30 protein-coding genes (2 of these 30 cut by a window edge) are annotated in these 57,671 nt (G+C 40.9%); 22 read left to right on the top strand and 8 right to left on the bottom strand.

What is annotated here, in order from left to right; all coding sequences use genetic code 11:
- The 5 genes from F565_RS0109425 to F565_RS0109400 form a co-directional block, all read left to right on the top strand.
- On the top strand, window positions 1-621 hold the final stretch of the coding sequence (locus F565_RS0109425) for a glycine--tRNA ligase (RefSeq protein ID WP_020212974.1). The gene continues 921 nt to the left of window position 1, outside the view; only the last 621 of its 1,542 coding nucleotides appear in the window; its start codon lies off the left edge, out of view; its stop codon occupies window positions 619-621.
- 72 nt (window positions 622-693) lie between these two features.
- Window positions 694-1,284, top strand: coding sequence for a MerR family transcriptional regulator (locus F565_RS0109420; protein ID WP_154652581.1), 591 nt, complete (start codon window positions 694-696; stop codon window positions 1,282-1,284).
- A gap of 298 nt (window positions 1,285-1,582) precedes the next feature.
- Entirely contained in the window at window positions 1,583-2,227 is a 645-nt protein-coding gene (locus F565_RS0109415; protein WP_156113882.1) for a hypothetical protein, read from the top strand.
- A gap of 20 nt (window positions 2,228-2,247) precedes the next feature.
- Window positions 2,248-3,024: a pyrroline-5-carboxylate reductase gene (gene proC, locus F565_RS0109410; RefSeq protein ID WP_020212971.1), complete on the top strand. Its 777-nt coding sequence runs from the start codon at window positions 2,248-2,250 to the stop codon at window positions 3,022-3,024.
- Between the two features lie 397 nt (window positions 3,025-3,421).
- Window positions 3,422-4,195 (top strand): Bax inhibitor-1/YccA family protein, encoded by a 774-nt coding sequence (locus tag F565_RS0109400; protein WP_020212969.1) that lies wholly within the window; start codon window positions 3,422-3,424, stop codon window positions 4,193-4,195.
- Window positions 4,196-4,265: 70 nt separating this feature from the next.
- Here the strand turns inward: F565_RS0109400 and dusB are convergent, their stop codons facing one another.
- Window positions 4,266-5,267, bottom strand: coding sequence for a tRNA dihydrouridine synthase DusB (dusB, locus tag F565_RS0109395; RefSeq protein WP_020212968.1), 1,002 nt, complete (start codon window positions 5,265-5,267; stop codon window positions 4,266-4,268).
- 611 nt (window positions 5,268-5,878) lie between these two features.
- Here dusB and F565_RS0109385 point away from each other — a divergent pair.
- From F565_RS0109385 to F565_RS0109365, 4 genes are all read left to right on the top strand, one after another.
- A complete protein-coding gene (locus F565_RS0109385; RefSeq protein WP_020212967.1) occupies window positions 5,879-8,497 on the top strand; it encodes a T9SS sorting signal type C domain-containing protein in 2,619 nt (872 codons plus the stop codon).
- Window positions 8,498-8,980: 483 nt separating this feature from the next.
- Window positions 8,981-14,305 (top strand): GEVED domain-containing protein, encoded by a 5,325-nt coding sequence (locus F565_RS0109375; RefSeq protein ID WP_020212966.1) that lies wholly within the window; start codon window positions 8,981-8,983, stop codon window positions 14,303-14,305.
- A 222-nt stretch (window positions 14,306-14,527) separates the two neighbouring features.
- Window positions 14,528-16,129, top strand: a complete 1,602-nt coding sequence (locus F565_RS0109370; RefSeq protein WP_035642226.1) for a tetratricopeptide repeat protein — start codon at window positions 14,528-14,530, stop codon at window positions 16,127-16,129.
- Window positions 16,130-16,469: 340 nt separating this feature from the next.
- The gene (locus F565_RS0109365; protein ID WP_020212964.1) at window positions 16,470-21,095 is read left to right on the top strand and encodes a GEVED domain-containing protein; all 4,626 of its coding nucleotides are present in this window, start codon (window positions 16,470-16,472) and stop codon (window positions 21,093-21,095) included.
- 74 nt (window positions 21,096-21,169) lie between these two features.
- Here the strand turns inward: F565_RS0109365 and F565_RS0109360 are convergent, their stop codons facing one another.
- Window positions 21,170-22,762 carry a tetratricopeptide repeat protein gene (locus F565_RS0109360; protein WP_020212963.1) on the bottom strand — a complete coding sequence of 531 codons (1,593 nt, stop codon included), beginning with the start codon at window positions 22,760-22,762 and terminating at the stop codon, window positions 21,170-21,172.
- A 444-nt stretch (window positions 22,763-23,206) separates the two neighbouring features.
- Here F565_RS0109360 and F565_RS0109355 point away from each other — a divergent pair, with 444 nt between their 5' ends.
- From F565_RS0109355 to lepA, 7 genes are all read left to right on the top strand, one after another.
- The gene (locus F565_RS0109355; protein WP_154652580.1) at window positions 23,207-28,441 is read left to right on the top strand and encodes a GEVED domain-containing protein; all 5,235 of its coding nucleotides are present in this window, start codon (window positions 23,207-23,209) and stop codon (window positions 28,439-28,441) included.
- Between the two features lie 325 nt (window positions 28,442-28,766).
- Window positions 28,767-33,386, top strand: coding sequence for a GEVED domain-containing protein (locus F565_RS0109350; protein WP_020212961.1), 4,620 nt, complete (start codon window positions 28,767-28,769; stop codon window positions 33,384-33,386).
- 220 nt (window positions 33,387-33,606) lie between these two features.
- Window positions 33,607-35,340, top strand: coding sequence for a GEVED domain-containing protein (locus F565_RS0109345; protein ID WP_020212960.1), 1,734 nt, complete (start codon window positions 33,607-33,609; stop codon window positions 35,338-35,340).
- 162 nt (window positions 35,341-35,502) lie between these two features.
- The gene (locus tag F565_RS0109340; protein ID WP_020212959.1) at window positions 35,503-36,930 is read left to right on the top strand and encodes a LuxR C-terminal-related transcriptional regulator; all 1,428 of its coding nucleotides are present in this window, start codon (window positions 35,503-35,505) and stop codon (window positions 36,928-36,930) included.
- Window positions 36,931-37,076: 146 nt separating this feature from the next.
- Window positions 37,077-40,871, top strand: a complete 3,795-nt coding sequence (locus F565_RS0109335) for a GEVED domain-containing protein (protein ID WP_020212958.1) — start codon at window positions 37,077-37,079, stop codon at window positions 40,869-40,871.
- A 384-nt stretch (window positions 40,872-41,255) separates the two neighbouring features.
- Window positions 41,256-44,468 carry a GEVED domain-containing protein gene (locus F565_RS0109330; protein ID WP_020212957.1) on the top strand — a complete coding sequence of 1,071 codons (3,213 nt, stop codon included), beginning with the start codon at window positions 41,256-41,258 and terminating at the stop codon, window positions 44,466-44,468.
- 244 nt (window positions 44,469-44,712) lie between these two features.
- Window positions 44,713-46,509: a translation elongation factor 4 gene (lepA, locus tag F565_RS0109325; RefSeq protein WP_020212956.1), complete on the top strand. Its 1,797-nt coding sequence runs from the start codon at window positions 44,713-44,715 to the stop codon at window positions 46,507-46,509.
- 68 nt (window positions 46,510-46,577) lie between these two features.
- Here the strand turns inward: lepA and F565_RS0109320 are convergent, their stop codons facing one another.
- Window positions 46,578-47,426, bottom strand: coding sequence for a hypothetical protein (locus F565_RS0109320; RefSeq protein ID WP_020212955.1), 849 nt, complete (start codon window positions 47,424-47,426; stop codon window positions 46,578-46,580).
- A 316-nt stretch (window positions 47,427-47,742) separates the two neighbouring features.
- Here F565_RS0109320 and F565_RS0109315 point away from each other — a divergent pair, with 316 nt between their 5' ends.
- Together F565_RS0109315 and F565_RS0109310 are read left to right on the top strand one after the other, a co-directional pair.
- Window positions 47,743-48,405: an NAD(P)H-binding protein gene (locus F565_RS0109315; protein WP_020212954.1), complete on the top strand. Its 663-nt coding sequence runs from the start codon at window positions 47,743-47,745 to the stop codon at window positions 48,403-48,405.
- Window positions 48,406-48,476: 71 nt separating this feature from the next.
- Entirely contained in the window at window positions 48,477-49,457 is a 981-nt protein-coding gene (locus F565_RS0109310) for a helix-turn-helix transcriptional regulator (RefSeq protein ID WP_020212953.1), read from the top strand.
- Between the two features lie 24 nt (window positions 49,458-49,481).
- Here the strand turns inward: F565_RS0109310 and F565_RS0109305 are convergent, their stop codons facing one another.
- The 3 genes from F565_RS0109305 to F565_RS0109290 form a co-directional block, all read right to left on the bottom strand.
- Complete coding sequence (locus F565_RS0109305) at window positions 49,482-49,961, bottom strand: DinB family protein (protein ID WP_020212952.1); 480 nt, start codon at window positions 49,959-49,961, stop codon at window positions 49,482-49,484.
- A 359-nt stretch (window positions 49,962-50,320) separates the two neighbouring features.
- Window positions 50,321-52,366, bottom strand: a complete 2,046-nt coding sequence (locus F565_RS0109295; protein ID WP_020212950.1) for a site-specific recombinase — start codon at window positions 52,364-52,366, stop codon at window positions 50,321-50,323.
- A gap of 93 nt (window positions 52,367-52,459) precedes the next feature.
- Window positions 52,460-53,728 carry a putative phage abortive infection protein gene (locus F565_RS0109290; RefSeq protein WP_020212949.1) on the bottom strand — a complete coding sequence of 423 codons (1,269 nt, stop codon included), beginning with the start codon at window positions 53,726-53,728 and terminating at the stop codon, window positions 52,460-52,462.
- A 76-nt stretch (window positions 53,729-53,804) separates the two neighbouring features.
- Between F565_RS0109290 and F565_RS0109285 the strand changes: the two genes are divergently transcribed.
- Window positions 53,805-54,275, top strand: a complete 471-nt coding sequence (locus tag F565_RS0109285; protein ID WP_020212948.1) for a CYTH domain-containing protein — start codon at window positions 53,805-53,807, stop codon at window positions 54,273-54,275.
- Window positions 54,266-55,246, top strand: coding sequence for a YpdA family putative bacillithiol disulfide reductase (locus tag F565_RS0109280; protein ID WP_020212947.1), 981 nt, complete (start codon window positions 54,266-54,268; stop codon window positions 55,244-55,246). The genes F565_RS0109285 and F565_RS0109280 overlap by 10 nt, the downstream gene beginning before the upstream one ends.
- Window positions 55,247-55,372: 126 nt before the next feature.
- Here F565_RS0109280 and F565_RS0109275 read toward each other — a convergent pair whose 3' ends face one another.
- A complete protein-coding gene (locus F565_RS0109275) occupies window positions 55,373-55,570 on the bottom strand; it encodes a cold-shock protein (RefSeq protein ID WP_020212946.1) in 198 nt (65 codons plus the stop codon).
- A gap of 306 nt (window positions 55,571-55,876) precedes the next feature.
- Entirely contained in the window at window positions 55,877-56,377 is a 501-nt protein-coding gene (locus F565_RS0109270; protein ID WP_020212945.1) for a CvpA family protein, read from the bottom strand.
- Between the two features lie 201 nt (window positions 56,378-56,578).
- Between F565_RS0109270 and F565_RS21420 the strand changes: the two genes are divergently transcribed.
- Both F565_RS21420 and F565_RS0109260 read left to right on the top strand, forming a co-directional pair.
- Window positions 56,579-57,211 carry an NAD(P)-dependent oxidoreductase gene (locus tag F565_RS21420; protein ID WP_020212944.1) on the top strand — a complete coding sequence of 211 codons (633 nt, stop codon included), beginning with the start codon at window positions 56,579-56,581 and terminating at the stop codon, window positions 57,209-57,211.
- A gap of 242 nt (window positions 57,212-57,453) precedes the next feature.
- Window positions 57,454-57,671 carry the 5' portion of a hypothetical protein gene (locus F565_RS0109260; RefSeq protein ID WP_020212943.1) on the top strand. 139 nt of this gene lie beyond the right edge of the window, so the window shows 218 of its 357 coding nt (coding positions 1-218); the start codon lies at window positions 57,454-57,456; the stop codon falls past the right edge of the window.

Raw genomic sequence — 57,671 nt, 5'->3', positions numbered from 1 at the left:
GACCATGATAAATTAGCACATTATGCTAATGCCGCTGCCGATATACAGTTCAACTTCCCGTTTGGGTTTAAAGAGCTTGAAGGTATCCATTCGCGTACGGATTTCGACCTTAAGGCTCATGAAGAGCACAGCAGTAAAAAATTACAGTATTTTGATACCGAAGAGAATAAGAACTATACCCCGTATGTTGTAGAAACATCGGTAGGGTTAGACAGGATGTTCCTTTCGGTTTTTGCAACGTCGCTTAAGGAAGAAACGCTTGAGGATGGTTCTGTGCGTACTGTCCTTAGCCTGCCAAGTGTATTAGCACCTACTAAAGCTGCTGTATTGCCACTGGTTAAAAAAGACGGACTGCCCGATGTGGCCCACCAAATTATAGAAGACCTTAAATGGGACTTTAACGTAACCTATGACGAGAAGGATGCCGTAGGCCGCCGTTACCGCCGCCAGGATGCACTGGGCACGCCTTTTTGCATAACGGTAGACCACCAAACGCTGGAAGACCAAACGGTAACCATTCGCCACCGCGATACCATGAAACAGGACAGGGTTGCAATATCTGAACTGCGTGGTATTATTAACGAAGAGGTTTCTGTAAGAAACTGGTTAATGAAGATGTAGTTATATTTTATTTGATATATGAACGCCTTCCGGATTTTTCGGGAGGCGTTTTTTAATAATTTAAATTTAAATATGGACAAGAGATTAGTTTACATTATCGCAGGAATAGCTGCAATCGGAATTCTTCCAGTCATTTTTTTTGTAGTGAATTTTTATTCTTTAAGCGTATCCAAAGATATAACTCAATGGGGAGCATTAGGGGATTATTTTGGAGGCATATTGAATGCTCTCTTTTCATTTTTATCCTTGATTGCAACAATATATATTGCCTATATATTGACAAACATTGAAGAAAAGCGTAATCAACAAAATTTAAAGTTTGAAAAAGATAGGTTACTTAGAGAATTTAGAGAGAGTGAATATAAGAGGATAAATTTCGAATTGCAAAAAGTATGGTTGTCCTTAATTGAGCCAAATCCTGAAATAGCAAATAATATAATACATAATTGTATTTGGCAATATAGATATTTTCGCACTTCAAACATGCATTTATTTCCCTTTCTAAAAGATGAAGAAGTTAAAAATTTAGGGAAGTCTTTAGAAAATATTTCCGAATTACTCGACACTAGAGACTTAAGCAATAAAGACGAAATTTTACGGATGTTCATACAAAAATTAGATTTATTTAATCAAAAAATTCAAACTTTTTTATTGGAATCATAGTGTTAATTTACTAATGCTAATTTTTGTGTCGACCAGATATTTTAACATCGTCATAAACTCGCTCGAACGCAGCGCAGTTAGGAATCTTAAACAATAATAAGAGATTTCTCCCTGCGGTCGAAATGGAACACACAATTCTCCGGTAGAGACGCAATGCTTGCGTCTCCCATAAAATTTTCCATCAGTATGCGAGACGCATTCAATGCGTCTCTACGGTAAAAGCAATGTATCAAATTGTTATCTTAGCCACAATCAATTGAGTAAATTGCTAAACCGCATATATCAAACTAATATGATATTGAATTTTAAACGCACGTCCATTACATTTGCTTATTTAGCAGCTTTCGCATTTTTAGTTTCATGTAATAATAGCAGCAACAATAATTCTGACAACACTACTCCCAAGAGAGCAGGCGTTAAGGCAGACAGGCAATTAATTATTAAAGAACTGGGAAAGCTTAAAGCAATCCTTGCCTCTAAAGATAAAAATAAAATAGCAGGTGTTTTTAATTTTCCGCTTTCAGATTCGATACAAATTTATACTGACAGCGAAGCATTTCAAAAAGAGCGACAACTTAATGAGGATAAGGTTAGCAGGAAACTATTTCTTAAATATTTTCAGGAAATATCTAATGATATTCAAATAGAACAGGTAAAAGAACTATTTAAAAATATAAACATTACTGGCCTGCTGCAAAAAGACACTTTAGAATACAAAAACCTTATAATTACAGAACCCTGTTACAGTTTTTATGGAATAGAAATTAAAAACGACCGCGTTACATTATCCGTTGGATCGGGTTCTAATGAAGATTACAAAAGTGAAGTAGCCGAAGACGAGATTCCCGAAAATTCATCTGAATTTTGCGAAAGCGTTATATGGTGGATTTTTAAATTTGAGAATGGTAAGCTTCAGCTTGTAAATATAAACGGCGCGGGATAACAATAAATAAGAACATAACCATGAACATACACATAATAGGCGGCGGCAACCTGGGCAGTGCCATAGCCATAGGCCTGGCACAATTTACCACGGGCAATAACATAACTGTTACAAGGCGTAATGTACAACTTATAGAAAATTTAAAACAGTACGACATAGCAACATCTGCAGATAATACTGCGGGTATAAGCAGGGCTGATATTGTTATCCTTGCTATAAAGCCATGGCAGGTAGATGCCGTATTGGAGGAAATACTGCCGCTTGTAAAGGGAAAAGTAATCGCATCTGGCGCGAGTGGCGTTACGGTAGACCACCTCAATCAAAAAATCGCCGGCAGCAATGTTGTGGTACGCATCATGCCAAATATTGCGGTGCAGTATGGTGCTTCGGCTACGTGTATATCTGCCGCTGCGGATGATATTAAGAACACCCAAACAATTGTAGAACTTTTTGATAAAGTGGGCACCGCAGTAATTATCGATGAAAAATTAATGGATGCAGCAACGGTACTTGGCGCCTGCGGTACCGCATTTGCCTTGCGTTACATACGCGCGAGTATGCAGGCGGGTATAGAGATAGGCTTTGATGCTAAAACTGCGCTTGCTATCGCGGCACAAACGGCTTTGGGAGCCACGCAAATGCTATTGCAGGAAGGTGCGCACCCGGAACAACTTATAGATAAAGTTACTACACCACAGGGATGCACCATTGCCGGACTTAATGAAATGGAACACGAGGGTTTTAGCTCATCACTTATAAAAGGCATTAAGACTTCGCTGCATAAAATTAAGGGGTAAAGTCAATAATTATTCAATTTTTAAATAATTATTGCTTTCAACACAAATTTTGAGGGAGCATTATTCAAAATTTAAATAATTTAATTATTATATTTGCGACTGAATGATACACAATTTAGAAAATGCATGTAGTTTATCGACTAAATGCGCTTTTTATCTAAAACATTTTGAAGCAACGTGACTTCCGTCTATGTTTGCATCAAAATAGCATTAGTAAAATTAAATTTTACGGTATTTTTGGGGGCCGAAAAAGGGAAAACTACACGTTTTCCCTTTTTTATTTTGTAAAACCTCAACCCTTCAACAAAATTTCACATTACATTTCATACAGATTTTATTGCAGGCATACTTTTTGATTTATATGAAATATCTTATATTTGAGCTAAATTGACACTATATGCGTTTAAAATCTAACAACCCGTTTTTAAGAAGCAAATCGTTTGCAGAAAAGAATACAACCCTTTATGATAATGATGGCCGTCCGGTACAAATTATAGACTATAACAATACCATGACCGTAAATGGCGCGGTTACAAAAACCTTTATACTTTTCGCCCTTTTGCTGGCAGGTGCTGCCACAACATGGTATTCTGCCTACACAGGACAAAACCCTCTTGTATTAACTATTGGCGGAGCAGTTATAGGTTTTATTATGGTTATTGCTGCCACCTTTTCTCCTAAAAATTTACCATACCTTGCCCCTGCCTACGCTTTGTTTGAAGGGTTGTTTATAGGCGGTATATCTGCCATGTTCGAGGTCATGTATCCGGGCATTGTTATGCAGGCCGTGTTTGGCACATTGGTAACCTTTGGCGTATGCCTTGCCCTTTACAGGTTTAGGGTGGTTAAGGTTACAGAACAGTTTAAGGGCATTGTAATTGCCTCAATATTTGCAATAGGTACTTATTACATTATATCAATGCTATTCTCTTTCTTTGGCGTGTCATTTTTTCATCATGGCAATTCGCTTATGAGTATAGGCTTTAGCGTGGTAGTAATTGTAGTGGCCGCTTTAAGCCTGTTCCTTGATTTTGATATGATAGAACAGGGCGCACAACGCAGGTTGCCTAAGCACATGGAATGGTTTGGCGCTATGGGCCTCATTATTACTTTAGTATGGCTTTATGTGGAATTTTTAAAATTGCTTAGTAAACTGCAAAGCAGGGATTAACTCCTACCATATAATATATAAAAGCCCCAAAGTAATTGTACTTTGGGGCTTTTATAATTATGTACCGGGCTTAAGCAGGCATTGTTAATGAGCCTTCACCAAAGCGCTGTAATACATCATCGAGGGTGTTGTAAACATCCTGGGCGGCATCCTGAGTAACGAGTTTTTGCCTGTATTCTTTAAAGTTTGGTATTCCCTTAAAGTAATTAGTATAATGCCTGCGGGTTTCAAATACACCAAGGCGTTCGCCTTTCCATTCTATAGCCCATTGCACATGGTTACGGGCAGCTTCTACCCTATCGGCCATTGTAGGTGCCGGTAAATGTTCTCCGGTAGCTACATAATGTTTTATTTCATTGAATATCCACGGATATCCTATGGCGGCACGGCCTATCATTACACCATCTACGCCATACCTGTTTTTATAATCTAAAGCTTTTTCGGGGCTGTCTATATCGCCATTGCCAAAAATAGGAATGTTGATGCGCGGATTGTTCTTAACCCTTGCAATTTCGGTCCAGTCGGCTTCGCCTTTATACATCTGTGCACGTGTACGGCCATGAATGCTTAGCGCTTTAATGCCTACATCCTGCAAGCGCTCTGCCACCTCATATATATTAATAGAATCGCTGTCCCAACCCAGGCGGGTTTTTACGGTAACCGGTAAATGGGTACTGTCTACCACAGCTTTAGTAAGGCGCACCATAAGGTCTATATCCTTAAGCACCGCAGCACCGGCACCTTTACACACTACTTTTTTAACGGGGCAGCCAAAGTTAATATCTACAATATCGGGGTTTACAGCTTCAACAATTTTTGCCGAAAGTGCCATAGCCTCTTCATCTCCACCAAATATTTGTATACCTACAGGGCGCTCATAATCAAAAATATCAAGTTTCATTCGGCTTTTCATTGCATCGCGAATAAGCCCTTCGCTCGATATAAACTCACTATACATAAGGTCGGCACCATGTGCCTTGCACAGCCTCCTGAATGGCGGATCGCTTACATCTTCCATCGGGGCCAACAAAAGCGGAAAATCCGGCAGCTCTATATTACCTATCTTAACCATTGGTATTCATTTTGTGCAAAATTACACTATTTTTTGCTAACGGATAAGCCTCCTTGTTGCGGGTTTGTAGTGATGATAAATAATCGTAGCAATTACGGTAAACCATAAAAAATTGAACAACGGCATAAACGCAAATGTTAAGAAGCACCTGTTAACAATATTGTAAGGTATTTATACCTTAATTACTTATAGACTATTTTAATTAAAAAGTAATTAATAAAAAGAAACCATAAGGCGGGTAGCCCTCAGTAATTAATCCGTAGCTTCGTCATACTTATTTACCTGCAAATGATATGATACTAAGCCCCCATAGGTTTTCTTATAATAACCGGTTAAATAAGTTATATTCCTTTGTACAGCGCGTAATCCCACTATGCGCTGTACTTTTTTTACAACTATAATTCATTAATTATAGCAGTGCAAAACTGCCCATTTTATATAACTCAAATCAAATTTTAAACTGCAATTTCCTGTAACTAAATATGTGTTAAACCACATTATGTTAATGCAGTAAAATATGTAGTCTTATTCTTAACAGTGTTTAACTCGCGCCCAACAAAATATTATTATTTGATTATTGTCCTTTGCAATACACTAAAAAATAATAAAACATGGAAGCTAAAAAAATTACCTTACTAAAAAATGCGCCATACCTGTTGTTACTGTTTATTCAGACAACTGTATATGCACTATCGCCGGTTACTCAGGCACCTTTTAACCAGATTACAAATGCTGCATCTGCAGTAACAATTACACAACAGCCGCAAACTGTAAACACCTGTACAGGCAATACAGCAACATTTACAGTAGAGGTTAGCGGAATATTTAACCCTATGTACATTTGGCAAAAAAATGGCGTTGCCATTTATGACAACAACAATGTTAGTGGCACAGGAACGCCTACCTTAACCATTACTAATAGTACGATTGCAGATGCCGCAGCTTACACCTGTTATATTTATGACAGCGCAAGTAATAGTGGCACTCAGTCTGACGTGGCTTACCTAAACGCAGGTATCTTAACCCAAAACGGAGCCACAACATGTTCCGGCACCGGTACGGTAATAACTGTTTCTGCTGTAGGAGAAAATGTGCAGTACCAATGGTATGCAAACGGGCAGGCCAACAGTAATGTAAACGGTATTGCCATTGCAGGTGCTACGCAAAGCGTATATGCACCACCGGTAGACCAGGACGGTACTTTTTACTATTATGTAATTGTATATCCTGCGGGTTACGAGTGTGCTGCAACAGTTTCTAACCCTATAGCTGTAAATATCGGCAACACATCGGCAGGGCAGGCATCGCCTAACATTATTGTATGCCCTAACGGTAGCGGTACAGTAAGTGTTACAGGATCTTTTGGTGCCATACAGTGGCAACAATCTGCAGATGGGGCAAATAACTGGGTAAATGTTGTGGGTGGCAGCGGTGCTACTACACCAAACTATATTACTCCTAACCTTAGCGGAACAATGTACTACAGGGCTGTTGTGGGTAACCTTACCTGTGGCATAGACTATTCTGAAACTATTGCAGCAACAATAACACAAACGTATGTATGGACAGGGAGCGTGAGCACCAACTGGCACGAACGCGGCAACTGGGCGTGCAACATAGTGCCTACCATAAATGAAAATGCAACAATACCGGCAATACCTGCAATGCAGCCTATAGTGCCTGACGGAACGGCAACGGCAAAATCTATAATTGTAGAAAATGGTGCTACACTAACTGTAAATACAGGTGCCACATTATATATAGCCAACAACGTTATTGTAGATGCAGGCGGTACTGTAACCATACAAAATAATGCCGCGCTTGTACAGGATGCAGATACTAATAATTCCGGCTTAATTACCGTGATAAAAGACAGCAACCCGTTATACAGGCTTGATTATACTATGTGGTCATCTCCGGTAAACGGGCAGGAACTTCTTAATTTCTCGCCAAACACAATAGCAACACGTTTTTATGAATACGGCTACAGCGAAACTAATAACGGTGAGTTCTACATACCGGTTTCAGCAACTATAAATTTTGAGGCTGCTAAAGGTTACCTTATACGTATGCCGGATACAGACCCACTTGCAGGTTATTATAGTGGCAATGCATCTATGGCATATACAGGTAACTTTACCGGCACTCCTAATAATGGTGAGGTTACAATTGCAGCCTCTGTATTAGGCAACCGCTACACTGCTGTAGGTAATCCTTACCCATCGCCTATAAGTGTTGCCGATTTTTATGAAGCTAATTCTAACACTCTAAATCCGGGGTCGGCCATTTACCTCTGGAGGAAAAGAAATAATGCTGAGGCTCCCTCGTATGCAACTTTAAATAAAGTAGCTTATGTTGCTAATACTGCCGAAGGCGGAGGATCTGAACAGGCTGGATTTTATACTGCGGAAACTCCGGGCGACTGGATATTATCTCAGGGACAAGGCTTTATAGTAAAAACAGCAGAGACTCCCACAGTTGCAAACATAACCTTTAACAATAGCATGAGAAGGCCGGCAAATGCCAGCGGTGGTCAGCCGTTTTTCAGGCAGGGCCAAAACCAGATGTCGCGTTTATGGCTAAACATTACAGGAGCACAAAACAAATTTGCCCAAACTGCAATAGTCTATACACCCGAAGCCACTCTGGGCTTAGACTACGGATATGACGGACATCTTTTAAATGATAGTGCTACTCTGTCTTTATACACCTTGGGTGCAGATACCAAACTGGCAATACAGGCAAGGCCGGCCTTTACAAATACCGATGTTGTGCCTCTTGGCTACATAGCTAACAGCGCAGGCGAATATACATTATCGCCCGACCATGCTGACGGAACATTTACGCAGGGGCAAACTGTTTACTTAAGAGATAACCTTGTAGGCACAACTACAGACATTGCAAATGGTTATACTTTTACTACAGAGGCGGGTACATTTAATGACCGTTTTGAAATAGTTTACACAACCGAAGCTTTAAGTACCAATAATCCTGCGCTTGCAGCCAACACTGTTATTATTTATAAAGATGGCGCCACACTAAACATAACTACCGGTATTGCAGAAATGACAAATGTTACAATATATGACATTCGCGGCAGGGCCCTGTATAGCCAACAGGGTATTAACAACACAAAAGCTATTGTTACCGGCTTACAGCCACAACAGGAAATGCTTATTGTAGAAGTAGATACTGCCGGTGGCAAAGTAAGTAAGAAAGTAGTATTTTAATATTTACTAAAAACTAATCAACAAAGCCCTGCGCACCAGCGTGGGGCTTTGTTGATTAGAATAGTATTTCAATTACATGAACAAATGTGACCTGAAATTTGAAAATACTACAAAAATTAAACAATCTTAAACATCGATATTTTTTGTGATGATATTGTTATATATATAACCAAACCTTATTATGTTTGTTATATAAATTTAGCACAAATAATAAACATTTACAGTATATTTTTTATTATAAATCAAAATATAGCAAAAAAAGTGGTTTTTTAGCACTTATTTATGCTAATTATTCATTGCTTCGATTTAAAATTTTTAACATGATTATAAATATTTGGTATTACAGTACTAATAATTGATAAATCTTTTGCAATTAATATTTACAAATACCCTTAAAATTTAATTATTCTGTAATTAATCATAACAAAGATTTAACAGTACTATTAATTTGTATTTTAGAAACACAAATTATACAAACTTTCTATGAAAAACAATTACAAATTATTACCGGAAGGTGACAGCAGCTTTTTGCCGCCACCGGGAAACAATGGCAAGCGACTTGACAGAATGTTTCCTACCATTCTAAAAAACAGGATGTTTGCCTTAATGGCATGCCTCTTTATGTTAACCGGCGCCCACGTTTTTGCCCAAACCGGCGAAACCTGCGCTACGGCCATAGACCTTACCAACTTAACAAGCCCGATAAACGCTACAACTGTTGGCGCGGCTAATGATGTTAACCCCTCATGTATGGGCGATACCTCGGGTCCTGATTTAGTTTATTCTATAACGGTACCTAATGGCTATACTATAATTATAGGGCAAACGGTAAATGATAATAACGGTCAAAACTACGACTCTGTTCACTCAGTTTCTTATGGCACCTGTGCATCGCAAACAGTTATAGCATGTATAGATGATCCGGATACTATTATAGAAGGCCCGGAATCTCAGGTAGAATGGGAAAACAATACAGGCAGCACACAAACAGTATACTGGTATCAGGATGGCCTTGACCAAAACAGCCAGGGCACATTTACCTTAGCCTGGAGCTTACTGCCCCCACCTGCCTGTAATGTACCAAGGACTGTAATGGCAACATTAACAACGGCTACATTAGCAACTGCAAGCTGGGTCATACCAAATACAGGCACAGTTGTTAACTATGAATATGCCATAACAAACTCTGATGTTCCGCCTGCAAGCGGCACTATTACCACAGCAACCACCGTTACAGGTATAACCGTAGCACCAAACCAGCAAATGTATTTATATGTTCGCACAAACTGTGGCGTTACAAATGGTTATAGCGAATGGGTAGTTTACCCTTTTTATTCGGGCATTTGCATCCCTACACCAGAGTTTGCAGATGAGGGTGGTATTGTAAATGTAACCATAGGCGGAGATATTAATAATACTACCGATGCTACCAATGCATATTACACCGATTATTCTGCACAATCGGCTACCATTGGCCAGGGAGATATAAGGCAGTTTAGTATAACAATGAACACTTTTAGCCCGTACAATATAAAAATGTGGGTAGACTGGAACAACAACCTTGCGTTTGAAGATAATGAAGAGGTTTATAGTACAACATCGCAGGGTACGGAATTTAGCACAGTACGTGGTAATTTAACAGTACCGTCAACTGCAGCAGTAGGCAGCCATCGCTTAAGAATTGGTGCCGTACCCAGCTGGTTTGGTCAGCCTAATGCCTGTTCTACAGAATATTTTGGCGTTTATGAAGATTACACTATAAATGTAACAACCCCTCCAACTTGTTTTGCGCCTTTAAACGTAGCATATCAAAATGTAAGTTTAGGTATAGTTAACATTAGCTGGAGTGCACCGGCAACCGGCACTGCACCCGCAGGTTATCAATATGCAATAGATACTAACTATGCTCCTCCTGCAACCGGCACTAGTGTTACAGCCACAAGTGTTTCGGGCATTTCTGTAATCTCAGACACCGAGGCTTACCTGCATGTAAGGACAAATTGCGGCGGCAGTGATTATAGCCAATGGAATACTATACCTTTATATAACGGATTTTGTACCCCCGCACCAGAATATGTAGATGGTGCCGGTATTACTAATGTAACCATAGGGACCCTAAACAATACCACCGATTTAGAAAACAGCAACTACGGCAACTTTACAAACCTGGTTACAACTGTGGGCCAGGGTGTAACGCAACCCTTTAGCATAACACTTAATGTATATGACAGGTACCACGTTAAAGTATGGGTAGACTGGAACGACGACCTTGATTTTACAGATGCCAATGAGGAAGTGTACAGCGGAACCTCTCCATCAAGAGAAACGACTACCGTGTTTGGTACATTTTTAGTACCTGTAACAGCCGCTTTAGGTAACCACCGCTTAAGGGTGGGTGTAAGCCCTAACTTTGAGAACAACCCGGATTCTTGTTTTGGGAACGTAACTTATGGTGCTGTAGAAGATTACACTATTAACGTTACTACGCCTCCTTCATGCTACACACCTACAAACCCTGTAGGGGTAAGTGTATCATCCGGAGTTGCAAACATAAGCTGGACAGCCCCAACGCTGGGCGGCACTCCTGCAGGGTATGAGTATGCCGTAACAAGCACTGCCACACCGCCGGCAACCGGTACAGTTACTACAGCAACATCTGTTGCAAATGTAGCGGTTACTGCAAATGCTGTAAGCTATATCCATGTAAGGACAAATTGCGGCAGCGGCAGCTACAGCCAGTGGTTTACTGCCACTTATTATAACGGACATTGCCAGCCGCATGCAAATTATGTAGATGGGCGCGGCATTACAAATGTAATATTAGGTACAATAAATAATACTACAGAAGATGAAACAGACAATTATGGCGACTATTCTGCGCAGGCTGTAACCGTAGGCCAGGGTGATACACAACCTATAAGGGTTACCCTGTCGCTTAATGCTTCTTACACATTTAAAGTCTGGATAGACTGGAACAATGATCTTGACTTTGATGATGAAGGCGAAGAAGTGCTTCAAACAGAATCAGAAAATGTGGCACACGCTGTAATAACAGGCACTATAAACATACCGTTAACGGCACCGCTGGGTAGCCACCGTTTAAGGATAGGCGGTGTTCCCGGCTTTGAAGAATCGCCAATATCGCCATGCTTTGATGATTATTATGGTACTTTTGAAGATTATACCATTACCATTACTGCTCCTCCTGCCTGTTTTAAACCTCTTAATTTTGAGGCTGAATCATCTGGAACAGGTCTTGCAACTTTAACCTGGGCAGCCCCTGCAAGCGGCACGCCAACAGGATATGAATATGCAGTAACCTCTACATTCACTGCGCCTGCAGCAGGCACGGCAACTACAACTACTACGGTTACAAATGTTGCAGTAACACCTAACGTTACAGTATACCTGCATGTAAGGACAAGCTGTGGCGGTAGCTTTAGTGCCTGGACAACCATACCTTTTTATAACGGTGTGTGTGTACCAAATAACAATTATGTAGACGGCGACGGCATAACAGGCTTTTATACCGGCAGCATAAGCAACAGTACAGAAGAGGAAGAGGGTAATTATGGCGACTATTCTGCACAGGTAGTAAATATTGGCCAGGGTGTTGTACAACCATTCAGGCTGGCCCTTAGCACTAATGTTGCTTACCATGTAATAATATGGGCAGACTGGAACAACGACCAGGTTTTTGATGATAGCGAAGCAATATATACGGGACTATCAGAAAATTCTGCGCTTAGCATAATCAGGAGTAATTTTACAATACCGCTAAATGCTGCATTAGGCAATCACCGTATAAGAATAGGTATATCACCAATTTTTTCAGACCCTCCTACACCATGTAGCGTAGATTTTGCCGGTGCATACGAAGATTATACCATAAATGTAACTACACCGCCTACATGTTACATCCCAGTAAACCCTATTGGTGTTGCAACAGCCTCTGGCATAGCAAATTTAAGCTGGAGTGTACCTTCTCAGGGTGGCACACCTGTGGGTTATGAATATGCCGTAGACACAAATAATTCTACTGTACCGGCAACCGGCACCGCTGTAACAGGCACTACCGTAACCGGTTACACAGGATTTACCGATAATGTTTACTACTACCTGCATGTAAGGGCAAACTGTGGTGGTGGAGATTTTAGCGAATGGATAACATCAGAGCCTTTCAGGTATCTTCAGGGAGACACCTGTGAGAGTGCAATAGACCTTTCTACATTAATAAGCCCTTATACTTTTAATACTACAGGCGCAGATGACAACTATGAAGTTCCGTGCGATTCTTTTGGCACTGCACCTGATTTATTTTATTCTATACAGGTGCCTGCGGGCTATACACTTGATATAGGATTAACGAACACCGAGTATTTTTCTGTGTACTCGTTATTTTACGGCAGCTGTACCTCTCAAACTTTAATAGCATGTAATACTGATGCTTCCGTACCGGCAACATGGGAAAATTTAACAGATACAACACAAACAGTTTATTGGGTTCAGGATGGCTTTGGCCAAAATGATGGCGAATTTACATTAGAATGGTCGCTTACACCCCCACCTGCATGTAATAAACCAAGAAACCTTGCTGCTGTTTTAGCATCATTAACCACAACAAATATAAGTTGGTCTGCGCCTAATACAGGTACACCGGTAGGCTACGAGTATGCCATTACACAATCGGCTACGCCTCCGACAAGTGGTACATTTACCTCATCTACATCGGTACCAAATGTTACGGTAACACCAAACGTAGATCTTTACCTTCATGTACGTACCGTATGTAACGATGCAGATGGTAACAGTATATGGGTAAGTTACCTGTTCTTTAATGGATATTGTGTGCCAAGAAATATAGAATCTACATCTTACTATATTACAGGTGTAAGCACTACGGGCGGTACTACAAACTTTAGCAGCACAAGTACCAGCTTTAGCGCGTTTACAGATTATACCGCTACACACTCTGTATCTACCTATCCGGGTGGTTCGTTTAGAATACAGGCTACTACGCCAAACACTACAGACCAGTATATATACACTGTATGGATAGACTGGAACAACGATTTTGATTTTGATGATACAGGAGAAAGGATGATAAATACAGGATACTTAAGATCGCCTGTAGCTGTTGGTACTGTTACTGTACCAGTAACAGCAGCACTGGGCAATTATAGGGTGAGGATAAGAAATGCCCGCTTTGGCGCTCCGGTGCCGGCATGTGGCGAGCAGGGATCTGGCGAGGCAGAAGACTACACATTACAGGTTGTAGCCGCACCAAGCTGTTTCCCTCCTTACAACCTTTCTATTACACCTACAGACCCGGGTTATGCTAACCTAAACTGGAGTGTACCATCGTTGGGCGGTATCCCTACAGGATATGAATACGTACTTAGCACATCTTCTACGCCGCCAACAGGTAATGGCACACCAAGCCCTACATTCTTTGTAGGCGATGTAGCGTATGACACTACACAATCTGCCTATTTATTTGTTCGCAGCAACTGCGGCGGCGGCGATTACAGTACATGGGCTACGGTGCCTCTTCTTGGCACAGACTCTCCAGACTTTCTTGCTAACAGCGTAATTGTTTATAAAGAAGGCAGTGCAATCAACATTACATCTGGAAGTACATTAATAAAAGGTGTTACAATTTATGACACCCGCGGCAGGAAACTATACAGCCAGGCCGATATTAATAATACAGAAGTGGCACTTACCGGCCTGCAAATACAACAGCAGGTAGTAATTGTAGAGATTAATACTACAAGGGGTAAAGTAAGTAAACGAATAGTTTTCTAAACATTCTATAACTTTTTGTAACCTTAAGCCCCACGCAAATGCGTGGGGCTTTGCTTTTAATGGGTTCATATAATCCTGCAACTTTAATTTAGAGTACATACTTTAAACCGCACTTTTTTTATAGTATTTGTATGCCTATATTTGGCAACATCAATCATCTAATTTATTATGTGCAGTAATCTGTTTAAAAAGATTATAATTTGCCTGTCCCTTATTACGGGCATGCTTACATACGCACAAGTACCTGTTAAATATTGCGATTCTTTAATAAAAGAAGGCATTAAACAAAACGAGAAAAAAGACTACTTAAAGGCCCTGGAACTACTTACAGAGGCACAGGCAATTGCTAAAAAAAATGGCTGGGGCAACCAGCTATATGGTGCCACTATAAACATAGGCAATTGCTATGGGCAAATGATGGATTATGGTGAAACTTTAAAATACTATCTTGAAGCCTACAACATTGCCGTAAAATATAAATTTAAAACCCACGAGGTTGCTGCCATTAATAACATAGCTATATTTTATACCAGAGAAGGCGAGTTTAAAAAGGCGCACGATTATTTTAAAAGAGCCTACAACATTAGTAAAGAAGAAAAAGACTCTGCAAACATTGGTATATACACCCTTAACCTTGGAATGGTTATGGGCGAAATGAAAAACTTTAAGCAGGCGTACACTTATTTTAACGAAGCCCTGCTATACACACAAAAAAACCCTCAAATTGAAATGGCTGCTAAGTCGGGTATTGCAGAGATTGAGATGGATATGGGGCATACACAAAAATCTAAAGCAATAGCTCTTTCTTTACTATCCCAAATATCTGATAAGTATGGAAGCGAAGCGGCAATTTCTCTGCAGCTTAATGTAGCAAAAGCCTTTTTGCAGGAAAATAATTTCGACAAAGCCAAAGAATATGCCTTACAGGCACTAAATAACAGTACCGACCTTAACAGAAAAAGGACTATATATGCCGTTCTCTCTGAAATTTACGAGAAAAACAACCTGCTTAGCCCCGCACTTCAATACAGGGATTCAGTATATGCGGTGCAGCAAAAACTTAACGATATAAAAAATGGCCGTACTTACGAGAGTAACCGTGTTAAGTTTGAAGTACAGGATTATAAAAATCAGATCGCAATAAATAATGCCACTATAGCAAAAGACAGAAAAATATTTTATGCAATAACAGCCTGTATAACTTCTTTACTGTTGCTTATAATATTTATTTACAGAACACTGTCTATGCGGCACAAGCAAAAAAAACTTATTGCCGAGAACAACCAGCAGGAAATGGCTTTACAATTGGTTAGACAGGAAAGCGATGCCTTATTGCAGGAAAAAAACTTCAGGGAAAAGCAGGACGAAATATTAATGGAAAAAGAACTGCTTAAAAATGAAATAGAGCATAAAAACAGGAAACTGTCTTCGCAGGCTCTATACACATCCGGCAAATACCAAATGATAGAAGACGTTATTGGCCTGCTGTCCGATCAACCCGAATTAGCACAGGTGCCTGCAGTTAAAAAACACATTCGTTTTTTGCGCAACTCTTTAAATAACGATAATGAATGGGCCGGTTTTTTAACTCATTTTGAAGAAGTAAACCACGGTTTTTTAACCCGCCTTAAAACAGCACACCCAGACCTTACCGCAAACGACATCAGGTTTATATGTTATGTGTATATGAACCTTAATGCAAAAGAAATTGCAGGCATGCTAAACATATCTTTAGACGCGTGCCGAAAAAGAAAAGAGCGCATATCGCAAAAAATGGGCTTAAAAGACAGCTCCGCCCTATACAGCCATCTATATGATATTTAGTTATTTATAAATAATAACTAATAATGTCACAAATTTTCCGTCACGTTTTTTTAATAGTTAAATAACATTACAGACTTTTATGCCACTACCTTGAAGGTGGTACAAAACCAATAAAAGATGTTGTTAACTAACTAAAAAAAATGCGGTCAAAATCTTAATATCATCTGTTATCTAATGCTATCTCTTAGGTATTGGTATTTAAAAGTGATTTCGGCTGTTTTAATATATCCCAATTTTAAGACACTAACAGAGCCACAATTATTAAGATCAGGAATCTATTATCCAGTTTAAGAAACAGCATTGAAAAAACTATGAATACACTATTACCCAATAAATAACTATGAAAAAGAATTATCCAAAATCTGCAGGCAGCCTCTTTAAGCTGCCGCAAAGCAGCGACGGCGTTACAACACGCCGACATTTGTACTTTAAAATAGTACCCGCAGCATTTATTTTGTTGTTAAGCACAATAAGCAGCTTTGCACAAACTTATTGTACTCCCACCCCGGGAGCCGTAAATGGCGATGGTATTACCAATGTTACCTTGGGCAGTATCAATAATAATACTGTAGCCGAAACCGGCAGTTACGGAGATTATACTGCACAGGTTGTAAGCGTGGGTCAAAGTGTAGAACAGGCTTTTAGCATTACCCTTGCAGTAAATGCAAATTTTAGTGTTAAGGTATGGGTAGACTGGAACAATGACTTTGACTTTGATGATGAGGGCGAAGAAGTATTTTCCGGCAACTCTCCATTTGATTCGGTAGTTACCTTAACGGGTGCTTTTACAGTTCCTGCTACTGCCGCGTTAGGCAACCACCGCATTCGCATAGGCGGGGCACTACTGGGCAGGGGCACACCCCCTACCACTCCCTGCTATAGCGGTTTTACGGGTGCCTTTGAAGATTATACAATAAACGTTACCCCTCCACCCACATGTTTTGTACCTGTGGCCTTAGCCACTACAAACGTAAACAGTGGTACTATAAACGTTAGTTGGGCGGCATCATCTCATGGTAACACACCTGTAGGCTATGAGTATGCTGTAGATACAACTCTTGCGCCTCCTGTAAGTGGTACTGCCGTAACAGGCACCAGCGTTGCCGGGCTTACAGTTCCTTTAAACGGTTACCTGCACGTAAGGTCTAACTGCGGCGATGGCGATTATAGCCAGTGGGTAACAATACCTTTTTATAATGGCTTCTGTATTCCGGCACCATCGTATGGAGAAGGCAATGGCATAACAAATGTAACTATTGGTACCATAAACAACACAACGGTTCAGGAAACGGGTTACTATGGCGATTATTCGGCACAAATAGCTAATATAGGCCAGGGTGTTACCCAGCCATTTAGCATTACCCTTAGTACAAACTCAAGCCCTTTTAACACAAAAGTATGGGTAGACTGGAATAACGACCTTGATTTTGATGACGCAGGCGAAGAAGTTTATAATGGTACTTCTCAGGCGCTGCCCGTATCAATACTTAACGGCACTTTTACAGTTCCGTCAACCGCCACACTGGGTAACCACCGCATAAGGGTAGGCAGCACAATAACGTGGAACGCGCCTGTTACTACGTGTAATTCGAGAGATAATGCTATCTATGAAGATTATACCATTAATGTAATTGCGGCGCCAAGCTGCTTTACGCCCACAAATGTTACAGGCGTAACTACAGCCACGGGAGTTGCTGCCATAAACTGGACAGCGCCAACGCCTGGCGGTACACCTTCGGGATATGAGTATGCTGTTACCGCATCTTCTACACCTCCCGAAACAGGTACTGCTACTACAGCAACATCTGTAAGCAATATTACTGTAGCGGCAAATGCCACAAGCTACATACACGTAAGGACTAACTGTGGTAATAACGATTTTAGTAATTGGTACACGGCACCTTATTACAATGGCTTTTGTACACCACGCCCATCATTTGCAGATGGTACAGGTATTACAAACGTTACTATAGGAACTATTAACAATACCACCGTTAGGGAAGATGGAGATTATGGCAATTACGCTAACCTTATTGCAACTGCAGGCCAGGGTGTCGCACAGCCATTTAGTGTAAGTATGAACGTTTTTTCATCATATAATACAAAAATATGGGTAGACTGGAATAATGACCTTGATTTTGACGATGAAGGAGAAGAGGTTTACAGTGGTGCCTCTCAGGAAGGTGTAACCTCTACCATTACAGGCTACATAAATGTGCCTATTGATGCTATTATGGGCAATCACCGTTTAAGGGTAGGAATAGTTATTAGTTTTAATGCGCCACCATCTCCTTGCCAGATAGGCGAAAATGGTGCTTATGAGGATTACACACTAAACGTTACCGGGCCGCCTGTTTGTTACACGCCAACAAACTTTGCCGCACAAATTACAGGATCCGGCATTAACAGTTTAAGCTGGACGGCTCCTGCCTTTGGTAATACGCCTACAGGTTATGAATATGCCGTTACAGCTACAAGCACGCCTCCTGCAAATGGCACGGCTATTACCGGTACTACTGTTGCTAACGTAAGTGTTACTGCAAACACTACCAGCTACCTGCATGTAAGGACAAACTGTGGTGATGGCGAATTTAGCGAATGGGTAACCATTCCATTTTATAATGGCGTATGTATACCCCGCCCAAGTTATGCAAGTGGCGGCGGCATTACAAACTTCACGGCAGCAGGTATAAACAATACTACTGCACGCGAAGAAGGCGAATATGGTAATTTTTCTAATCTTGTGGCTACTATTGGGCAAACCGTTTCCCAGCCTTTTTCAATTGGCCTTAATGTATTTGTTTCCTTTAATGTAAGAATATGGGCAGACTGGAATGATGACCTTGATTTTAACGACGCAGGCGAACAAATTTATGCAGGCGTATCAGCAAATGCCGAATCGACTATATTAAGAGGAACATTTACAGTTCCTGCTACGGCAGCTTTAGGCAACCACCGTTTAAGGATAGGAATAAGCCCAGGCTATTCTACACCACCTACTCCATGCAGTGTAGAATCTAACGGTGCTTACGAAGATTATACCATTAATGTAACTGTACCGCCTACCTGCTTTATGCCAGGGAGTCCTGCCGGTATGGGTATAGCCCCGGGTACTGCAAGCCTGAGCTGGACAGCCCCTACACTGGGCGATGCTCCTGCCGGCTACCAATATGCGGTAGACACTAATTTAGAAAACCCTGCAACGGGCACCACGGTTACGGGTACTACGATACCAAATTACACAGGTATAACAGATGCTGTTTATTACTACCTGCACGTAAGGACAAGCTGTGGCGATAGCGATTTTAGCGAATGGGTAACATCTGCCCCATTCAGGTATTTTGCCGGAGACAATTGTGAAACAGCTATTAACCTTGGTTCACAGCCAAGCCCTTATACATATACCACAGAGGGTGCTGCGAACGACTATGCGAGTGCATGTACAGGAGACAACGTGGCACCGGACCTTTACTACTATATTGATGTGCCTAACGGATATACTGTAGTTATAGAGCAGGCATCTGAAGAATATGACTCTCAGCACTACATGGGTTACGGCGGGGCATGCCCCGGCCAGACACCTCTTTCTTGCGGAGATGAAGAACGCACAACAACTACCTGGGAAAATATATCAGGTGCTACAGTAAGGGTGTACTGGGTTCAGGATGGTTTTGGGTCTACATCGGCAGGCTCATTTACACTTAACTGGTCATTACTACCTCCTGCATCATGCGACAGGCCAAGGGCACTTTCAGCAAGCGTAACATCGCTTACAAGTGCGGTAGTAAGCTGGAATGTACCTAATACGGGAACGCCTGTGGGCTATGAGTATGCTGTTACAGCATCATCAACAGCGCCAGAGAGCGGCACCTATACAACAGCAAGATCGGCCACGGTTACTACACTTATACCTAATACTATCAGTTACCTGCACGTTCGCACAATATGCAGCGAGGCAGATGGCAACAGTATTTGGGTAACGTACCAGTTCTTTAGCGGATATTGCGTACCTACAAACCCCGACTCTACAGAGTTTTACATAACAGGTGTAAGCACAACAGGAGGAGATACAAACTTTAGCAATACAAGTACAGGCTTTAGCGCTTATACCGATTATACTTCTCAATATTCTGTAACAAGTTATGCCGGTGGGGAGTTTAATATACAGGCCACAGCACCTAACAGTGAAGACACTTACCTTTATAGTGTATGGATAGACTGGAACAATGATTTTGATTTTGAAGACAATGGCGAAAGGGTAATTAATACTTCTTACTTAACATCTCCGGCAAACCTTGGCGCTATAACTATACCAACTACTGCGGCTATAGGAACTTACAGGATGAGGGTTCGCAATGCACGCTTTGGTGCTCCGGTACCGGCATGTGGCGACCAGGGATCGGGCGAGGCAGAAGATTATACGTTAAATATTGTTGCAGGCCCTGCTTGCTTCCCTCCTTTTAACCCAACTATTGCACCGACAGATGCAGGCTTTGCCAATTTAACATGGGGAGTACCTGTATTAGGAGATACACCTACAGGCTATGAATATGTGCTTAGTACAACTTCTACAGCGCCTGCCGGCAATGGTACAGCTGCAGACACAAACTTTGTAGAAAATGCAGCATACAACCCTGCACAATCTGTTTACTTATTTGTACGCAGTATTTGTGGGCCTGAGGAGCACAGCACATGGGTACCTGCTGCCCTGCTTGGCACAAATACACCTGAGTATCTTTCTCAAAGTGTAATTGTATACAAAGAGAACGGAACAATTAATATTACAACAGGAAACACGTTGATGACAGGTGTTACTATTTATGACACCAGCGGCAGAAAGCTTTACAGCCTAACCGATATTAATAATACCGAAACTGCAATTGCTGGCCTGCAAATACAACAGCAGGTAGTTATTGTAGAGGTTACAACCGTAAAAGGTAAAGTAAGTAAAAGAATCATTTTTTAATATTGTGTATTGAGTTTTACCTAAATCCCCACGCATTCCGTGGGGATTTTTTATTGGCATAATCAGCTCTGATATTAAAAACTTTTAAAGAAAACAGTAAGGCTTACACTATCTGCCATGCCTAATTTTTTTCTTAAGCGGGAACGTGCCACTAATATACTGTTGCTGCTTTGCTGGGTTATTGCCGATATTTCTTTAGTAGAAAAATTCATCTTGGCAAAAGCGCATAAGCGTATTTCGTTCTTGGTAAGTGTGGGGTACCGGGTAAGCAGTTTTTTATAAAACTCTTCGTCAGTTTCTACAAATAATTTTTCAAATTCTTTTTTATTAAACGACTGGTTACCCTTTTTAAGATCGGATATTATCTGGGTCAGCATTTTATTATTAGGAGTATCTATTACGGTTTTAAGCTGGCTTAACCCTTTTTGCGTATAATCCATTATTTCGCTGGCCTGCATTATCTGTATAGCATTGCTGGTAAGCTCTTTATTTTTACCTTCCATTTTTTGCAAAAGCAATTCGTTTTCAATTTTCCGCTGCCTGGTTTTTATCCGCTGCAGCCTGTACATTAAAAATCCTATTATAGAAACCGGTACAAGCAATATAAAACTAAAAGTAAGCACATTTTCTCTCTTCTGGGCTGTTATCAATGCTTCCTGCTGCTTGATTTTTTGATTGTTTTCAAACTCTAAAAGTTCGATCTTCTTTTTGTTTTGCTGGCTTAATTCCTGTTCTGATAGTGAGTTTACAATGTGCAACAAATAGTTAGACCTTTGATAATTATCTCTCTGTTCATATAAATTAGCAAGGGCTTTTGCCGACGATAATTTAGCATCATTTAAATGTTTTTTACTACCTAATGCAAATGATTTCTCTAAATAGAAAATCGCCGAATCTTTAGCAGCAAGGGTATCGTTCATACCACGGTTATGGTATAGGTATGTCAATTCTGGCAAGCGGTTAGATTTTATAGCCAGGGCAATCCCTTTGTCAGAATAAAACTTACTACTGTCCGGTTGCTTAAGGCTGTTATAAACGGACGCTAAATTTTGGTATGTAATTATTATGCCCGATGTATCTTTTAACCGAACACTTTGCTTATTATAAATATACAGCATCTGTAAAGCTCTTGTATAATTTTCATCTTCCATCTCTATAACTATAAGATTACTATATACAAGATATGCCTCAACCTCCTTTTCTTTAAGTGTACCCTTTGCAATAGACTGTTTTAAACCCTCTAACGACTTATTTAAAAATTTTCTTGACTTTTCTATATCCTTAAGCTGCATATAAGCGCACCCAATATTATTGTATATAAAATGCATTTGCGAAGGGTCTATTTTTTTTTGAAGTGCCAGTGCTTTATAGCCGTAATCTATAGCCAAAAGATTAGCCTGATGGTTAATACAGGCAACTGTAGCTATTTTATATAAATACAATAACTGCTTGTCGCTAATGTCGTTTTTATACTTTAATGCTTCATTAATATAGGAAAGGGATTTAGCAGGATCTGAAAAATTAAACTTGCCTGCGTTTTTAAGTAATGCATTAATTGAGGCTTTAACTCCGGGTTTCTGTACGCCGGTTTGCCCCACAACACCATTACATGTTATTAATAAAATGTAAAAAAATATGATTTTTATGGCACTTTTAGGCACTAACATTTTATTTCAAATATATAAAAAAAGGAAAAACCAAAAACACAACTTTAAAAAGAATAAATACTTAACAATCAAATACATAAAAATAATGTAAATAAAATGTAAGGTATAAATGTAATATTGTAAATGAATTGTAAGGTGTTTTTTTAAGGTTTTTTTTTGATGCTGCTCTACATTTGGATTCTATTAAAACACAAAAAATTATGAAAAAAATTTAATTATCAATCCTTTTTGCTTCTGCTCACATATAACAGTACTTAAAGGCAGCGTAAAAAACCACTAAATGTACAGTAATTACACAACTGTTTACTGTTGCAGCAAGTAAATTAAATTATTGTTGCGCTATGATTACTTTATTGATTGCTGTTTTTTATATACAAAGCAGCAAAATATAAATGCCCTGTTTACCTTAATTACACAAACAAATTGAGACCACTAAAATTTAAAATGAAAAAAACTTACGAAACAAAAATGGAGTTTTTAAAAAACTCCCTGCGGCAGGCAGGTAGCAAAACAGGCTTTGTGCTTGCTTTTGTCTTACTTGTTATAAACGCAGCTACAACATTTGCCCAAAATGGCTACACGTGTGCCACGGCAATAGACCTTGCTACTTTAACCGGCCCGGTAAGTGGTAACACGACAGGAGCCGGTAATGAAAATTTACCAACGTGTAATAACTGGGGTACTGCCCCCGATGTTTATTACTCCATATCGGTTCCGGTAGGCTATACCCTGACAATAGGCCAGACGGCAAGCAGCTATGATTCTGTAAGGTCGTTATTTTACGGTTCATGCGATTCTCAAACGGCTATTGCGTGTATTGATACCGAAGTAACGAGCAACACCTGGGAAAATACTACGGCAGCGACCCAAACAGTATATTATGTTCAGGATGGCTGGAGTGCAAATATGGGTACCTATACTTTTACATGGTCGTTAACGGCCCCACCTGTTTGCAATGTACCAAGAAACCTTGGGGCTACATTAACATCGGCAACGCTGGCAAATCTTAGCTGGACCGCACCTGTTACAGGTACAGCCCTAAATTATGAATATGCTTTAACAACAACTGCAACGCCACCGGCAAGCGGAACCGTGACCACGGCAACCGAAGTTTTTGACACTGCTGTTACGGTAAATGCGACAAACTATTTACACGTACGCACTAATTGCGGCACTACAGATGGTTATAGTACATGGTCTACCTATTCGTTTTATTCAGGTATTTGTATACCGGCACCGTTAAGCAGAGATGGTAGCGGGATTACTAATGTAACATTAGGAAGTATAAATAATACTACAGAGGGAGAAACCGGTAACTACGGTAACTTTTCTACACAAATTGTAAATATGGGCCAGGGTGTCAGCTATCCTTTAAGCATAACGCTTACTACCAATAGTGCTTATAATGTAAAAGTGTGGGTAGACTGGAACGACAATCTTACTTTTGATGCCAACGAAGAAGTATTTACCGCTGTTACAACTGCTGTAAGAACAGCTACTGTAACCGGTACTCTTACCGTGCCTGCAGGTGCTATATTAGGTAACCACCGCATGAGGGTGGGTGCCGTAGCCACATGGAACACTATAACCCCATGCTTTGCTGATTATGGAGGCAGTTTTGAAGATTACACCATTAATGTAACTACACCGCCAAGCTGCTTTATTCCGGCAGGGCTTGCCGTTGCAAATACAGGGGCAGGAATAGCTACCATAAGCTGGACAGCACCCACGCAGGGAGGAACACCATCAGGGTACGAATATGCTATTACAGCTACAAGAGCCACTCCGATAAGTGGTGTTGCTGCAACAGGCACACAGGTTACAGGAGTTACTGTACCTGTAAATGCCAACTCTTACCTACAGGTAAGATCAAACTGTGGCAATGGCGATTTTAGCGAATGGGTAGCATTCCCTTTTTATCATGGCGTATGTATACCGGCACCTACAAGCACTAATGGCAGCGGTATTGTTAATGTAACTATGGGTGCTATTAATAACACAACGGTTGCAGAGGCTGGTAACTATGGCAACTACTCTAACCTTGTAGCAAACATTGGCCAGGGCGTTACACAACCGTTTAGCATAAGCCTTACTACTTATACAGCTTATAACACTAAAATTTGGGTAGACTGGAATAACGACCTTGATTTTGACGATGCAGGCGAAGAAATTTTTACAGGCATATCTACAACACTAAACGTATCTACACTTACAGGCTCGTTTACTGTACCTGCAACAACAGCTGTAGGGCAATACCGTTTAAGGGTAGGCGCTACATCTATCTACAATGGCCCAATTGCTCCTTGTTACACAGGTGCAAATGGTACTTTTGAAGATTACACTATTAACGTTACCCCTGCACCTACATGCTATGCTCCTACTAACGTTGCAGGTCAGTCATTAGGATTAGGTACTGCAAACATTACCTGGGCAGCACCGGCTCTTGGTACAACTCCTGCAGGTTACGAGTATGCTGTTACAGCTACTGCAACACCACCAGCAAGCGGTACCGCTAACACAACCACAACGGCTACCAATGTTACGGTAACAGCGAATGCCGTAAACTATTTACATGTACGTACTAATTGCGGTAACGACGATTTTAGCGAATGGACAACGGTTTCGTTTTATAACGGCTACTGTACACCAGCACCTACATTTCAGGGAGGTACAGGTATTACTAATGTAACATTAGGAGCCATTAATAATACAACAAGCGGCTCTGTTCCTTATACAGATTATACAACGCAGGCAGCAACAATAGGCCAGGGCGTTACACAGCCACTTAGCATAAGCCTTTTTGTTTATGACAGCTACAGCACAAAAGTTTGGGTAGACTGGAACGACGACCTTGATTTTGACGATGCAGGCGAAGAGGTTTTCAGCATCTCATCTCCCGCTTCAACAAGGGCAACTGTAACCGGCACTATCACTGTTCCGCTTACGGCTACGCTGGGCAATCACCGCATGAGGGTGGGTGCTGTGCCGGCAAGTGTTGGCAGTGCTACACCGTGTTATTTTATTGGCATGGGATCGTTTGAAGATTACGCACTAACAGTATCTGAAGCACCAAGCTGTTATGCACCTACTGCTTTAACAGCGCAATCTACCGCAGCAGGCGTAATAAGCGTTAGCTGGACGGCACCTGTAAATGGTGGCACCCCGGCAGGTTATGAGTATGCTGTTACAGCAACTAACGAAGTACCATCAGCAGGCACCGTAAACGCTACAACCAGCGTTGCAAACGTAACTGTAACCGTAAACACTACAAGCTACATACATGTGCGAACTAATTGTGGTAACGGAGACTTTAGCGAATGGGCAACCATACCCTTCTACAATGGGGTATGTATACCGGCTATAGAATATGGCAACGGCACAGGCATTACAAACGTTACAATAGGCAGCATTAATAATACAACCGTTGCCGAAACCGGAAATTTTGGAGATTATTCTGCACAGGTGGTAAACATTGGCCAGGGCGTTACGCAGCCGTTTAGCCTTACAACGGCTTCTTTTTCTGCAAATAATATAAAGATCTGGATAGACCTTAATGACGACCTGGATTTTGAAGATGAAGGTGAATTGTTATACACAGGGCTTACTGCAAATACCAACCCTGCTACTTTAACAGGTACGTTTGTACTACCTGCTACTGCTGCACTTGGGCAACACCGCTTAAGAATAGCTAACACACCTTCTTATAATGCGGCACCCACACCTTGTGGGCCAATGTTATACGGTGCGGTTGAAGATTACACAGTAAATGTAACAACACCACCATTATGCTTTACCCCTACAAATCCTGCAGGTATTGCGGTTGCTGCAAATACTGCTAACTTAACCTGGACAGCGCCGTCTCTTGGCACAACTCCTGCCGGTTACGAGTACGTTGTAGATACCATAAGCAACGTATCTCCTGCAAGCGGTACGGCTGTTACTGTACCATTTGTAAATGGTTACACCGGCATAGCCGATAATACTTTTTACTACCTGCACGTACGTACAAGCTGTGGCAATGGCGACTTTAGCGAGTGGGTAACATCTGCCGGGTTTAAATATTTAGCCGGAGAAACCTGTAACATTGCGGTAGACCTTGGTGCACAAACAAGCCCGTATAGCAGTACAACAGTAGGTGCAGCTAACGATTTTATTGCGTCTTGCGCAAGTTCAAGTACTGCCCCCGATATTTTTTATTCTATCGAAGTTCCTAATGGTTATACTATAAACATTGGCCAGACAGAAAACGATTATGACTCTGTACACTCTGTATTTTACGGTAGCTGCGATACCAGAACCCTGATATTATGTGCCGATGAAGATTTACAAAGGGCATCATGGGAAAATCTTACAGGATCGTCTAAAACAGTTTATTATGTACAGGACGGCTGGGGAACCAGTGCAGGTACCTTTACATTATCCTGGACACTTACCCCTCCGGTAGCGTGTGATATTCCAAGAACACTTGATGTTAACCTAACATCTACTACAAGTGGTACAGCAAGCTGGACCGTGCCAAATACAGGATCTCCCGCAGGTTATGAATATGCCGTTACAACATTGGCTACACCTCCTGCAAGTGGCACAACAACTACAGGAACATCTGTAACCGTAACAGGTATGGAACCAAATACTAACAGTTACCTTCATGTACGATCTGTATGTGGTAACGATGGTACAAGTGTTTGGGTAACTTATGCATTTTTTAGCGGTTACTGTATTCCTGAAAGTACTACATCTACAGCGCACTACATTACAAGTGTAAGCACAACCGGCGCATTGGTTAATATTTTAAACACAAGTACAGAGTTTAGTGCTTATACAGATTATACAGCTACACAATCTGTTACAACATACCCGGGTGGCTCGTTTGCAATACAGGCTACAGCATCTGTAGCAGCAAACCAGTACCTTTACAATGTATGGATAGACTGGAACAACAACCTTGATTTTTCTGATGAAGGCGAAAGGGTAATCAGCACAACACGATTAGTGTCTCCGGCAGCTTTAGGTAACATTGCAATACCGGCAGGCACACCACAGGGCACCTACAGAATGAGGATAAGAAATGCCTTTACAGATACTTTTATCCCTGCATGTGGCGACGTAACATCGGGAGAGGCTGAAGACTATACTATAGTTGTGGGCGCTGCCCCTACATGTTTCCCTCCTTTTGGGCTTACAGTAGCACCATCAGACGTTACAACGGCAAACCTTAGCTGGAGTGCCCCATTGTTAGGAGGTACACCTGCAGGTTACGAATATGTATTTAGCCCAACAGCTACTGCCCCTACGGGTAACGGTACTGCTACCACGGCAACATTTATATTTGATGAAGTATATAACCCTGCCGTTTCTAACTACCTTTTTGTTCGCAGTACCTGCGGCGAGGGCGATTATAGCGAATGGGTAAGCAGGGCGGTTCTTGACGTTACATCGCCAGAACTTGCTGCAAATAATGTTATAGTATATAAAGAGGGCAACGCCATAAACATAACTACAGGCACCACGTTAATGACCGGCCTTACTATATATGATATCCGCGGAAGCAAACTTTATACGCAAAGTAACATTAATGCAACTAATACGGTAATTACTAACCTGCAAATACAGCAACAGGTAATTATTCTAGAAGTAACAACTGCAAAAGGTACAGTAAGCAAACGAATTGTTTTTTAATATTTGTTGTTTGTATTTAATTTGTGAAATCCCCACGCTAACGCGTGGGGATTTTTTTGTTTACATGAAAATACATAGACTACTAAAGGATTATTTAGCTTAATTAAGGATAAATAATTATAGCTGTAAGCTTTACAAATATATTCTTTAAATACATGTCACGAAATGTCACGATGCCTGTCACGCTTTATCACATAATAAAGCACATACTCATTAGTTTTTATATCTAATTTTATCCGCGCCTGAATATAGGCTTTATGTGTAAACCGTACTTTACGGAATCATAAATTTATATTTAAGCACAAAAAAAGAAAACAAAACAAACATGAAAAGACATTACAACTTAGCAAGCCAGGGTTCCGGCACCTCACCTACCCTATTGGCTGGCATTAACCGGCCAGTTGCCCGGTTTGCAAAAAGGATGACACTTGCAATGGCATCGCTATTTATTTTTAGTTCTGCACAAGTTTTTGCACAAACAGAACTATGCATACCAGCTCCGGATTATGTAGATGGCGATGGAATTACAAATGTAAATATAGGCAGCATAAATAATACTACCCGGTTAGAAACACCAAACTATGGCGACTACACATCGCAGGTTGTAAACCTGGGCCAGGGAGTTTCATATCCTATAAGTGTAACTATTGCTACCGGCTCCGGCTACAATGTTAAAGTATGGGTAGACTGGAATAATAATAACATTTTTGAAACAGGCGAGCAGGCTTTAACAGAAATAACCGAATCTACCATTACAGCAACAGTAACAGGAAATATAGCGGTACCTGCAACGGCTACGTTAGGTAATCACCATTTAAGAATAGGTATAACCCCAGATTATGCAGCTCCTGTTCTACCTTGTTATACCGGGTTTAATGCCGCTGCTTATGAAGATTATACAATTAACGTAACTACAACGCCCACTTGTTTTTTACCACGCAACCTTGCAGTAGTTAATGCCGGCCCGGGCACAATAAACTTAAGTTGGGCAGCACCGGCTAACGGTACTACAGCAACCGGATATGAGTATGCTATTACCACTACGGCTACGCCACCTGCAAGCGGTACCGCTGTTACGGCAACATCTGTTACCGGAATAACAGTACCATTGGATGTAACGGGATATATTTACGTTAGGTCAAACTGCGGAAACAACAACTATAGCGAATGGGTAGCCGCCAGTTTTTACAACGGCGTTTGTGTACCTACACCCGCATTAGTAAACGGGGAAGGCATTACTAATTTTACATTTGGTACTATTAATAATGAAACCCTTACTGAAGACGGTAACTATGGCAATTTTACAAATCTTGCAGCAAGTGTTGGGCAGGGTGTTACCAAAACATTTAGTGTAACCCTTAGTACAGGAACTTCTTACAGGGTAGGGATATGGGTAGACTGGAACAACGACCTTGATTTTGACGATGAAGGAGAACATGTATATGCCGGTACCTCTGCTAACAGAGCTGTAGATGTATTATCGGGCACAATAACCGTTCCTGCGAATGCTTCGCTCGGTGCCCATCGTTTAAGATTAGGTGGCGGCCTTACCTTTGGCCAGGAACTTGTACCCTGTTATACCGATTTTTTAGGAACATTTGAAGACTACACTATAAATGTTACAACACCCCCAAGCTGCTTTACACCGTTAAACCCTACGGGTGTTAGTGTAGCAGCAGGAGTTGCAAACATAAGCTGGACTGCGCCATCACTGGGCACTGCACCGGCAGGTTATGAGTATGCTGTTACAATAACCGCTACCCCTCCTGCTACCGGCACAGCTGTTACAGCTACAAATGCTAACAATGTTACTGTAACGGCAAATGCTGTTAACTATATACATGTAAGGACAAATTGTGGCGGTAACGACTATAGCGAATGGATGACAGCTACCTATTATAATGGGTACTGCACGCCGGAGCCGGGATATGTTGATGGCGATGGTATTACTAATTTTACAATTGGCACAATTAACAACACCGGCACTCCATCTTCGGTGCGTTATGAAAACTACACAGATCAGGTAGCGGCAATTGGGCAGGGAGTTAGTAAGCAGTTTAGCATTAGTTTTAATACTGCCAATAACGCTTACACTACAAAAATATGGGTAGACTGGAACAACGACCTTGATTTTGACGATGCAGGCGAAGAAGTTTACACCGGCACATCGGCCAGAACAGAGCGTGCACTATTAAATGGTTACATTACAGTACCGTTAACAGCAGCTTTAGGCAACCACCGTTTAAGGATAGGTGCCCTTCCTGCAGACCGCCAGGGTCCCGTGCCATGCTCTAATAATAATTATGGCGATTTTGAAGACTACACCCTAAATGTAATTGCACCGCCAAGCTGCTACGCACCTGCAAATTTTGCAGCAGTGTCTCAGGCATCAGGATTGGCCACTGTAAGCTGGACAGCCCCTGCATTAGGCACCGTTCCTGCAGGATATGAGTATGCCGTTACAGCTACCAGTGAAGCCCCGGCAACAGGTATTGTGACAACAGCAACCACCCTTAACAATTTAGCAATTACACCAAATGCCACGAATTACCTGCATGTAAGAACAAGTTGTGGAGGTAGCGATTTTAGCGAATGGTTAACCATATCCCTTTACAATGGTTATTGTATACCGGCGCCACAAACTGTAGATAATGATGGTATTACAAATGTTACCATAGGAAGTATAAATAATACAACTGCAGATCAGGAAGTTTATAGCGATTTTAGTGCGCAGGTTGTAAACATTGGTCAGGGAGTTACGCAACAATTCAGTGTAAGTTTGTTTACCAATACCCCATATAACGTAAAAATGTGGGCAGACTTAAACGATAACCTTATTTTTGAAGATAGCGAATTAATTTATAATGGCATCTCTCCGGAAGGTGTTACATCTGTAATAAGGAGCACTTTTACCATTCCGTTAACTGCACCGTTAGGCAACCACCGCTTAAGAATAGCAGGAACTCCAGGTAGTACCGAGGCTACACCGTGCGATATAATTTATTATGGCGCTTACGAAGACTATACTATTAATGTTACTGTACCACCCACTTGTTACACGCCACTTAGCCCGGCAGGAAACGTAATAGGATCTGGCAACGTTAACTTAAGCTGGACGGCACCTTTACTTGGCCATACTCCGGCAGGATATGAGTATGCCGTTACAACAAGTACTACATCTCCATCAGCAGGAACTCCTATAACAGCTACATCTGTTACAGGCTATGCTCTTGCAGCAGATGACACCTACTATTACCTGCATGTAAGAACAAATTGTGGCGATAACGACTTTAGCGAATGGGTAATTTCTGAAAGGTTTAAGTTTACACGTGGCGATATATGCAGCGATGCAATAAACCTTGGCACACGTACAAGCCCATTAGTAACAAGTACAGAAGGCGCAGCAGACGATTATGAGCCTACATGCGGCAGCGGCTCTGGCCCGGATATTTACTATTCTATAGAGGTGCCTAATGGTTACACTTTAACTATTGGCGTAACAGATGCCGGCTACGATTATGCGGGAGCCGCATTTTATGGCAGCTGTGCCAACCAGGTATCTTTATCATGTACCAGTGTGGGCAGCGAAAATCCAAATACAGTGTGGGAAAACATATCAGGGTCTTCTAAAACCGTATATTGGGTTCAGGATGGTTTTAACGGAACTTCGGGCGCATTTACTTTAGCGTGGTCATTAGCGCCTCCTGCTGCCTGCGACAGGCCAAGAGAACTTGATACGTTTGTAACATCGCTTACTACAACAAATGTAAGCTGGATGGTTCCTAACACAGGAGCACCGGCAGGTTACGAATATGCCGTAACAACATCTGAAACCCCACCGGAAAGTGGCACATATACTACAGAGACATCGGCTACGGGGGTTGCAGTAAGCCCTAATGTAGATAGCTTTTTACATGTACGTTCTGTTTGTGGAGAAGATGGAACCAGCATCTGGGTAACATTCCCGTTCTTTAGCGGATATTGCCTGCCTACAAATACAAACTCTACAGAATATTATATAAGCAGTATTAGTACCAGAGGTGCAGAAACAAACCTATCTAACACGAGTACCGGATTTAGCGCTTATTCTGATTTTACAGCTACACAGTCGCTGTCTACTTACGCGGGAGGCTCATTTGTAATAACTGCAACTACTCCTAATCCTTCAGATACTTACCTATACAATGTATGGATAGACTGGAATAGTAATTATGATTTTACAGACAATGGCGAAAGGGTAATTAACTCAGGCTATTTAACATCTCCGGCAACTCTTGCCAGTATAACGGTACCTTTAGGAACCCCTGTAGGATCTTACAGGATGAGAATACGTAATGCTCATTTAGGAGTCTTAAATTCTCCGTGCGGCGATCAGGGATACGGCGAAACAGAAGACTATACAATTAATATTGTTGCTACACCAAGCTGCTTCCCTCCATCTAACCCTGTTATAACAGTTGCTGATGCCGGCTATGCAAACCTTGGCTGGAGCCCTCCGCAATTAGGCGGTACACCTTCAGGTTACGAATATGTATTTAGCCCAACTGCTACTGCCCCAACCGGTAGCGGCACATTTACAGACACTTTCTTCGTGGGCGATGCAGAGTACGATCCGGCACAATCTGTTTATCTTTTTGTACGCAGTGTTTGTGGCGGTGGCGAATTTAGCAACTGGGTAGGTAATCAGATTCTTGGCACAGATAACCCTCAGCTTAACGCTAACAATGTAATTGTTTACAAAGATGGCAACGCAATAAACATAACGAGCGGCACTACTTTAATGACAGGTATTGCAGTTTATGATACACGCGGCAGGATGCTTTACAGCCAGGCAAACATTAATAGTACACAAACAACTGTTACAGATATGCCCATACAACAGCAGGTAATTATAGTAGAAGTTACTACTGCAAAAGGAAAAGTAACAAAAAGGATCGTTTTCTAATACCTTTTTTACTTTAAATATTATCATGAGCCCCACGCTATGCGTGGGGCTTTTGTATTTTTATAGCCTCTTATTTAAACAATTATAATTAGCACCCCATAAAACACTTAATTAATTAAGAGATTAACAAAAATATCCTTAACAGCCTTATGCATTAAGAAAAGTACTATTAATAACACATTAAATTTCATTACTTTAGGGCACAATCAACCAATAACCAATGAAAAAAAATTATTTTATCAATTTTAAAAAAATCTCAATCCTTACCACACTACCGGTTAATATGTTTAGGGCTACATACAAAATCCTGCTTTTAGCCCTGGCCCTGCTAAGCCCTTTATTTAGTAAAGCGCAATCTGGCGAAACCTGTGCCACGGCCATAAACCTTGCAACCCTTATAAGCCCCTACACATCCAGTACTACAAATGCAGGCAATAACGCATCGGCATCGTGCGGTGGTGGTACTTCTCCCGATTTATTCTATTACATATCTGTGCCCAATAACTATATACTCACAATAGGCCAGCCAACAGCAGGATATAACTTTGTTAATGCTACATTTTATGGCACATGCGATAATCAGACACAATTAAGGTGTACTAATTTTTCTACACAAAATGTTGTGTGGCAAAATTTAACCGGAACTGCACAAAACGTTTACTGGTTGCAGGATGGGCTTTCTGCCTCGGGGTCTTTTACCCTGCAATGGACACTATCGCCTCCGGCTACCTGCCCTACTCCCTTAAATGCAGAAGTTACTGTAAGTTCTCCTACAAATGCTGCAATAAACTGGCAGGTTCCTAATACCGGTACAATAAGCGGGTATGAGTATGCTGTTACCACAACAAATACTCCACCGGCAAGCGGCACTTTTACTGCACAATTAGCAGTACAGGATATAGCAATAACACCAGATGCCTATAATTACCTGCATGTACGCTCTGTATGCAGCGAGCAGGACGGCAATAGTGAGTGGGTAACTGTATCTTTTTATGGCGGATACTGCATACCATCAAACACGGCATCGTCAGCTTATTACATAAGCGGGATAACTACCGCAGGCGGCGAGACTAATATAAATAATACAGGCACGGGGTTTAGCGGATACACAGACTATTCTGCAAGCCATTCGGTTTCAAGTTATCCCGGAGGTTCATTTTCAATTACCGCGACCCATCCGTCCGGAACTTATTTATATGGGGTTTGGATAGACTGGAACACCGATTTTACTTTTTCGGAAAACGAGCGGTACATTTTTACAGGCGGGCTAAATTCTCCTGCTAACCTTGGTTCTATACCCATCCCGGCTAATGTTACGGCAGGGCAATACAGGATGAGGATACGCAACGCTTTTCAGGGCTCGCCCGAACCCTGCGGGGAACATTCATGGGGAGAGGCAGAAGATTACTCGGTTACTGTTATTGATGCTACCGGATGTTTTACCCCTTATGCCCTTTCTGTAACACTATCTGATTCGACACATGCTAACTTAAACTGGAGCGAGCCCATATTAGGCGCAGCACCCACGGGTTATGAATATGTTTTTACCACAGTACCCGGCCCACCCACAGGTAATGGCACCCCGGTTACAGATAACTTTACAAGCGATGAGCCCTACGACCCTGCACAATCGGCTTACTTTTATGTTCGCACCGTTTGTGGCGATGGGCAATACAGCGACTGGGTAACCTTTGAGGTTTTAGACGCTCATTCGCTACAATTTACCCCTAACACTATTATAGTTTTTAAAGAGCAAAGCACATTACAAATCACATCCGGAAATGCATTAATTACAGGGGTGGCTATTTATGATACAAGTGGCAGAAAACTTTACAGCCAGGCCAATATTAATAGTACTAAAACTGCCGTTACAGGCCTGCAACTACAACAGCAGGTAGTTATAGTAGAAGTTACAACTCCTAAAGGAAAAGTGATCAAAAGGATCGTTTTTTAATTTTAGGCTACCTTTTTACACAAATCCCCATGCCAATGCGTGGGGATTTTTGCATACTTTAAATAACAATCATTTGTTCATTACATCAAACCTGTATTTATGTTACATTTATACCCATGATAAATCAGGGATGGATAAATTAACCATCGTGCTTTAAATTTTATGCTTAAAAAATATAAATATTACCTATCGACCGTATTAGTTTTCTTTGCCCTTTTAATGGCAGGTAAGGCAAATGCGCAGGATAAAGAAATAACTCTGATTCAAAAAATAGAGCAAAACAACAAGTTGTACCAGGTAAATATTGACAAAGCTTTCGAGCAAATTGACGGTTTGGTTTATGAGGCTGTTAAGGCCGGCGATTCTTTATCTGAACTTGTTTTACTGGACAGGGTTTGCCGTTACTATTACAGCAAAAACGATGTTAATAAACTTATAGACTCTTCAGACAGGTTAAAGAACAAATCTGTTATTTATAAAAACAGTAATTATGAGGCAATGAGCCATGTATATATGGCAGAGGCATATTCTATTAATTTACTCACTAAAAATGCCCTTAAAGAATTAGACAAAGCCATGTATATTCTTGATGCAAATCAGGAGCCAAACGCAAAAACTTTTTACACAAAGTCTAACGTTTTAATTAGCCAGGCTAACATATACAATGACCAGAAAAACTATGATAAGGCAGTACAAAAAATTAAGCTGGCCGTTAAAAGTTTTCCCGGAAAAAAGGGGTCTGAATCCTACAACAGTTTTCAGTATGTAAATTATTCCAACCTTGGTGGTATATATGTTAACCTAAATATAGATTCTGCAGCTTACTATGCCTTAAAATCTGTTAAGCTTTCGCCCAAAGAACAGGGCGATGATAAAATAATGTCTCTTAATTACTATGTTTTAGGCAAAGGCCATCTTGCACACAAACGTACCGATGAGGCTTTGCAATATTTTTTAAAGTCGGATAAAATAACCAAAGAAAACGGAGAGTCGTCTAATACCGCAGATCTTTACCAAAACATAATTTCTATATATTCCGGCCGGGGAGATTCTTTAAAAGTAAAGGAATATAAAGATAAATTACAGGAGTATGAGTTGTTTGTATTAAAAAGTAAATACAATTCTTTACAGAAAGTTATCAGCAAAGAAATTGATGAAAAACCTGATGATAAAAACAATTTACTTTTTCTCTTGGGTAGCGCAGCGGTATTAATTATACTTATATTAATAGCAGTAATTATTTACCGAAAAAGAAGAACGCTAAAACAAAATGAGCCAAAAGATGATGTAATTAATAATAAAGAATATGAGCTGTTGTTAGAAATGATAAAGAAAGACGACTCCTCCTTTATATATACTTTTGAAAAAATTTATCCTGATTTTTCTAAAAAATTACTAAGCGCATGCCCGCAGCTGGTTCAGACGGAAATTGAGTTTTGTGCCCTGCTAAAAATGAAATTATCTACCAAACAAATTGCCCATCTAACCTTTATTGAGACACGTACCGTACAAAATAAAAAGCACCGCATTCGCAAAAAATTAAATTTACCTGCAGATATGGATATTTACCAATGGTTCGACACCTTGTAATTGTCGATTTTAAATTATTGACAATCAGTATAGAGTATGTAATAAGTACCTTATAAAACTGCAAAAGTAATATTTTGTGTAGTTTTTAATCTTTATAAATTTAACATTGTTTTTACATTTGATGAGTAAACGATTTTATTGTCATTATGAAAAAACTCTATAATTTAAAAGCGCCACGATTACTTAGTAGTGCCTTTACAAAAAAGCTTTTATTTACCGGTTTGTTATTGGTTATAAGTATAACATCTATTGCGCAAACTGCATACTGTGTACCCGCACCCACATCTGTAGATGGTATAGGGATTACCAATGTTACTATTGGCGCAATAAACAATACCACAACAGACGAAGAAGGTAACTATGGCAACTACACTGCACAAACGGTAACGGTGGGCCAAACTGTAGTGCAGCCTTTTAGTATTACCTTTAGTACGGGTTATGAGTACAATACCAAAATATGGATAGACTGGAACAATGATTTTGATTTTAATGATGCAGGCGAAGAAGTTTTTTCGGGAACCTCATCGTCAGATAACCCTGCAACAATTACAGGCACTTTTACAGTACCTGTAACAGCAAGCCTGGGCAACCATCGTTTAAGGATAGGTGGTGTTTACGGAGACACGGCAACTCCCTGTTACGATTTTTCATACGGCTCTTACGAAGATTATACTTTAGTAGTTACCACACCACCATCGTGCATTACGCCAACTAATGCGATAGGTACAACGACTGCGCCAGGCAGCGCAACTTTATCCTGGACGGCTCCTGCTATAGGCAATGCGCCCGAAGGTTACGAATATGTTGTAAGCACAAACAATGCTTTACCTACTGGCAGCGGCACACCCACTACTGCTACAACTGCAACAGCAAGTATAGATAACGGAGTGTTTTACTACCTGCATGTAAGGGCTAATTGTGGCGATGGAGATTACAGCCAATGGATAACATCTGAAAGGTTTATATATATCCTTGGGGATACCTGCAGTACCGCTCTAAACCTGCAAACATTAACCAGCCCTTATACCTCAAGTACTATTGGTGCTAACAACGATTATTCTAATTCATGCAACGATACCCGGGGAGCAGATATATTTTATGCTATCGAAGTACCACTGGGTTATGTATTAAACATTGAGCAAACAGATAGCGATTACGATTCTGTACACACTATTTTTTACGGCAACTGCAATACCGGTACTACCCTTGAATGTATTGGCTACGGAAATTCCGGTACGGTATGGGAAAACACAACCCTGGGTACACAAACTGTATACTGGGTTCAAACGGGCAATTTCGGCAGTACGGGTACATTTACATTAGATTGGTCTTTAACTGCGCCACCGGCATGTAACATACCCCGCAATGTTACCGGAACAATGACTTCGCTTACTACTGCAGATGTAAACTGGACACTTCCTGTTACAGGAAACCCAACAGGTTATGAATATGCAGTTACCCAAACCGAAACTCCTCCGGAATCTGGCACACTAATTACAGGTTTATCTGTCTCTGGTGTTACAACTGTAGCAAATGCCTATAATTATGTACATGTAAGAACTAATTGCGGTTCCGATGGTTTTAGCGATTGGGTTACTTATGCTTTTTACTCCGGCCACTGCATGCCTAACTCCTCGTTCCTTAATTTTTACAACATTATAAGCTTTAATACATCTGATAGTTCAGGAACAGATATTGCAAATAACACAGCGCAAACACAGGCTTACACAAATAATTTTAACACTATGGCTGTAAGCCAGTTGCCGGGCAATCATTTTGTTTATACGGCACAGGTAGACGATTTTACAAGCCTTGGAATATGGGTAGACTGGAATAACGACCTTGATTTTAGTGATGAAGGAGAGCTTGTAGCAAGTCATAGTTACCAAGGGGTAACAGAGATATATACAGGTACCATTACAATACCGGCGGCTACAGCACCGGGTAATTATAGAATGCGGGTACGTTCGCGCAATACAGTAGGCACTAACCCCTGCTCTACTTACGAGTATGGTACTGCACAGGATTACGCAGTTACTGTAGGCAACCCGCCGCTATGCTTTAACCCGGTTAATCTATCAGCTGTGGCATCAGCTCAGGGAACGGCCAATTTAAGCTGGGATGCAGAAAGCCTTGGCACTACTCCCGAAGGATATGAATATACCATTACAACAACTGCAACGGCTCCTGAATCCGGTACGTTTACAACTACAACAACAATTCAGGACTATCCGGGGTTAACAGTTGGTACTTACTACTACCTTCATGTAAGAACAAGCTGTGGCAATGGTAATTATAGCCAATGGGTAACTTCATTAAAATTCAGGTATTTTGAAGGCGACACCTGCGACACTGCCATAAACCTTGCTGCATTTACAAGCCCCTACACGCATACTACCGTAGGAGCTGCAAATGATTATACCCCCGCATGCGACAGTTTTGTATTTGCACCCGATCTATTTTACTATATAGAAGTACCTAACGGATATACTCTGGTGGCACAATTAGATTCGAGCGATTACAACTCTAATTACTCTCTGTTCTATGGTAATTGCATCAGCCAGACACCAATAGTATGCCTGCAATCGGGTGGGTTCCCGGTGCCCTGGGAAAATATTACCGGCAGTGCACAAAATGTTTACTGGGTTCAGGATGGCGGTAACAACAGTGAAGGCACATTTACAATTTCATGGCATTTACTACCTCCTGCCGCCTGCGACAAACCTCGAACATTAAATGCAAACCCAACATCAATTACAAGTGCAACCGTAAGTTGGGCTCTGCCTAATACAGGTGCCCCTGCCGGTTATGAATATGCAGTAACACAGTCTGCAACACCACCGGAAAGCGGAACCTTTACTAATGTAAGGTTAGCAACGGTTACTAATGTGGCTGCAAATGCAAACAATTACCTTCACGTTCGTAGTATTTGCGGCGAAGATGGTAATAGCGTTTGGGAAACAATAACATTCTTTAGCGGATATTGCATTCCCGAGAATACTCAGGAAGCTTACTATATTACAAGTGTAAGCACAAGCGGTGCCGAAACAAACTTTAGTAGTAATGATAATAGCTTTAATGCCTATACGGATTATACGGCACAGTATGCCGTAACAAGTTATCCGGGAGGTACGTTTAACATGCAGGCAACTGCGCCTGTGACAACAGATACTTATTTGTACAGCGTGTGGATAGACTGGAACAACAATTTTGATTTTACAGATGCTGGAGAAAGGGTTATAAGTACCGTAACCTTAGCATCGCCTGCAAACCTGGGTAGCATAACCATACCTGCACAAACACCATTAGGGTCTTACAGGATGCGTATAAGAAACTTATATACAGGATCTCCGGTAAACTCGTGTGGCCTTGGACTTGGGGAAGCAGAAGATTACATTATAAACATTGTAGCTACGCCTTCGTGCCTGCCACCCTTTAATCCATCTGTAACACCTACAGATGCAGGTTATGCAAATCTTAACTGGAATGCACCACAGCTTGGAGGAGCACCTACAGGATATGAGTATGTATTTAGCACCTCATCTACTCCCCCAACAGGTAGCGGTACACCAAGTGCCTCATTCTTTGTAGGCGATGCACCGTATGATCCTGCACAATCTGTATATCTTTTTGTTCGCAGCGTTTGTGGCGATGGCGATTACAGTACGTGGGCAACCATGAATATTCTTGGTGCAAATACTCCGCAACTTCTTTCTAACAGCATAATTGTATATAAAGAAACCGGAGGTATAACTATTACATCTGCCAATACTGTTATAACAGGTGTAACAATTTACGATACACGCGGCAGAAAACTATACTCTCAGTCAGATATAAATAATTCCAAAACAGAAATTACAGGCTTGCAGGTACAGCAGCAGGTACTTATTGTAGAGGTTACCACTACTGCCGGAAAAGTAAGTAAGCGAATTGTTTATTAGCATTTGTTGTTGTCATTTATTTGTAAATCCCCACGCCGTAGCGTGGGGATTTTTCGTTTATAGCAATCCCTTTGTCAGGGAATATAAAGTAAACATAACGCTGCAATCAGGATATCATACAAAATGTAATGTTTAAACTCCTTATGCAGGATCATGACAGTTAATACTTTACAAAACATTCAGTATAATGTCACAAATTTTCCGTGCTGTTTTTTTATTGCTGACATAACAATACAGACTTTTACGCCTGCGTATAATATTTAGCTATGAAACTACTTCTGCATTACCGGTGTATATTAAGCTAAAAAGAATGTGCACTATGTAAAAACACAACTGAATACCAATAAAAATTAACCATTAATACGATTGCCCATTACAAAAACTATGAAAAGAAAACATCAAATTACACAACTTTTATCGCAGGGCAGTACCTCAAAACTGCCACGCAACAATTACAGTGCGCCGCACCGGGCTGTACATTTTATTACCCATAATATGGTTGCCCTCTTTATAATGTTAACCGCCACTTACAGTTTTGCGCAGGAAACTGCATACTGTATACCTAATACAGGAAGCGTAGACGGGCAGGGTATAACAAATGTAACCATAGGCACCATTAACAACACAACAACTACAGAGGCTGGCAACTATGGCAATTTTAGCAGCCAGATTGTAAATGTTGGCCAGGGAACCGCACAGCCATTTAGCATAAGCCTTTTTACTTATGAAGGTTACAGCACAAAAATATGGGTAGACTGGAACAACAATTTTACTTTTGAAGACAGCGAACAGGTTTATGCTATTGTTTCGCCATATTCAACAAGGGCTACGCTAACCGGTACATTTACAGTACCATTAACTACTACACTTGGCAACCATCGCTTAAGGGTAGGTATAGTACCTGAATGGTTGGGTACTGCAACCCCATGTTTTACAGGAGACTGGGGCGCATTTGAAGATTACACAATAAACGTTACCCCTGCCCCAACATGTTTTTCTCCAACTGCTATAACAGGAGTCAATATTAATGCAGGTACTATTAATTTAAGCTGGACAGCACCCACCCAGGGCACTATACCTGCAGGTTACGAATATGCTGTTACTACAACCCAGGCCGCGCCCGCGAGCGGGACTACAGTTACCGGCACAGCTGTAACCGGTTTAACGGTTACACCAAATGCGGTGAACTACCTTCATGTAAGGACAAATTGCGGCAATGGCGATTACAGCCAGTGGACAACCTTACCGTTTTTTAACGGTGCATGTATACCGGCCCCCGGCGACGTAGATGGCCAGGGGATTACAAATGTAACCATTGGTACCATTAACAATACAACAAACCGCGAAGCAGGTAATTATGGCAACTATGCTGCACAGGTTGTAAACATCCAGCAGGGAGTTAACCAGCAATTTAGTGTTTCGCTTGCCACTTTTGTTCCCTACAACGTAAAAATTTGGGCAGACTGGAATGACGACCTTGATTTTAATGATGAAGGTGAACAAATTTACAGCGGCCTTTCGGCAGATGCAGGCAGTACCACATTATACGGAATATTTACCGTTCCTGTAACTGCAACATTAGGCAATCATCAGTTAAGAATTGGCGCTGTTCCCGGAGGTGGTGCAACACCATGTATAACGGGAGGTTATGGTACTTATGAAGATTATACTATAAATGTAACTACGCCACCTACATGTTACAGCCCGGACGATGTTAATGGTGTTGCTACAGCATCCGGGACTGCAAATTTAAGCTGGTCTGCTCCGGCACTTGGCGAAACACCCGCAGGCTATGAGTATGCTGTTACTACAAGTGCAACGCCACCTGCAACCGGCACCGCTACAACACAAACATCTGTAACAGGATACACAGGACTTATTGATAATACCTACTATTACCTACATGTAAGGTCTAATTGCGGTAATAACGATTTTAGCCAATGGGTAGTTTCATACAAATTCAGATATCTGCAAGGGGATATTTGCAGTACTGCTGTAGATCTTGCTTCTCTTACAAGCCCGTACTCATTTAGTACAGAGGGAGCTGAGAATAACCATGCCCCTACATGTGGGTTTGGCGCAGCAGCGGATGTTTTTTACTCAATAGAGGTACCTAACGGATATAGCCTTTCTATAGGCCTTACTGCCAGTAATTACGACTTTATAAGCTCGTTATTTTATGGTGGCTGTACCCAGGAAAACAGGACAGTAGTATTTTGTACAGATACCTTTAGCGAAGTACAATCTACAATTTGGGAAAATACTACCGGCAGTGCACAAACATTGTATTGGGTACAGGATGGTTACGAAACCTACTCTGGCACCTATACTATAAACTGGTCGTTAATACCACCTGTAACCTGCGATAAACCAACACAGGTTACAGCTACTGCCACCTCGCTTACAACAGCAAATATTAGCTGGGCAGTACCTAATACAGGTACGCCTAATGGTTACGAATATGCTGTTACAACAAATGAAATACATCCTGAAAGTGGTACATATACAACAGCACTATCTATAACAGGCATAGCCGTTACTCCTAACGTTAACAGTTACCTGCACGTACGGTCTGTATGTAGTGCCGAAGACGGAAACAGCGTTTGGGTAACATATCCGTTCTTTACAGGATACTGCGTACCTGTAAACACGGCATCTACAGAGTATTACATTACAGGGATAACCACTACAGGAGGCCAAACAAATTTTTCTTCTGCAAGCCCTGATTTTAGTGCTTATACTGACTACACGTCTCAATACACTGTAACCAGTTATCCGGGTGGGTCGTTTTCTATACAGGCTACTGCTCCAAACGCTACAGACACGTATTTATATACCGTTTGGATAGACTGGAACAATGACTACGATTTTGATGACGAGGGAGAAAGAATAATTGATACCGCATTATTACGATCGCCTGCTGCAATAGGCAATATCACTATCCCGGCAGGAACACCTGTGGGCAGCTACAGGATGAGGATACGCAATGCACGTAATGGCGCTCCTATTCCCGCTTGCGGCGAACAGGGATCGGGCGAGGCAGAAGACTACACCCTGAATGTAACAGATGCACCCAGCTGCTACCCTCCGTTTGGCCTGTCAGTAACTGCTGTAGATACTACAACTGCCGAACTTAGGTGGAGCCCGCCTCTATTAGGCGATGCACCTACGGGGTATGAGTATGTTTTTGGACCATCGGCTACGCTGCCCGCAGGCAACGGTACAACAACTACAGATTTTTTTATAGACGATGCCGCATATAACCCTGCACAGCCGGCTTACCTTTTTGTGCGCACTAACTGCGGCGCAGGCGAATACAGCACATGGGAAACCGTTTCCCTGTTAGGCACAAACACACCCGAACTGCTTGCTAACAGCGTGATAGTATATAAAGAAGCTAATGGCATAAACATAAAATCAGGTACTGTTTTAATGACAGGAATATCAATTCATGACATACAAGGCAGGGTGCTATACAGCCAGGCCGATATTAATAATACACATGCCGAAATTGCCGGCCTGCAATTGCAACAGCAGGTACTTATAGTAGAAGTTACTACTGTAAAAGGTAAAGTAAGCAAAAGGATCATTTTTTAATTTTGTGCAGAGAGTTTTCTCTGGAATCCCCACGCCGTGCGTGGGGATTTTTATTTGATGTAAAGGCTATTTCGCAACTCGCTAACTTTAACTATATTTGCCGATTAATACGTACCTTTACTGGTATGCCCCGCGTGAGCGATAGAGGCGGTATCCCCGTAGCGTAGCGAAGGGATAAAGCCGAAAGCGCGACGCCGGAATGTAATGGAGGTGGTACGCCCTAAAAAATTGATATACGAAGAAGATGAAGCATATTAGGAATTTTTGCATTATTGCACATATTGACCACGGAAAAAGTACCCTGGCCGACCGCCTGCTGGATGCCACACAAACGGTAACAAAGCGCGAAAGTCAGGCGCAGTTGCTTGACAACATGGACCTTGAGCGCGAACGTGGTATTACCATTAAGAGCCACGCCATACAAATGGAGTACACCTATAAAGGCGAAGAGTATATACTTAACCTTATAGATACCCCAGGCCACGTAGATTTCTCGTATGAGGTATCGCGTTCTATTGCGGCCTGCGAGGGTGCACTGCTTATTGTAGATGCTGCACAAAGCATACAGGCACAAACTATTAGTAACCTGTACCTTGCCTTAGAAAATGACCTGGAAATTATCCCGGTACTTAATAAAATAGATTTACCAAGCGCAAACCCGGAAGAGGTAAGCGATGATATTGTAGACCTTTTAGGCTGCAAGCTCGAAGATATTATACCTGCCAGCGGTAAAACCGGCCTTGGTGTAGAGGCTATACTTGCTGCTATTATTGAGCGTATCCCCGCACCAAAAGGCAACCCGGATGAGCCGTTACAGGCACTGATATTCGACTCGGTGTACAACCCGTTTCGTGGTATCGAGGTTATCTTCCGTGTTATTAACGGATCGATTACTAAAGGCCAGAAAATTAAATTTATGGCTACCGGCAATGAGTATTATGCTGACGAGATTGGTACGCTTAAACTTAACCAGGTACCCAAGCAAATTGTAGGTGCGGGTGATGTGGGTTACCTTATTTCGGGTATTAAAGAAGCTAAAGAGGTTAAGGTGGGTGATACCCTTACCGATGCCAAAAACCCTACCCAAAATATGGTAAGCGGTTTTGAAGATGTAAAACCAATGGTATTTGCCGGTATTTATCCGGTAGATACAGAGGATTATGAAGAGCTGCGCAACTCTATGGAGAAATTGCAGCTTAACGATGCCTCGCTGGTGTTTGCACCGGAGAGTTCGGCGGCACTGGGTTTTGGTTTCCGATGCGGGTTCTTAGGGATGCTGCACATGGAAATTATCCAGGAGCGTTTAGAGCGCGAGTTTGATATGACAGTTATTACTACGGTTCCCAACGTGTCGTACCTTGCCTTTACCAAAAAAGAGCCTGAAAAAGGCTTCATAGTTAACAACCCGAGCGACCTGCCTGAGCCGTCAAGACTGAGCCATGTAGAGGAGCCGTATATTAAAGCTACGATCATTACAAAGTCGGACTTTGTGGGTAACGTAATGGGTCTTTGTATAGAAAAGCGCGGTATTATTACCCACCAGACGTATCTTACTACAGAGCGTGTGGAGCTTAACTTTGACATGCCGCTTGCCGAGATCGTATTCGACTTTTACGACAGGCTTAAGACAGTTTCTAAAGGCTATGCTTCTTTCGATTATTCGCCTATAGGTATGCGTACCTCAAAACTTGTGCGCCTTGACATACTGTTAAATGCACAGCCGGTAGATGCACTGAGTGCACTAATTCACGAAGACAATGCCTACAACATAGGTAAAAAAATGTGCGAGAAGCTAAAAGAGCTTATACCGCGCCAGCAGTTTGATATTCCTATTCAGGCAGCGATTGGGGTAAAGGTTATTAGCCGTGAAACGGTTAAGGCATTACGTAAAGATGTTACCGCAAAATGTTATGGTGGAGATATATCGCGTAAGCGTAAACTTCTTGAAAAACAGAAAAAAGGTAAGAAACGTATGCGCCAGGTAGGTAATGTGGAAATTCCGCAGGAAGCCTTTATGGCGGTGTTGAAGCTGAATGATTAAATCTTAGATTTTTAGATATAAGATGATAGATAATGGATCCCGCTTTTTGGCGGGATTTTTTGTAAGCACTACACTCTAAAAGTTTCCATATACATATTAAATAATTTGTCTCCGTTTTTATCTAAATCAGATTCATTGATTTTTACTTTTTTGACACTTGAATTTGTGCTTATTTGTTTACGTATGTTAACAATTTTAATTTTAATATCACCCCCACTCTCTGACGATTGCTCAACAAGGCTAACTAAATCTTTATTTTTAGGATTGATACCCTTTAAAATTCCTTTTTCAGGAGCTCTTAATAAAATATTACTTTTGTATGCATTTGTTTTACCAGCAAAATTTTGAAACCCTTCATACATAGTCTTAGGTTTATCAAAAGGATTTGGTTTTTTAACTTCAATATTTATATAATTTATTTTATTTTCATTATCCTTAGCGAGTTTCCAAAAATCTTTTTTGTCGAATACTTCAGTAATTTCGATATTTAAAATTTCTAACTGCAAATGCCTCCTAAAGACAGCAAGTAAAATATTCTTTGTAGAATTTACAGTTTTGAAAATTTCAGCCGCTTCACTTATAAATATAAATTGAGATTTTGGATCATTGTCCACAACTATATATACATACGGATTACTTTGTATTGTTGTCTTCTCAAAGTTATCATCTACTATATGGGCATTTTTTTTATTAGAGATTTTAAAAAGATATAATTCTTTTTCACTATCAACTAATTTGAACATATTCTTATCTGATTTATGAGTACTCAAAGATAATAAGATAGAAGAAAAAACCTTGTTCCTATCTTTTTTCAAAGTAAAATCAGGGTCTTCGCCTTCAAAATTAAAGCTCAAATTTTTATTTTCATACGGCAACAAGTTAAACTTATAAGCACTAAAGACAATTTCCTTCGACATAAATTCTAATTAAGTAATACTAAATTATAATATTATATGGGATGATTTAAATTCCGATAATAATTTTATTAACAGAACTTGGCATTTACGAAATGATACAAGCCTTCCGTAAGTTTAAGGCATGAGTGTAGTTTGTCCTGCAAGGTTTTAAAATCCTTGTAGGTCTAAAAAATTAAACCTACAAGGTCTCGAAGACCTTGCAGGTTGTCGCGATGTTACACGTTGTACCTATTAAATCAGTCAACATCTCAAAAATTCAGCCGCATCCCATCATCCCCACACATTTATTCGTAACTTTTCGTAAATAAAAAATGCCATGCCTAAAACAGCCATTATACTTGGTGCCAGTGGTGCAACAGGAAGCGAACTCCTGCAACTGCTCCTGGCAGACAGCCGCTACAGTACTATAAAAATCTTTGTAAGGAAAAGCCTTAACATAGCCAACCCTAAAATAGAGGAACATATAATCGATTTGCTGCAACTGGAAAAGTATGCGCCTGACTTTACCGCCGATGAAGTGTATTGTTGCATAGGCACCACCAAAGCTAAAACGCCGGATAAGGACGAGTACTATAAAATAGATTTCGGGATTCCTGTAACGGCAGCTAAGTTGTCTAAAGCAAATGGTATAGATACGTATATTGTGGTATCTGCTGTGGGAGCCAATAAAAGCAGCAGCATTTTTTACAGCCGTACCAAAGGCGAAATGCAGGAAGCTGTACAGCAACAAAATATTGCCAACACTTACATTTTACAGCCGTCGCTTATTGTGGCGCAAAGGTCAGAGTCGCGTGTAATGGAGCAACTTTTTATTGGGTTGTGGAAGTTAGTTAACCCGCTGCTTTGGGGTGGTGCTGCCAAATATAAAAGCGTTACCGCCGCTAATATTGCAAAGGCTATGGTATGGCTGGCGAATAACAACTACCACGATGTTATTGTTACGAGCAATAAAATAAATGATTTGGCGAAGAAAGTATAGGCTATTGGCAAGACGAACTTTGTAACTTTGTATTTTCATAACCTTGCTGCTCTGTAACTTTGCAACTTAAAATGGACGATACCCCAAAAAAATTCGACCGCATAATAGCCATCCTTATCCAACTACAGTCTAAAAAAACGGTACGGGCGCAGGAGCTTGCCGAACGTTTTGGCGTGAGCCTCCGCACCATTTACCGCGACATGCGCTCACTGGAGGCTTCCGGAGTGCCGTTATATGGCGAGGCCGGTACAGGCTACTCTCTGGTAGATGGCTACAAACTGCCACCGGTTATGTTTACAAGAGAGGAAGCGGCCAGTTTTATTGCCGCCGAAAAACTGGTGCAAAAATTTAGTGATAAGGCATTGGGCGGATCGTACAACAGCGCGATGTTTAAAATTAAGTCGATCCTTAAAAATGAGGATAAAGACTGGCTGCAAAGCATGGAAGAAAGTGTGCTGATGCAGCAAACTCAGACTATAGCTCCCGACCCTGTGCCTAACGTGCTTGCCGAGCTTATGAAAAGCAGTGCCGAAAAATACTGTGTTACCCTGCAATACCAGGCTATGGATGCCGAAAGCATAAGCCAGCGCCTTATAGAGCCCGTAGGCGTTTTTCATGATTACAGCAACTGGTATGCCATAGGTTTTTGCCACTTGCGCAACGATTACCGGCAGTTTCGCACCGATCGTATATTTGGCATAAAGCCAACGGAGCAACCTTTTACCCATCAGCACCAGCCTTTAGAACATTATCTTAAAAAAGATCAGAAACCCTGCGATATTACTAAAGTGCGCATGCTGGTAGACCCTAAGTTTGCACGTTACCTGAGTACCGAAAAATACAACCACGGCTTTGTATCTGAAGCCGTAACTAAAGAGGGTATAGAGATGCTGTTTATGGCACGCGATATAAAACAATGGTTCCCGCGGTGGTACATGATGTATGCCGATTTTGCCACCATACTCGAGCCGCAGGAACTTATAGATACTGTAGCCCAATTGTTAGAAAACTACAGCAACCGCCTTATAGCAAAACATCCCGAAAGCATGTAGCCTTCGGGATGTTTGAGTTTACAATTAATAACGGTCCCAAAAGAACGGCGGCTCTATACCCAGCGCCCTAAGGTACACATAACCCTGTGCGCGGTGGTGTATCTCGTTATCTATAAAATAAAGAATATTTTGCAGGACAGGGAAATTATATTGCCCAAAAAGATTGAACATTTCTTCAAATTGTTCTTCTTTAACCCCGTCCCAGTCACGGGTTATAGCATCTGTAGCGGCATCCCACGCTGCTAAATAATCGGCCTTTGTGGTAAAGGTGGCTGCCTCTTCATTAAAGGTCGATGCGCTACGCTCTACAATAGCTTTAATGCCGGGGGCACCTATTGCAAGAAGTTCTGTAACCAGTTTGGCAAATGGCCTCATTCCCCCAATAGAAAATTCGAAGAAATCGTTCTCAGGAAATTTATCGATAACCTTGCGTGTAAGGGCACGGTGGCCAATCCAGTGGTTTAATAATTCCTGCTTGCTGATGATTTGAGTTGTTGTTTCCATAATAATTTGCTGTTATTGATTTATACTGCAAATGTATTTTACGGTAATGACAACAGTATGTCAGCAGGAAAATGGAAACAGTATTTTTATATACCTACCTACTACCAAAAGAATTTAACCACTATGTACACAAAGTTTTTCATGAAGGCCACAAAGCTGTACATACAATTTGACACAAGGACAACAATCCCAATATCGGGATGAGGCGCACGAAGCTTAATAACCAACTTTGTGTACCTCTGCCTTAAGGCAGTTAAGTTTAAACTGGCACCCGGTTGTCTTCACTTAGCCTTTTTACCTTTGCGAAAACCGTGGTGGCCTTTGGTAAAAATTCTTATTTCAGAAAATAAGCAAACTAACTATTCCTTTGTTTGTGCCCTGAAATTAGGAAAAAAGAACGAACCCGGTTTTTGCTTAAAGTACTTCCAGATGGCTTTTGCAATAGGGCCAAGCTCTGTTAGGGGGATATTTCGCGAACGGAATGCCAGCCCCATTGATAGCCCAAAGCTAACCATAAAGTTTACCAGCCCAATGATGCCTATACCAAACACGCCCCACACGATCATATCGGTAGATACATTATAGTTGGCACCATACAGCCCCAGGGCAAGGTTGCCACTGGCAAAGGTAATGTGGCGAACATCAAGGTCGAGACCTAAGAAGAATCCTATGGAGGCGGTAGTCCCCATAAAGACACCAAACCAAAAGTTAGACACAATACCTGCCCATTTACTTTCGAATAGCTTGGCAAGCTTTTGTGCCTTTACGCGCCCAAAACTCTTTTTAAGCAACGGATGTTCCTGTATGCGGTAGTATACATGGCGGTACTTGTCGCGGTTGGCAACACTACCGGCTATAATTCCTGAAAGGAACAGGAACACACCGGCAATGGCGGCATGCAGTATTGCAGGCGACTCTATAGGGTTAAGGTCTTCTATAAGGTGGTACCACTTGGTAAGCGCCAGGTTGTAATTAAATATCATGTCTATAGCCCAGATGCCCAGCAATGCCACCGGAAATGCCATAATTACATTACCTACAAATGCTATAAACTGCGACCGGAATACCCGTGCAAAAAATTCGGCAAAGGCTTCATGGTTCTCTACTTCGCCAGAATGGTGCTTTTTACGGCCTTTTTCAAGGGCACGTACAAGTGCGGCAGCGGTCATGGCGGGCTGTTTTGTGGCTAATGTAAAACCCAGCACATAAATAGCTATAAAGCCCATGGCGTAGTTCATGCTGTAAAAAAAGGCATGCCCAAAGGCACTGGTATCCATTTTAGATAAGAACACCTTAATGATACATAATATACCTACTATAATACCCCCACCGGAGGCATTCCAGAACATCCTGAAATACTCTTTACGATCTTTAGTAATGTAATGTTCGCCTGTATCGGCGGTATGTTGGGTAATTTCGTATGACAGCAACTGCGTGCTTTCATTTATCAGCTTGCGCACATTGTTCTTATCGCAATTGTATGTAATCAGCTTAACGGCTAAATCTATACTATCTTTTTTAGCACCTTCGGTTTCGTCTATAACAATTAAAGGCAGCAATACCGCAAGGCGTTCCAGTTGCTGGCGAATGCGCAGCAGGCTCTGGTTTACCCGCAATGATATACCGTGTTTTGCACTGTTTTTAAACGCCAGCTTTACATAATCGGCACATTGGGAACGGAGTACTAAAATTTGGCGATAGCCAATATCATTGGGCGATACGTAATTGCGGTTTTGCTCCAGTAGTTTGTCTGATACCGTGCCAAATTCCTTTTGTATGGCAAGGAACGGGCTTTCGAGGTTTTCGTACTCCGGCACCATTTGTATAACCTCACTCTCCAGCGCACGGCCGGCAATACGATGAATAAGCACCTCCATGGCAAAAATAAGTTCGGCCAGCGGGCTGCGCGATTCGGTAGATGCATATAACGACCTGAATTTAAGCATGTCAAACATCTGTTCCAGTTGCTCTTTGGGTATCGTTTCTATCCATTGCGGGTCGGTACGAACATAAAATACCTGGTTAAGCACATACTCTAATGTATCCTTTTGTGGCTGGTCTGGTATTAGCTTGGCAAACATCCGCTTGCGCACCTCAAAGAAAAAAACGGCGTCGGTAAGAATACCGGCATCGGTAAGTATATGGCTAAATTTTTTGTTCTTAAGAATACCTTTAAGGTACAGCGATAGCCCGGTACAATACTGCGCATTACCCTGCAATATTTGTAATAGTTCTGTAAGGTCTACACTGGGCATAACTTTATACCCCCGCGGCCGGATGATGGCTACGAGATCGGACAGTAAGTCGGTTTCATCGGCTTTGTATTCCCAAAGGCTGTTTTCGTCAAAGTTTAGTTTGAAGAATTCGGGCAATGTAATGGCAGCTTTGGTTTTACGGAACTTCATGGGCAAATAAGGGACTTAATTTGTAAAAATACAAATAGATGTTCAGGAAACGTTATGGTTTAATGACTTTAATATAGGTTTAAGAGAAGAACACTATATATATTTTTTTTCTAATTCAATTCTTTCCAATATTTGATCAGCATCATAATTTGTTTCTAAAAGCACATTTGGATAGTAGGTAGATACCTTGATATCATCAATTAAAATATCATTAGGAATATTTTTAATGAAATTAAATTTAGTGATCAACCTGTCATTAAAATTTAAAACCTCAGAACTTTTGCCGATTTTTTCTAATTCCCAAGACCTTCCCATTGTTGAAATACTATTTAAGAAAATTAATCTTTGTTCAAACGTAGATATTTGAGCTCTTAAAAGTTTTAGATTTTCATATTTTTCCCCGAATTTGAGTTTGCTATTATTTATATAAATGATACTTTGATAAATGTGCCTGAAATAATGACCTAATCTAAATTGATGACCACCATAGTATTTATTGATGTTAAAATTCTCATTATTAACTGGTAGTAAAATTGATATTATTTCGTAATGTCCTTTGTCAGATATAGGGTCTAACCCTTGACGCACAACTTCATTCCATGCGTCATCAAATTTTTTGATTTTATCTCTAACAGTAAGTTTGTTAAATGACATCCATATATCCCAACGTCTTGACTCCTCCTTTGGTTTAAGTGACGCAAACATTATAACTTTCTCAATAAATTCTCCACGGTATCTCGCGTTAAAAATATTTTTTAAAGCAAGCCTATCCTGACTACTTAATCCAAAAAATATTATACAGTAAATTATATCTATTTTAGCATATTCATTAAGATTGATATTTCGTTTACCTAATATCAAATTTTCTTCTAAAAGTTTTTTATATTTTTTTTCATATATTTCTGATTCATTAAATAAGAAATCTAATTCTTTATATAATAAGGTAAAATCATGATAAATTATTTTCATAACTTTTCTACCAACATATTTGTTCTTAATTTTTTCTACTCTATATCCAGAATAAGGTAGTTCTTTAACAAGTTGTTTTTCAGTATAAGTTAATTCATTTACATTTTCTTTATAAAGCTTAATCATTTCAAAGAATCGAGTTTCTAAACGTTCTTGTTCGAATGATTTTCTTTGCTCACTCAATGTTATATATAAAAAATAGAAACCCGCCACCGTAAAAATAGTGCCAATAACACCGCCTATAAAATCGCCAACTTGGCCTGTTATCGCGTAATCAATATCTGTATCACAAATATTAACCCCATCTGCTATTATTCTTTTTATAAAAACAGCCAATAAGAGGAAGGCTACTATTATAGTCGCCCATAGCACTCGTTTTGATTTCTTATCCATCTGAAATATTTATGCACGAAATATACAAAATCCTCTCCCTATAATTCCGTAACTTGCCATTACATTTTACAATAATATGATAGAGACAGAACGCAAGTTTTTAGTACTTAACGATAGTTATAAGCAGCAGGCTTATACACAAAAACGCATTGCACAGGGTTATTTAAGTTCGGTGCCCGATCGTACCGTACGCGTGCGTACCAAAGGCGACCAGGGATTTTTAACCATAAAGGGCAAAAGCAACGAGAGCGGCACGAGCCGTATGGAGTGGGAAAAAGAAATTTCTGTAGCAGATGCCGAACAGCTTCTTGCCCTTTGCGAAAAAGGCGCAATAGATAAAATAAGGCATGAGGTAAAAGTGGGCAGCCATGTTTATGAGGTAGACGAGTTTTTTGGGGATAACGCCGGACTCACAGTTGCCGAAATTGAACTTGCCGATGAGAACGAAGATTTTATAAAACCCGAATGGCTGGGCGAAGAGGTAACGGGCACAGAACGCTACTACAACGCTTACCTGAGCCGCAATCCCTACAACACATGGCAATAAGCAATTTTGTGTATGATGTTATCATCATTGGCGGTGGCCCCATAGGCCTTGCCTGTGCCATAGAAGCACAGGAGAAAGGCCTTAGTTATGTTGTTTTAGAAAAAGGTGCTCTTGTTAACAGCTTGTTTAATTACCCGCTGTACATGACGTTTTTTTCTACTGCCGAAAAGCTTGAGATAGGCAATGTGCCTTTTAGCTGCATTGCACCAAAGCCCGGCCGCCAAGAAGCTTTGGAATATTACCGCAACGTGCACAAGCATTTTAACCTGCACATTAAAATGTTCGAGAGGGTTATCTCTATAAACAAACAGGGGTCGGGTATGTTTGTAGTACACTCCAGTAAAGATTGGTACAATGCCCGCAATGTTGTTATAGCTACCGGTTTTTATGAAATTCCCATTTATATGAATGTTCCGGGAGAGAACCTTCCGCAGGTACGCCATTATTATAAGGAGGCTCACGAGTATGCTTTTAGCAAAGTGCTGGTGGTGGGAGCCAACAACTCATCTGTAGATGCTGCGCTGGAATGCTGGCGCAAAGGTGCCGAGGTAACAATGGTTATTCGTCGTGACCAGATAAACGACCGGGTAAAGTATTGGGTTAAACCCGATATAGAGAACCGCATTGCCGAAGGCAGCATTAAAGCCTATTATTATTCGGAGGTTACCGAAATTCGGGATGGAGAGGCAGACATTTTTACGCCGGATGGTACCGTAACACTTGAGAATGATTTTGTACTGGCATTAACAGGCTACAGGCCGGATATCGATTTTCTTAAAAAATCGGGCATTAATGTGAGCGAAGGATTAGAATGCACGCCACAATATAACCCTGAAACTATGGAGACCAATGTGCAGGGGCTTTACCTTGCCGGTGTGGTTTGCGGCGGACTGGAAACCCATAAATGGTTTATAGAAAACTCCCGCGTACATGCAGGCATGATCGTAAATGATATTATAAGCAAGCAGTAATTATATTTTCGGGCTTCGCGCTAAAAACAAAAAGGCCTCACATTGCTGTGAGGCCTTTCGTTTTACTTGTATAGCAGACTGTGTATACTATTACTAAGTCTGTACAATGTTTTTAACGGTTGTTAATTATTCAGTGATACGAACATTAACTGCTGTTAAACCTTTTTTGCCGTTTTCTACTTCGTATTCAACAGAATCGTTCTCTCTAACCTGATCTTCAAGTAATCCTGAAATGTGAAAAAACACATCTGCATTACCATTAGAAGGTACAATAAATCCAAATCCTTTTGCTTCGTTGAAGAACTTTACTTTTCCTGATTCCATAATATATATTAATTACCGCAAAAGTGTAACAATTAAATGAGTATACCGCATGTTTATCCATTTATTTTTTGTCAGAATGTAAAGTTTTCCTCTTTTACATGTTAAATTTAGGATATTTACAGTAAAATAGTGCTTTTTACAGCAACCTCTTGCCCATCGATTCTGAAAAAACAATGTAATAAAATTATTTTAAATTCCATTTTATCATTATCAGGACGATAATATTACAGAGAAATTAAGATTATTCGGTATGGAGCAACCAAAAAAATGATATGCAGCAGTGAGTAATGTACCTGTTTACCTAAACTACTTATGTTTATATTCCTTAAACCAGTCCTCAAGTACAGGAAAGATAAGGTTAGAAACGCTAAGTACCGGATAAAAGAAAACAGACTCGTCGAGGGTTTTCTTTTCGGCAAAAGCGATAGTGGCGTTTAGTTTCAGGAAAAAGTTAAGCGATACACTTAATATAAGTACCATTTTCATAAGCCCGAATAAACCGCCAAGCAATCGGTTTACTAATCCTAAACCAGTAGCGCCGGCAAGTTTAGTAAATACTTTTGCAAGTAAAATTATCCCTACAACCACTCCTATAAAAGTAAGGGCAAAGGCAGTCATGCTTACATATTTAGAATTTTCCATGTGGCCGGCAAGCATGGTGCCCACATAACCGGAAAATTTTATGGCAATAAAAATGCCTATAAAAAGAGACACAAGCGCAGCAAGTTCTGCAATGAGCCCTTTCCACAAGCCTTTTCCTAATCCATACAGCAGCAGGCCGCCTAATATTAAATCTATAAATTCCATTACAGGCAAAGGTAGGGCTATTCTAATTTTGGCAAAAGCCAAATTAGTTCAAATTATTAACGTGCTGAGCTATTGCGTTATTACGCGTAACTATACTCATGTATAGTGATATAGAGGTGGTTGTGGCGTTATTTTAAGATTACGTTAAGATTAACAATTGTGCTTTAATGGGTAAATTTGCAATTGTTAAATTTTGTTGCAATGAAGATTACCCTACTGGGCGCAAGCGGGAAAATAGGTTCTCAACTGCTTGACCTCGCCCTTAAAGATGGCCACGATGTTGTGGCTTATGTGAGAGACAGTAGTAAAATTAAAGTATCGCACCCACACCTTACTACTGTAGAGGGCGAGCTTAATAATATACCCCGCTTAAAGAGTGTTATAGAAAACAGTGAGGTTGTAGTAAGTACACTTGGACCACCACGTAAACGATCCTACTACATGCTCCCGGTGTATGATGGACATAAAGCGGTTATGAGCCTCATGAAATGGAGTGGTGTAAAACGTTTTATAACCATAGGTACTCCCAGTATAAAATTCAGGGAAGATAAGGCATCGCTTACCACTACAATTCCCGGGCTTATAGCAAAGTTTGTGTATCCTAAACCTTATAAAGAAGTAATTAGCATAGGCGAAGTGGTACAGGAATCTGGACTGGACTGGACAGTTGTGCGCTTTATTGCCCCAATAGATAAAGAAACCAAGCCTGCCAAGGTAACGTTTGGCGATAAGCCTGTATCATTCAGCATTTCCCGCAAGCGTATTGCCGAATTTTTGCTGCACGAAATAGAAGATCCGCATTATATAAGGTCTATGCCTATTATAGGGAGTTAAGAATAAACTATTCTTTATCTATAGAAATTTTTTACCACATAGGCACATAGATTAGCATTGCCCAAGTAGTAAAGATAGAAAATAAATTTTTCACATAGTTGTACGCATTTCGCTCTGTTTCCTATTATATTCTTTGTTGAGAACGAATATCTATGTACCTATGTTGTAAAAATACTTGAGTACTAAAAGTCGAAATACTCATTAAATTGTAAGTCACTATCTTTGCCGGATAAAATATACCCATGTCCAGAGACGAACAACTTAAAGAACGCTGGCAACAGCTTGTAACCATATTATCTGAGAGGTTTGCCGATGGCGATACCCTCGACCTTGATGCTATAATTTACCTTATTGGCGTACAGGAGCTAGGCCAGTTTAACCGTAAATTTAAAAAAGACGAAAAGCTGGACCTTATGCATATTGCCATTTGCAGGCTGCTTGAACCTTATGGTTACTACGA

It is taken from the genome of Flavobacterium rivuli WB 3.3-2 = DSM 21788 (assembly GCF_000378485.1).
GTDB lineage: Bacteria > Bacteroidota > Bacteroidia > Flavobacteriales > Flavobacteriaceae > Flavobacterium > Flavobacterium rivuli.
This window is presented reverse-complemented; position numbering and strand designations above follow the sequence as displayed.

Coding starts and splice junctions, on each gene's coding strand:
- F565_RS0109365 (WP_020212964.1), top strand. CDS start 16,470: ATGAAAAAGAATTATCCAAAATCTGCAGGCAGCCTCTTTAAGCTGCCG.
- F565_RS0109335 (WP_020212958.1), top strand. CDS start 37,077: ATGAAAAAACTCTATAATTTAAAAGCGCCACGATTACTTAGTAGTGCC.
- F565_RS0109350 (WP_020212961.1), top strand. CDS start 28,767: ATGAAAAGACATTACAACTTAGCAAGCCAGGGTTCCGGCACCTCACCT.
- F565_RS0109315 (WP_020212954.1), top strand. CDS start 47,743: ATGCCTAAAACAGCCATTATACTTGGTGCCAGTGGTGCAACAGGAAGC.
- F565_RS0109310 (WP_020212953.1), top strand. CDS start 48,477: ATGGACGATACCCCAAAAAAATTCGACCGCATAATAGCCATCCTTATC.
- F565_RS0109375 (WP_020212966.1), top strand. CDS start 8,981: ATGAAAAACAATTACAAATTATTACCGGAAGGTGACAGCAGCTTTTTG.
- F565_RS0109290 (WP_020212949.1), bottom strand. CDS start 53,728: ATGGATAAGAAATCAAAACGAGTGCTATGGGCGACTATAATAGTAGCC.
- F565_RS0109400 (WP_020212969.1), top strand. CDS start 3,422: ATGCGTTTAAAATCTAACAACCCGTTTTTAAGAAGCAAATCGTTTGCA.
- F565_RS0109355 (WP_154652580.1), top strand. CDS start 23,207: ATGAAAAAAACTTACGAAACAAAAATGGAGTTTTTAAAAAACTCCCTG.
- F565_RS0109275 (WP_020212946.1), bottom strand. CDS start 55,570: ATGGAATCAGGAAAAGTAAAGTTCTTCAACGAAGCAAAAGGATTTGGA.
- F565_RS0109385 (WP_020212967.1), top strand. CDS start 5,879: ATGGAAGCTAAAAAAATTACCTTACTAAAAAATGCGCCATACCTGTTG.
- F565_RS21420 (WP_020212944.1), top strand. CDS start 56,579: ATGAAGATTACCCTACTGGGCGCAAGCGGGAAAATAGGTTCTCAACTG.
- F565_RS0109360 (WP_020212963.1), bottom strand. CDS start 22,762: ATGTTAGTGCCTAAAAGTGCCATAAAAATCATATTTTTTTACATTTTA.
- F565_RS0109280 (WP_020212947.1), top strand. CDS start 54,266: ATGGCAATAAGCAATTTTGTGTATGATGTTATCATCATTGGCGGTGGC.
- F565_RS0109320 (WP_020212955.1), bottom strand. CDS start 47,426: ATGTCGAAGGAAATTGTCTTTAGTGCTTATAAGTTTAACTTGTTGCCG.
- proC (WP_020212971.1), top strand. CDS start 2,248: ATGAACATACACATAATAGGCGGCGGCAACCTGGGCAGTGCCATAGCC.
- F565_RS0109345 (WP_020212960.1), top strand. CDS start 33,607: ATGAAAAAAAATTATTTTATCAATTTTAAAAAAATCTCAATCCTTACC.
- F565_RS0109330 (WP_020212957.1), top strand. CDS start 41,256: ATGAAAAGAAAACATCAAATTACACAACTTTTATCGCAGGGCAGTACC.
- F565_RS0109305 (WP_020212952.1), bottom strand. CDS start 49,961: ATGGAAACAACAACTCAAATCATCAGCAAGCAGGAATTATTAAACCAC.
- lepA (WP_020212956.1), top strand. CDS start 44,713: ATGAAGCATATTAGGAATTTTTGCATTATTGCACATATTGACCACGGA.
- F565_RS0109285 (WP_020212948.1), top strand. CDS start 53,805: ATGATAGAGACAGAACGCAAGTTTTTAGTACTTAACGATAGTTATAAG.
- F565_RS0109270 (WP_020212945.1), bottom strand. CDS start 56,377: ATGGAATTTATAGATTTAATATTAGGCGGCCTGCTGCTGTATGGATTA.
- F565_RS0109295 (WP_020212950.1), bottom strand. CDS start 52,366: ATGAAGTTCCGTAAAACCAAAGCTGCCATTACATTGCCCGAATTCTTC.
- F565_RS0109420 (WP_154652581.1), top strand. CDS start 694: ATGGACAAGAGATTAGTTTACATTATCGCAGGAATAGCTGCAATCGGA.
- dusB (WP_020212968.1), bottom strand. CDS start 5,267: ATGGTTAAGATAGGTAATATAGAGCTGCCGGATTTTCCGCTTTTGTTG.
- F565_RS0109340 (WP_020212959.1), top strand. CDS start 35,503: ATGCTTAAAAAATATAAATATTACCTATCGACCGTATTAGTTTTCTTT.
- F565_RS0109370 (WP_035642226.1), top strand. CDS start 14,528: ATGCTTACATACGCACAAGTACCTGTTAAATATTGCGATTCTTTAATA.